Source organism: Burkholderia sp. FW306-1C-G01B, from assembly GCF_058781685.1.
On sequence record NZ_JBYSWZ010000019.1, the window covers coordinates 1 to 55,263 of the forward strand.

General features: G+C 68.1%; 51 protein-coding genes and 3 pseudogenes. 27 read left to right on the forward strand and 27 right to left on the reverse strand.

Annotated elements, in window-relative coordinates; translation table 11 throughout:
- The 6 genes from AC3WLY_RS30200 to AC3WLY_RS30225 form a co-directional block, all read left to right on the forward strand.
- On the forward strand, positions 1–1,337 hold a 1,337-nt coding region (locus AC3WLY_RS30200), incomplete at its 5' end, for a TadA family conjugal transfer-associated ATPase (RefSeq protein ID WP_492332741.1).
- Positions 1,334–2,311, forward strand: a complete 978-nt coding sequence (locus AC3WLY_RS30205) for a type II secretion system F family protein (protein WP_492309349.1) — start codon at positions 1,334–1,336, stop codon at positions 2,309–2,311. The genes AC3WLY_RS30200 and AC3WLY_RS30205, both read left to right, overlap by 4 nt.
- Positions 2,308–3,252 carry a type II secretion system F family protein gene (locus AC3WLY_RS30210; RefSeq protein ID WP_175958788.1) on the forward strand — a complete coding sequence of 315 codons (945 nt, stop codon included), beginning with the start codon at positions 2,308–2,310 and terminating at the stop codon, positions 3,250–3,252. Before AC3WLY_RS30205 ends, AC3WLY_RS30210 begins: the two co-directional genes overlap by 4 nt.
- On the forward strand, positions 3,249–4,109 hold the full coding sequence (locus tag AC3WLY_RS30215; protein ID WP_492309350.1) for a tetratricopeptide repeat protein: 861 nt from the start codon (positions 3,249–3,251) through the stop codon (positions 4,107–4,109). The genes AC3WLY_RS30210 and AC3WLY_RS30215 overlap by 4 nt, the downstream gene beginning before the upstream one ends.
- Positions 4,106–4,534: a TadE/TadG family type IV pilus assembly protein gene (locus AC3WLY_RS30220; RefSeq protein WP_310140261.1), complete on the forward strand. Its 429-nt coding sequence runs from the start codon at positions 4,106–4,108 to the stop codon at positions 4,532–4,534. The genes AC3WLY_RS30215 and AC3WLY_RS30220 overlap by 4 nt, the downstream gene beginning before the upstream one ends.
- Entirely contained in the window at positions 4,527–5,567 is a 1,041-nt protein-coding gene (locus tag AC3WLY_RS30225; protein WP_175958791.1) for a TadG family pilus assembly protein, read from the forward strand. Before AC3WLY_RS30220 ends, AC3WLY_RS30225 begins: the two co-directional genes overlap by 8 nt.
- Here the strand turns inward: AC3WLY_RS30225 and AC3WLY_RS30230 are convergent.
- Both AC3WLY_RS30230 and AC3WLY_RS30235 read right to left on the reverse strand, forming a co-directional pair.
- A complete protein-coding gene (locus AC3WLY_RS30230; RefSeq protein WP_492309351.1) occupies positions 5,531–6,793 on the reverse strand; it encodes a glycosyltransferase family 87 protein in 1,263 nt (420 codons plus the stop codon). The two genes, AC3WLY_RS30225 and AC3WLY_RS30230, sit on opposite strands and share 37 nt — an antisense overlap.
- A gap of 14 nt (positions 6,794–6,807) precedes the next feature.
- Positions 6,808–7,884, reverse strand: coding sequence for a glycosyltransferase family 2 protein (locus AC3WLY_RS30235; protein ID WP_492309352.1), 1,077 nt, complete (start codon positions 7,882–7,884; stop codon positions 6,808–6,810).
- A 181-nt stretch (positions 7,885–8,065) separates the two neighbouring features.
- Between AC3WLY_RS30235 and AC3WLY_RS30240 the strand changes: the two are divergent.
- A pseudogene (locus tag AC3WLY_RS30240) lies at positions 8,066–8,293 on the forward strand (phage protein NinX family protein); the annotation flags it as partial.
- Between the two features lie 51 nt (positions 8,294–8,344).
- Here AC3WLY_RS30240 and AC3WLY_RS30245 read toward each other — a convergent pair.
- Positions 8,345–9,334, reverse strand: coding sequence for an ABC transporter substrate-binding protein (locus AC3WLY_RS30245; RefSeq protein ID WP_492309353.1), 990 nt, complete (start codon positions 9,332–9,334; stop codon positions 8,345–8,347).
- A gap of 155 nt (positions 9,335–9,489) precedes the next feature.
- A complete protein-coding gene (locus tag AC3WLY_RS30250; RefSeq protein ID WP_492309354.1) occupies positions 9,490–10,368 on the reverse strand; it encodes a LysR family transcriptional regulator in 879 nt (292 codons plus the stop codon).
- A 100-nt stretch (positions 10,369–10,468) separates the two neighbouring features.
- Between AC3WLY_RS30250 and AC3WLY_RS30255 the strand changes: the two genes are divergently transcribed.
- Positions 10,469–12,031: an MFS transporter gene (locus AC3WLY_RS30255; RefSeq protein WP_175958796.1), complete on the forward strand. Its 1,563-nt coding sequence runs from the start codon at positions 10,469–10,471 to the stop codon at positions 12,029–12,031.
- On the opposite strand, the gene AC3WLY_RS30260 is transcribed toward AC3WLY_RS30255, so the two are convergent.
- The 3 genes from AC3WLY_RS30260 to AC3WLY_RS30270 form a co-directional block, all read right to left on the reverse strand.
- Entirely contained in the window at positions 11,984–12,292 is a 309-nt protein-coding gene (locus AC3WLY_RS30260) for a DUF1090 family protein (RefSeq protein ID WP_492309355.1), read from the reverse strand. The genes AC3WLY_RS30255 and AC3WLY_RS30260 overlap by 48 nt on opposite strands.
- Positions 12,232–13,380, reverse strand: a complete 1,149-nt coding sequence (locus tag AC3WLY_RS30265) for a LysR family transcriptional regulator (protein WP_492309356.1) — start codon at positions 13,378–13,380, stop codon at positions 12,232–12,234. Before AC3WLY_RS30265 ends, AC3WLY_RS30260 begins: the two co-directional genes overlap by 61 nt.
- Positions 13,381–13,447: 67 nt before the next feature.
- Positions 13,448–13,603, reverse strand: coding sequence for a hypothetical protein (locus tag AC3WLY_RS30270; protein ID WP_492309357.1), 156 nt, complete (start codon positions 13,601–13,603; stop codon positions 13,448–13,450).
- Between the two features lie 231 nt (positions 13,604–13,834).
- On the opposite strand from AC3WLY_RS30270, the gene AC3WLY_RS30275 reads away from it, so the two are divergent.
- A complete protein-coding gene (locus tag AC3WLY_RS30275; protein ID WP_175958798.1) occupies positions 13,835–14,086 on the forward strand; it encodes a hypothetical protein in 252 nt (83 codons plus the stop codon).
- A gap of 208 nt (positions 14,087–14,294) precedes the next feature.
- Complete coding sequence (locus AC3WLY_RS30280) at positions 14,295–14,849, forward strand: DUF3005 domain-containing protein (RefSeq protein WP_492309358.1); 555 nt, start codon at positions 14,295–14,297, stop codon at positions 14,847–14,849.
- A 66-nt stretch (positions 14,850–14,915) separates the two neighbouring features.
- Here the strand turns inward: AC3WLY_RS30280 and AC3WLY_RS30285 are convergent, their stop codons facing one another.
- Positions 14,916–15,680, reverse strand: coding sequence for a DUF4397 domain-containing protein (locus AC3WLY_RS30285; RefSeq protein ID WP_492309359.1), 765 nt, complete (start codon positions 15,678–15,680; stop codon positions 14,916–14,918).
- A gap of 273 nt (positions 15,681–15,953) precedes the next feature.
- Positions 15,954–17,261 (reverse strand): MFS transporter, encoded by a 1,308-nt coding sequence (locus tag AC3WLY_RS30290; RefSeq protein ID WP_175958801.1) that lies wholly within the window; start codon positions 17,259–17,261, stop codon positions 15,954–15,956.
- A 532-nt stretch (positions 17,262–17,793) separates the two neighbouring features.
- Between AC3WLY_RS30290 and AC3WLY_RS30295 the strand changes: the two genes are divergently transcribed.
- A complete protein-coding gene (locus AC3WLY_RS30295) occupies positions 17,794–18,240 on the forward strand; it encodes a MarR family winged helix-turn-helix transcriptional regulator (protein ID WP_096474695.1) in 447 nt (148 codons plus the stop codon).
- Between the two features lie 25 nt (positions 18,241–18,265).
- Here the strand turns inward: AC3WLY_RS30295 and AC3WLY_RS30300 are convergent, their stop codons facing one another.
- From AC3WLY_RS30300 to AC3WLY_RS30320, 5 genes are all read right to left on the reverse strand, one after another.
- Complete coding sequence (locus AC3WLY_RS30300; protein ID WP_492309360.1) at positions 18,266–20,551, reverse strand: xanthine dehydrogenase family protein molybdopterin-binding subunit; 2,286 nt, start codon at positions 20,549–20,551, stop codon at positions 18,266–18,268.
- A gap of 145 nt (positions 20,552–20,696) precedes the next feature.
- A complete protein-coding gene (locus tag AC3WLY_RS30305; RefSeq protein WP_425133051.1) occupies positions 20,697–21,350 on the reverse strand; it encodes an isochorismatase family protein in 654 nt (217 codons plus the stop codon).
- A gap of 19 nt (positions 21,351–21,369) precedes the next feature.
- Positions 21,370–22,410 (reverse strand): 2,5-dihydroxypyridine 5,6-dioxygenase NicX family protein, encoded by a 1,041-nt coding sequence (locus tag AC3WLY_RS30310; protein WP_492309361.1) that lies wholly within the window; start codon positions 22,408–22,410, stop codon positions 21,370–21,372.
- 35 nt (positions 22,411–22,445) lie between these two features.
- A complete protein-coding gene (locus AC3WLY_RS30315) occupies positions 22,446–23,276 on the reverse strand; it encodes an alpha/beta fold hydrolase (protein WP_492309362.1) in 831 nt (276 codons plus the stop codon).
- A gap of 27 nt (positions 23,277–23,303) precedes the next feature.
- Positions 23,304–24,056: a maleate cis-trans isomerase family protein gene (locus AC3WLY_RS30320; protein ID WP_174383892.1), complete on the reverse strand. Its 753-nt coding sequence runs from the start codon at positions 24,054–24,056 to the stop codon at positions 23,304–23,306.
- 298 nt (positions 24,057–24,354) lie between these two features.
- On the opposite strand from AC3WLY_RS30320, the gene AC3WLY_RS30325 reads away from it, so the two are divergent.
- The 4 genes from AC3WLY_RS30325 to AC3WLY_RS30340 all read left to right on the forward strand — a co-directional run bounded on the left by AC3WLY_RS30325 (position 24,355) and on the right by AC3WLY_RS30340 (position 29,163).
- Positions 24,355–25,512: an FAD-dependent monooxygenase gene (locus tag AC3WLY_RS30325; protein WP_175958806.1), complete on the forward strand. Its 1,158-nt coding sequence runs from the start codon at positions 24,355–24,357 to the stop codon at positions 25,510–25,512.
- A gap of 174 nt (positions 25,513–25,686) precedes the next feature.
- Positions 25,687–26,190 (forward strand): (2Fe-2S)-binding protein, encoded by a 504-nt coding sequence (locus tag AC3WLY_RS30330; RefSeq protein ID WP_310140215.1) that lies wholly within the window; start codon positions 25,687–25,689, stop codon positions 26,188–26,190.
- Between the two features lie 34 nt (positions 26,191–26,224).
- Positions 26,225–28,606: a c-type cytochrome gene (locus tag AC3WLY_RS30335; protein WP_492309395.1), complete on the forward strand. Its 2,382-nt coding sequence runs from the start codon at positions 26,225–26,227 to the stop codon at positions 28,604–28,606.
- 224 nt (positions 28,607–28,830) lie between these two features.
- Positions 28,831–29,163 (forward strand): hypothetical protein, encoded by a 333-nt coding sequence (locus AC3WLY_RS30340; protein WP_175958809.1) that lies wholly within the window; start codon positions 28,831–28,833, stop codon positions 29,161–29,163.
- A gap of 131 nt (positions 29,164–29,294) precedes the next feature.
- Here AC3WLY_RS30340 and mmsB read toward each other — a convergent pair whose 3' ends face one another.
- The 3 genes from mmsB to AC3WLY_RS30355 all read right to left on the reverse strand — a co-directional run bounded on the left by mmsB (position 29,295) and on the right by AC3WLY_RS30355 (position 33,164).
- On the reverse strand, positions 29,295–30,185 hold the full coding sequence (mmsB, locus tag AC3WLY_RS30345; RefSeq protein WP_492309363.1) for a 3-hydroxyisobutyrate dehydrogenase: 891 nt from the start codon (positions 30,183–30,185) through the stop codon (positions 29,295–29,297).
- 15 nt (positions 30,186–30,200) lie between these two features.
- Positions 30,201–31,727 carry a CoA-acylating methylmalonate-semialdehyde dehydrogenase gene (locus AC3WLY_RS30350; protein WP_492309364.1) on the reverse strand — a complete coding sequence of 509 codons (1,527 nt, stop codon included), beginning with the start codon at positions 31,725–31,727 and terminating at the stop codon, positions 30,201–30,203.
- 117 nt (positions 31,728–31,844) lie between these two features.
- Positions 31,845–33,164: an MFS transporter gene (locus AC3WLY_RS30355; protein ID WP_492309365.1), complete on the reverse strand. Its 1,320-nt coding sequence runs from the start codon at positions 33,162–33,164 to the stop codon at positions 31,845–31,847.
- Between the two features lie 157 nt (positions 33,165–33,321).
- Here AC3WLY_RS30355 and AC3WLY_RS30360 point away from each other — a divergent pair, with 157 nt between their 5' ends.
- Positions 33,322–34,281, forward strand: a complete 960-nt coding sequence (locus tag AC3WLY_RS30360; protein WP_492309366.1) for a LysR family transcriptional regulator — start codon at positions 33,322–33,324, stop codon at positions 34,279–34,281.
- Positions 34,282–34,348: 67 nt separating this feature from the next.
- Here the strand turns inward: AC3WLY_RS30360 and AC3WLY_RS30365 are convergent, their stop codons facing one another.
- A complete protein-coding gene (locus AC3WLY_RS30365) occupies positions 34,349–35,071 on the reverse strand; it encodes a haloacid dehalogenase type II (protein ID WP_492309367.1) in 723 nt (240 codons plus the stop codon).
- Positions 35,072–35,514: 443 nt separating this feature from the next.
- Here AC3WLY_RS30365 and AC3WLY_RS30370 point away from each other — a divergent pair, with 443 nt between their 5' ends.
- Entirely contained in the window at positions 35,515–37,764 is a 2,250-nt protein-coding gene (locus tag AC3WLY_RS30370) for a putative bifunctional diguanylate cyclase/phosphodiesterase (RefSeq protein WP_175958816.1), read from the forward strand.
- A 22-nt stretch (positions 37,765–37,786) separates the two neighbouring features.
- Here AC3WLY_RS30370 and AC3WLY_RS30375 read toward each other — a convergent pair whose 3' ends face one another.
- Positions 37,787–38,854: a diguanylate cyclase gene (locus AC3WLY_RS30375; RefSeq protein WP_425130788.1), complete on the reverse strand. Its 1,068-nt coding sequence runs from the start codon at positions 38,852–38,854 to the stop codon at positions 37,787–37,789.
- 58 nt (positions 38,855–38,912) lie between these two features.
- Positions 38,913–39,917 (reverse strand): chemotaxis response regulator protein-glutamate methylesterase, encoded by a 1,005-nt coding sequence (locus AC3WLY_RS30380; protein ID WP_492309368.1) that lies wholly within the window; start codon positions 39,915–39,917, stop codon positions 38,913–38,915.
- Positions 39,918–40,246: 329 nt separating this feature from the next.
- Between AC3WLY_RS30380 and AC3WLY_RS30385 the strand changes: the two genes are divergently transcribed.
- Positions 40,247–40,696 carry a hypothetical protein gene (locus AC3WLY_RS30385; RefSeq protein ID WP_244137175.1) on the forward strand — a complete coding sequence of 150 codons (450 nt, stop codon included), beginning with the start codon at positions 40,247–40,249 and terminating at the stop codon, positions 40,694–40,696.
- Positions 40,697–40,745: 49 nt separating this feature from the next.
- Here AC3WLY_RS30385 and AC3WLY_RS30390 read toward each other — a convergent pair whose 3' ends face one another.
- Entirely contained in the window at positions 40,746–40,970 is a 225-nt protein-coding gene (locus tag AC3WLY_RS30390) for a hypothetical protein (RefSeq protein WP_072436500.1), read from the reverse strand.
- Positions 40,971–41,314: 344 nt separating this feature from the next.
- Between AC3WLY_RS30390 and AC3WLY_RS30395 the strand changes: the two genes are divergently transcribed.
- The 5 genes from AC3WLY_RS30395 (at position 41,315) to AC3WLY_RS30415 (ending at position 45,794) form a co-directional block, all read left to right on the forward strand.
- Positions 41,315–42,004, forward strand: a complete 690-nt coding sequence (locus AC3WLY_RS30395) for a DUF969 domain-containing protein (protein ID WP_034179849.1) — start codon at positions 41,315–41,317, stop codon at positions 42,002–42,004.
- Positions 42,001–42,951 (forward strand): DUF979 domain-containing protein, encoded by a 951-nt coding sequence (locus AC3WLY_RS30400; RefSeq protein ID WP_072436502.1) that lies wholly within the window; start codon positions 42,001–42,003, stop codon positions 42,949–42,951. The genes AC3WLY_RS30395 and AC3WLY_RS30400 overlap by 4 nt, the downstream gene beginning before the upstream one ends.
- Positions 42,952–42,970: 19 nt before the next feature.
- Positions 42,971–43,993, forward strand: coding sequence for a DUF2891 domain-containing protein (locus AC3WLY_RS30405; protein WP_492309369.1), 1,023 nt, complete (start codon positions 42,971–42,973; stop codon positions 43,991–43,993).
- A gap of 121 nt (positions 43,994–44,114) precedes the next feature.
- Positions 44,115–44,438 carry a hypothetical protein gene (locus AC3WLY_RS30410; protein ID WP_204422694.1) on the forward strand — a complete coding sequence of 108 codons (324 nt, stop codon included), beginning with the start codon at positions 44,115–44,117 and terminating at the stop codon, positions 44,436–44,438.
- 291 nt (positions 44,439–44,729) lie between these two features.
- Positions 44,730–45,794 (forward strand): asparaginase, encoded by a 1,065-nt coding sequence (locus AC3WLY_RS30415; protein WP_492309370.1) that lies wholly within the window; start codon positions 44,730–44,732, stop codon positions 45,792–45,794.
- A gap of 108 nt (positions 45,795–45,902) precedes the next feature.
- Here AC3WLY_RS30415 and AC3WLY_RS30420 read toward each other — a convergent pair whose 3' ends face one another.
- On the reverse strand, positions 45,903–46,877 hold the full coding sequence (locus AC3WLY_RS30420; RefSeq protein ID WP_492309371.1) for a LysR family transcriptional regulator: 975 nt from the start codon (positions 46,875–46,877) through the stop codon (positions 45,903–45,905).
- Between the two features lie 142 nt (positions 46,878–47,019).
- Between AC3WLY_RS30420 and aspA the strand changes: the two genes are divergently transcribed.
- Together aspA and AC3WLY_RS30430 are read left to right on the forward strand one after the other, a co-directional pair.
- Positions 47,020–48,426: an aspartate ammonia-lyase gene (gene aspA, locus AC3WLY_RS30425; RefSeq protein WP_425130790.1), complete on the forward strand. Its 1,407-nt coding sequence runs from the start codon at positions 47,020–47,022 to the stop codon at positions 48,424–48,426.
- 103 nt (positions 48,427–48,529) lie between these two features.
- Positions 48,530–50,035, forward strand: coding sequence for an amino acid permease (locus tag AC3WLY_RS30430; RefSeq protein ID WP_492309372.1), 1,506 nt, complete (start codon positions 48,530–48,532; stop codon positions 50,033–50,035).
- A gap of 50 nt (positions 50,036–50,085) precedes the next feature.
- Here AC3WLY_RS30430 and AC3WLY_RS30435 read toward each other — a convergent pair whose 3' ends face one another.
- Positions 50,086–50,769, reverse strand: coding sequence for an alpha/beta hydrolase (locus AC3WLY_RS30435; protein ID WP_492309373.1), 684 nt, complete (start codon positions 50,767–50,769; stop codon positions 50,086–50,088).
- Positions 50,770–51,028: 259 nt separating this feature from the next.
- Here AC3WLY_RS30435 and AC3WLY_RS30440 point away from each other — a divergent pair, with 259 nt between their 5' ends.
- Positions 51,029–51,271 carry an antitoxin gene (locus tag AC3WLY_RS30440; protein WP_072436899.1) on the forward strand — a complete coding sequence of 81 codons (243 nt, stop codon included), beginning with the start codon at positions 51,029–51,031 and terminating at the stop codon, positions 51,269–51,271.
- A complete protein-coding gene (locus tag AC3WLY_RS30445) occupies positions 51,268–51,675 on the forward strand; it encodes a type II toxin-antitoxin system VapC family toxin (RefSeq protein ID WP_492309374.1) in 408 nt (135 codons plus the stop codon). The genes AC3WLY_RS30440 and AC3WLY_RS30445 overlap by 4 nt, the downstream gene beginning before the upstream one ends.
- Before the next feature lie 100 nt (positions 51,676–51,775).
- Here AC3WLY_RS30445 and AC3WLY_RS30450 read toward each other — a convergent pair.
- The 4 genes and pseudogenes from AC3WLY_RS30450 to AC3WLY_RS30465 all read right to left on the reverse strand — a co-directional run.
- Positions 51,776–52,014, reverse strand: a pseudogene (locus AC3WLY_RS30450) (aldehyde dehydrogenase family protein); the annotation flags it as partial.
- A gap of 39 nt (positions 52,015–52,053) precedes the next feature.
- A pseudogene (locus AC3WLY_RS30455) lies at positions 52,054–52,107 on the reverse strand (hypothetical protein); the annotation flags it as partial.
- A gap of 352 nt (positions 52,108–52,459) precedes the next feature.
- Positions 52,460–52,735 (reverse strand): DUF937 domain-containing protein, encoded by a 276-nt coding sequence (locus tag AC3WLY_RS30460; RefSeq protein ID WP_492309375.1) that lies wholly within the window; start codon positions 52,733–52,735, stop codon positions 52,460–52,462.
- A gap of 781 nt (positions 52,736–53,516) precedes the next feature.
- On the reverse strand, positions 53,517–54,068 hold the full coding sequence (locus AC3WLY_RS30465; protein ID WP_492309376.1) for a recombinase family protein: 552 nt from the start codon (positions 54,066–54,068) through the stop codon (positions 53,517–53,519).
- Between the last annotated feature and the right edge of the window lie 1,195 nt (positions 54,069–55,263).

The window sequence follows — 55,263 nt, forward strand, 5'->3', positions numbered from 1 at the left end:
CGCCGGCGCCGGCGGTCGCGTCCGCGCCCGCGCCGCCGCCAACCCGCACGCCCGCGGCCGCCGACACCCACGAGGCGCTGATCCGCTCCGGCAAGTTCGACGCGATCCGCACCGCGGTGTTTGCGTCGATGAACATGTCGGCGGCGCTGATGAAGACGCGCGACGAAGTGCGCGCGGGCATCGAGCAGGTGGCGGCGCACACGGTCGAGCGCGAGCGCCTGAAGATCACGGCCGGCGAGCAGGTGCTGATCGTCGACGCGATCCTGAACGACATGTTCGGCGTCGGCCCGATCGAGCCGCTGCTCGCCGACGAGACGGTCACCGACATCCTCGTCAACGGGCCCGACCAGGTCTACGTCGAGCGCGCGGGCCGGCTCGAGCTCACGTCGCTGAAATTTCGCGACGACGCGCACGTGACGAGCGTCGCGCAGCGGATCGCGGCGGCGGTGGGCCGGCGCGTCGACGAGAGCAGCCCGATGGTCGACGCGCGCCTCGCCGACGGCAGCCGCGTGAACGTCGTGCTGCCGCCGATCGCGATGCGCGGCCCGTCGATCTCGATCCGCAAGTTCGCGAAGCGCGACATCACGCTCGCGCGGATGGTGCATCAGGGCAACATCTCGCATCCGATGCTGCAGGTGCTGAAGGTGGCGTGTTTGTGCCGGCTGAACATCGTGATCTCGGGCGGCACCGGCTCGGGCAAGACGACGCTGCTCAACGCGTTGTCGCAGCACATCGAGCAGCACGAACGGATCGTGACGATCGAGGACGCCGCCGAGCTGCAACTGCAGCAGCCGCACGTCGTCAGCCTCGAAACGCGGCCGGAGAATACCGAGGGGCTCGGTGGAATCTCGCAGCGCGACCTCGTGCGCAACGCGCTGCGGATGCGGCCCGATCGCATCATCCTCGGCGAGATTCGCGGCCCGGAGGCGTTCGACGTGCTGCAGGCGATGAACACCGGCCACGACGGCTCGATGACGACGATCCACGCGAACTCGCCGCGCGACGCGATCAGCCGGCTCGAGAGCATGGTCATGATGGCGAACGCGAACCTGCAGCTGCTGTCGATCCGGCGCCAGATCGCCAGCGCCGTGCACCTGTTCGTGCAGGTCGAGCGGATGCGCGACGGCGTGCGGCGCGTTACGCGGATCACCGAGATCGTCGGGATGGAGGGCGAGGTGGTCATCACGCAGGACCTGTTCGCGTTCCGCCAGGAAGGCGACACGACGCGCGACGCGGTCAAGGGCGTGTTCGACGCGTCGTCGCTGCGGCCGGCATTCGCGCCGCGCGCCGCATATTACGGCGTCGAGGACGCGCTCGCCGAGGTGTTCCGCCAATGAGGGCCGCCGACCTGTTCGCGTTAGGCGCGTTCGTCGTGATCCTCGCGATCGGGCTCGCGCTGTCGTCGCTGCTCGATCGCGCGCGCCGCACGCCGGCGCAGCGCATTCGCGAGCGGATGCGGCACCTGTCGCCGTTGCTCGCGGGCCGCGATGCGGGCGCGTCCGCCGGCTCCGGCGTCGCGCTGTTCAACCTCGAACGCCGGCAGGGCCGCGCGCGCACGTGGCTGCGGCGCCACCTGACGCGCGTGCGCGCGGTCGGCGGCGAAGGCGGCGTGCGGATCGTCGTGGCCAGCACGATCGCCGGCGCAATCGCGGCGATCGTCGCGGTGAAGCTGATCGGGCCGCCGGACATCCTGCGTCCGCTGATCTGCATCGGGCTGCCGCTGCTCGCGATGCGCGCCAGCTACCGCTCGCTGGTCGAGCGCTTCCGGATCCGTTTTCTCGAAGCATTCCCGGACGCGATCGACCTGATCGTGCGGGCCGTGCGCGCGGGCATTCCGGTCACGCAGGCGATCAGCACGGTCGGCGACGGCGCGGCCGAGCCGGTGCGCTCGACGTTCCGCACGATGGGCGACAGCCTGCGGGTCGGCGCGGATCTCAAGGACGTGCTCACGCAGGCGGCGGACCGGCTGATGATCGCGGACTTCTCGTTCTTCACCGTCTACCTGCTGCTGCAGCGCGAAACCGGCGGCAGCCTCGGCGAGACGCTCGACGAATTGTCGAGCATCATCCGCACGCGCCGCGACATCCGCCTGAAGACCCGCGCGCTGACCGCCGAAGGGCGGATCACGACGAAGATCATTTCGGCGGTGCCGTTCGTGATGATCGGCGCGCTGTTCCTCGTGAACCGCCCATATGTAATGCTGCTGTTCACGACGCACGCCGGCAACACGATGCTGACGATCGCCGCCGGGCTGCTGACGGTCGGGCTGCTGGCGATCCGCAAGATCTCGAGACTGGATACCGCGCGATGACGATGTCGATGCTGGCCGCCCGCGGCCTCGAACTGCTGCTGTTGCTCGCCTGCGTCGGCGTGGCGCTCGTCACGCCCGGCGGCGGCACGCGCCGGCGCATCGCCATGCGCGTGCAGCAGGCGGCCGGGCAGCGCGCGCCGTCGCTCGCGGCGGGGCGGCTGCAGCCGGGCGAGGTCCGCCAGGGCCTGACGCGCCGGCTCGCGCAGCTCGGCGAGCGGCTGCCGGTGCTCGACCCGATGCAGCGCGTGAAGCTCGGCCTGCAATTGGCGCGCGCGGGCTTTCGCGACCGCCGCGCGGTGTCGTCGATGATCGGCATCAAGCTGAGCTGCGGCGTGCTGTTCGCGGGCGTCGCCATCGTGTTCAGCCCGTACATTCCACGGCTCGGCGAATACTTCGTGATCCGCGCGCTGGCGATGGTCGCTGCGTTCGTGATCGGCGTGATCGTGCCCGAGTACGTGCTCGGCGCGATGATCCGGCGGCGGCGGCGGATCATCGCCGCGTGCTTTCCGGACGCGCTCGACCTGCTCGTGATCTGCACGATGGCCGGCAACAGTCTCGCTTCGGGCATCCGGCGCGTCGCGCACGAACTGGCGCGCATCTGCCCGCCGCTCGCCGACGAGCTGACGGTGTGCGCGGACGAACTCACGCTGAGCGGCAACGTATCCGCGACGCTCACGCATTTCGCGACGCGCGTCGATTTCGCGTCGGCGCGCTCGCTCGCGACGACGCTCACGCAGTCGCAGCGGTTCGGCACGCCGATCACGCAGTCGCTGCGGACCCTGTCGCGCAGCGAGCGCACCGAGCAGATCGTCGCGCTCGAGGAAAAGGCCGCGAAGCTCGCGCCGAAGATCACGCTGCCGATGATGCTGTTCATCCTGCCGACGGTCGGCCTGATCGCGGCGGGCCCGGCGGCGATCCGCCTGCTCGAGGTATTCAAATGACACGATCCGTCGTACGCATGTTCGCGCTCGCGGCCGTGCTGCCGGTGCTGGCCGGCGGCTGCGGCGCGCCGGGCGTCCAGACGCGGCCGGTGCTGTCCCACAAGAGCGACGACCCGCAGGCCGAACTGCGCATCGCGGACAGCGCGCTCGCGGGCGGCAACGTCGATCTCGCGTCGACGCTGTACGAGAAGGTGCTCGCGAAGCATCCCGATTCGCTCGCGGCGCGGCTGGGGCTCGGCGACGTCAACTATCGCACCGGCAACCTGGAGCGCGCGCGGATCCTCTACGACGAAGCGCAGCGGCAGTCGCCCGCGGAGCTCGGCCCGCGGCTCGGGCTCGCGCGCGTCGCGTTGCGGCAGCGCCGGCTCGACGAAGCCGCGCTGCGCTATCGCGACCTGCTGGCCGCGCAGCCGAACCATCCGCTCGCGGCGGAAGGGCTCGGCACCGTGCTCGACCTGCAGGGGCGCCATGCGGATGCGCAGGCCGTGTATCGCGACGCGCTGCGCGCGCACCCGGACGCGCAGGGGCTGCGCATCGACCTCGGGCTGTCGCTCGTGCTGAGCAACCGGCCGCGCGAGGGCGTGAACGTGCTGCTCGACGTCGCGGGGCTGCCCGATGCGCCGTGGCAGGCGCGCCAGAACCTCGCGTTCGCGTATGGCGTGCTCGGCAACACCGATTCGGCGAAGAAGCTGCTGTCCGCGGACCTGCCCGCGTCGGCGGTGGCCGACAACCTGCGCTTCTACCAGGCGGTGCGCGCGCGGCTCGCGTCGCGCGGGGCTGCCGGCGGCGCGCCGCCGCTGTCGGGCGCGGCGCTGGAGTCGGGCGTCGCGCCGCCGGGAGCGGGGGCCGCAAAATGACACGCGGGGCGACGGGCGCCCGCCGCGCGCGCGGCGTCGTGTCCCTCGAGTTCGTGCTGATGCTGCCGTTCCTGCTGATGGTGCTGATCGGGATCATCGACACGAGCCTGATCCTGTGCGACAAGGCCGTCATCACGAACGCGAGCCGCGAGGCCGCGCGCGCCGGCGTCATGCTGCGCGTGCCGATGCTGACCACGACGCAGATCGCCAACGTCGCGCAGACCTACATGCAGAACAGCTTGATCACCGGCGGCACACCGACGACGCCGGCCGTGACCGTGACCCAGGCGAACGGCACGACGTCGGGCACCGCGCTGACGGTGACGGTGACCTACACGTATTCGGGGCTGGTGCTGGGTTCCGCGTTCAGCGCGCTGACCGGCCCGGTGACGGTCTCGGCCACCTCGGTGATGCTTTATGAATGACGCGGGCGACACGCGCGCTCCCGGCCCCGCGCGGCAGCGCGGCTCGATCGCGCTGTTCTTCCTGCTGTTCCTGATTCCGCTGCTGTCGTTCGGCGCGCTGGCGATCGACGTCGCGTGGGTGGCCACGGTGCGCAACCAGTTGCAGAACGCCGCCGACGCGGCCGCGCTCGCGGGGGCCGACGCGATGATGTCGCCGAGCGGCGGCGCGCTGAACTGGTCGCAGGCCGCGCCGGCGGCAAACGGCGTGATCGCGCAGAACTCGGCGGCCGGCGCCGCGCTGTCGACCGGCACGGTGACCACCGGCTACTGGAACGTGACGCGCAGCCCCGCATCCATGCAGGCGACGACCATCACGCCCGGCGCGTACGACGTGCCGGCCGTGCAGGTCACCGTGACGCGCGCGCCGGGCGTGAACGGCGGCTCGATTCCGCTGCTGCTCGGCGGGCTGCTGGGGATTCCCGGCGCGTCCGGCAGCGCGACCGCGGTGGCGGTGCTGGCCGCGCCGGGCGGGGTGGCGGCCGGCGGACTGTTTCCGGTCGCGATCGACCAGTGCGTGTACAACCAGTACTGGAACGCGGCGACCAACCAGCCGCTGATCAATCCGCTGACGGGCCAGCCATACGAGTTCTCGATCACGAACGGCCAGACGTACGGCACGCTGTGCATGGGCGGGCAGTGGACGTCGTTCCAGTCGACGGCGACCGACACGACGACGATGGGCGGGCTGATGGTGACCGGCAACCCGACGACGCTCAATATCGGCGACAGCATCTACCTCGCGACCGGCGTGAAGGCGACGCTCTACACGTCGGTGCCGATCGGCACGACCGTGGTGCTGCCGGTCGTCACGCAGACGTCGACCAGCACCTACGTGCCGATCGTCGCGTTCGCGGCGTTCCACATCGACGTGTCGCTCGGGGGCACGTACAAGTACATCCAGGGCCACTTCGTCGCCGGCGTGAAGATGACCGGCGTCGCGACCGGCGTCGGGCCGTACTACGGCGTGTACGTGCCGCCGCGGCTCGCGCTGTGAGCGCCGGACCGCGCGCGGCGCAGCAGCGCGAGGAGGGCGGCGAGCGTCACGGCCGGGCCGATCTGCGGCAGCTGCAGCCACGGGTTCAGGTATTCGTAGAGCGGCAGCGCCCACATCAGCGCGATCGTGGCCTGCTCGCCGCGCAGCCAGCCGTCGCGCCAGCCGGTCGCCAGCATGCAGGCGATCGCGACGCCGAGCCACGCGAGCTCGTAATGCCACACGTACGGGTTCGCCGCGAGCGTCGCGGCCGCCAGCACCGCCGCGCGCACGCGGGTGTCGCGCGAGCGCGCCCACACGATGCATGCGGCCGCGATCGCGGTCGCCGCGACGCAGGCGTGCGCGGCATACGCGGCGCCGAGCGGCAGGCCGGCGAGGCGAAACGCCGCGAACGGCGTCGGCGACGCGAACCAGAACATCACGCCATGCTCGAGAATGAGCGCCCGCGCGAGCCCCGTGTTGGCGACGAACAGGCGCAGCGACTCGACGCCGCATACCAGCACGCTCAACGCGCCTAACGCGGCGGTGGCGAGCGCGGCCCATGCGATCGTGCGCCACGCGCGCGCGGCGACCAGCACGAACGGGAACAGCAGCGCCATCTGCGGCTTGACCGACAGCAGGCCGATGCAGAGGCCGGCCCACATCGGCCGCCGGTCGGCCCAGTAGACGGCCAGCGCCGCGCACGAAGCGGTCAGGAACGCGTTCTGCCCGAGCATCGCGGTGACGAACACGCACGGGGCGCCGACCAGCGCGAACGCGCCGACGCGCCGCACGCCGGGCGTCGCGCCGAGGCCCGACACACGCCACGCAGCGAATCCGAACACGACGATGCCGAACGCGACGAACAGCGGATAGCCGATCGCAAAGGGCAGCAGTGCGAACGGCGTCACGAGCAGCAGGTAGGTGGGCGGGTACAGCCAGGCGACGAGGCCTTCGCTGCGGAAATACGGGAACAGCGCGGCCGCCAGCCGCGAGAAGGTCGGGAAATCGTACGCCTGCCATGGCGCGCCGTGCAGCATCACGTACGACGCCGACCAGAACACCGAGTAGTCCGCACCCGGGCTCGCGATGGCGGTGCCGGGCGTGTAGCGGATCACGTACGCCCAGATCGCCAGGAACAGCGCGTGGAACACGAGCACGAACGCGCTGTACGCGACGACGCGTCGGGGCGTCAGCCACGCGCGGACGGGGCGCTGCGCCGAGCGCATCGATTGCCGGGGAATGTCCATGCGCCGCGTGCCGGTTACTTGACGGAGATTTTCCTGGCGGCGTGGCCGGCGCCCGCGGGTGTCGCCGGCCGGCGGTGGGCCGCATGCGCGCGCTTGAGCGGGAACTGCAGCAGTTTCGACGCCGGATGCGCGGCGGCGTCCCGTTCGGCGCGGTAGCGCCACCGCACCAGATAGACCGGGCGCTGCTTCGACTCGTGATAGATGCGGCCGAGGTATTCGCCGATCACGCCGATGCCGACCAGCTGGATGCCGCCGATGAACAGCACGACGGAAATCAGCGACGCGTAGCCATGCACCGGGTTGCCGAGCAGCAGCGTGCGCACGACGATGAACGCGCCGTAGACGAGCGCGAGCATCGCGAACGTGAGGCCGACGTAGGTCCACACGCGCAGCGGCACCGTGCTGAAGCTCGTGATGCCTTCGAGCGCGAAGTTCCAGCGCTTCCATCCGGAGAACTTCGACCGGCCGCCGCTGCGCGGCGCGCGCGTGTATTCGACGATCGCGGTGCGAAAGCCGACCCACGCGAACAGGCCTTTCATGAAGCGTCGCCGCTCGGGCAGCGCGCGCAGCGCGTCGACGACCTGACGGTCCATCAGCCGGAAATCGCCGACGTTCTCCGGCATCTCGACTTCGGAGAGCCGGTTGTGCACGCGGTAGTAGAGCGCGGCCGCCGCGCGCTGCAGGTATGGGTCGCACATCCGGTCGGTGCGCTTCGCGGCAACGACCTCGGCGCCCGCGAGCCAGCGCTCGATCATCGCGGGGATCAACGCGGGCGGGTCCTGCAGGTCGGCGTCGATCAGGATTACCGCGGCGCCGGCCGCTTCGTCGAGGCCGGCGGTGAGCGCGGCCTCCTTGCCGAAGCGGCGCGTGAGATCGACGACGCGCACGCGCGGATCGCCGGCCATGACCTCGAGCAGCCGGTCGAGCGTGCGATCGCGGCTGCCGTCGTTGATGCAGACGATCTCGAAGCGGACCGTGTCGAGCGACTCGAGGACGGGCAGCGTTTCGGCAAAGAATGCGTCGATCGTTTCGTCTTCGTCGTGAAACGGCACGACGAGCGAGACCAGCGGCTTTCTGGCGTGCGTGGGCATGCGTCCCCCGAGAGATCCGGCCTGCGCTGCACCGTATGGATCCGGTTATCGTCCACCGCAGGCCGGACGACAGGCGTTACGATCATTGTAGGCAGAAATCGGCGATTCGTAATACCGATGCGCGGGTTGCGCGGCGGGCTGTTGCGCCGTCGGCGGCGCATGCCGGGCGATCCGCGAGACGGACGGCGGCCAGCTCGTCGAGCGGCTGCCGTTCGCCGCGTTCGAGCGCGACGGCGGGCGCGGCGCGTGGCGGGCCGTGCTGCATCGCGCGGTGCCGGCCGCGGGCGGGCGCTGCACGTTCAACCAGTCGGGGCCGACGCTGCTGATCGCCGCGATGCGCACGCTCGTCGCGTCGACCTTCGGCGACGACGTGCCGGATCTCGACATGTCGAAACCGTGCCGAGCGTAGCCCGTCGCGTTGCAGCGCCCGGCGCTCGTTGCTTTCGGCGCCTCCTGCCTTCTATCCGGCGGACAGATTCCGGATCGCGATCGACGCGACATCGACGCGTCGCGGCAGGATCGCATCCGCCGCCGCGCGATCGGCCACGCGCTGCAGCACGTCGATGTCGGCGCCGCTGAGGCTGCGCTGCGCGAGCGCCGCCCGGCGCGCGATGTCGGCGGCCGCGTCGGGCGGCAGGCGCGTCAGCGACGCATAGACGGTCGCGTAGTCGGCCGGGTGCGCGAGCGCCCATTGGCCCGCACGGGTCAGCCGTGCGAGCACGTCCGCGAGCGCCGCGCGCTTCGCGCGGTCGTCGAGGGTGTCGACCGGCGACGTGAGGAACGCGAGCCCCGAATTGATGCCGCTGCCGTCGCGGACGATGCGCGCGCCGCGTCGTACCGCATGGCCGTAGTACGGGTCGAAGGTCGCCCAGATGCCGATCCGCCTGGCTTCGAACGCGGCGAACGCATCGACGGGCAGCACGAAACGCACGTCGACGTCGCGCGGCGCGAGGCCGTGTTCGCGCAGCGCGCCATACAGCTGATATTGCGAGATGCTGCCGCGCGCGGACGACACGACGACGGTTTGCCCTTTCAGGTCGGCGACGGTGCGGACCGGCGAGTCGGGCTGCACGACGATGCCGAGCGACGCCGGCGAGCCGACGCGCGACGCGACGATCCGCAGCGACGGATCGCCGAGCGCGGCCGTCAGCACGGGCAGGTCGCCGGCCGGCGCGAGATCGATCGCGCCCGCGCGCTGTGCCTCGAACAGCGGCGCGGCGCCCTGGAAATTGGCCCAGCGGAACCGGTACGGCGTGTCGTCGAGCACGTGTGCGGCTTCGGCCAGCGCGCGCAGGCCGCCGGCCTGGTCGCCGAGCACGAGCGTGACGCCCGACAGGTCGGCGCCGGCCGCGCGGGCGGGCAGTGCGATGCTGCCGGCGAGCGGCGCGGCGGCGAAGGCGGCAAGACACTGCAGCACGCGGCGGCGTGCCGTGGCGGAAGAGGGGTTCATCGGCGGCATATCCTCGGTGATCCGCGCGCGTGCGGCGCGGCTGCCGGGCAGGTTACGGAATCGGTTTCCGGCCGACAAACATCGAATAGTGAAATGCATATTCGCGCGGCGACGGCCGGGGCGGCCGATCGCGACGCCCGGCGCGCGCGGGCCGCTTATGCGGCCGACGAAACCGTGCGCAGGAACGCCCGCACCGCCGGCGCCTTTTCGAACCGCCGGTGCGCGAGCGCGAGTTCCGACATGATCGGCTTGCCGGCGATCGGCCGGTACACGACGCCCGGCAGCGACACGCAACCGGCCAGCGCATCGGGAATCACGGCGACCCAGCCGTTCACGGACACGCACGCGAGCACTGCGAGCAAGCCGCCCGGCCGCGCGGCGATCACCGGCGCGAAGCGGCCGCGGCGTGCGACTTCGAGCGTGCCGCGCTCCTGTTCCGGTACCGCGAAGCGCGCGTCGGCGAGGTCGGCCGCGCGCACGGCCGCCATCGACGCATAGCGCGAATCGGCCGGCACGGCCGCGACGAACACGTCGCGCTGCAGCGTGACGATCCGCAGGCCGCCGGGCAGCGGCAGCGGCGGGCGCACGTACGCGAGGTCGAGCCGGCCCGCGTCGAGCTGGTTCGCGACATCGTCCATCGGCACTTCGCGCAGGTTCAGCTCGATGCGCGGGTGTGCGGCGCGGAACGCGCCGACCGTGCGCTGCAGCGTGCCCGAATAGACGGCGGACGATACGTAGCCGATCTCGATCCGGCCGAGTTCGCCGCGCTCGGCCAGCGCGGCGAGTTCGCGGCCGCGCTGCAGGTGCTCGAACGCGGCGCTCGCCTCGGCGAGATAGGCCTCGCCGGCCGCGCTCAGCGTGACCGCGCGGCGCGACCGGTGAAAGAGCCGCACGCCGAGCACGCGTTCGGCTTCCTGGACCTGCCGCGTGAGCGCGGGCGGCGCCATGTCGAGCGCGTCGGCCGCGCGGGCGAAATGCAGGTGCTGCGCGACGCTCAGGAATGCGCGCACGTGACGGAATTCGAGCCGGTCCATGATTGCAATTTTCGTCAATAAAATAGCATCGGAGTATCAATGACAGGCAATACCGGGCAAGCCTAGCATACGGCTCGTTCATCCTGCTCAGGAGTTGCCGATGTCCCAGTCCTCACCGGCGTCGCGCGCGACCGCCGCCGCGCACGCGGGCGCCCGCATGCCGGCCGCCGCGACGCTTGCCGTTGCGTCGGCGACCTGTTCGCTGATCGTGCTCGATACGAACGTCGTCGCCGTGTCGCTGCCGAGCATCGCGCGCAGTTTTCATGCGAGCTTCGCCGATATCGAATGGGTCGTCAGCGCGTACATGACCGCGTTCGCCGCTTGCCTGTTGCCGGCCGGCGGGCTCGCCGACCGTTTCGGGCGCAAGCGGATGCTGGGCGCGGGGCTCGCGCTCTTTTTTCTCGCGTCGCTCGGCTGCGGCATCGCGCCGTCGGCCGGCTGGCTGATCGCCGCGCGCGCGCTGAAGGGCGGCGGCGCCGCGCTGCTGCTGACGGCCGCGCTCGCGGTGATTGCGAATCGTTTTCCGGATGGCCGCGAACGGGCGCGCGCGTGGGCGATCTGGGGGATGTGCATGGGGATCGCGACGGCGATCGCGCCGCTCGTCGGCGGCGCGATCACGCAATGGATCGGCTGGCGCTGGGTGTTCCTGCTGAACCTGCCCGTCTGCGCGCTGCTGGCAGTGGGCGCGCGCGTCGCGATCGACGAATCGCGCGATCCGCACGCGAAACGCGTGGACGCCGCCGGCAGCCTGCTGTTCGGCGCAGCGCTCGCGTGCGCGATCGCGGCGCTGATCGGCGCACCGGCGCACGGCTGGCTGTCGGCCGCGACGCTCGGCCAACTCGCGCTCGCCGTCGCGCTGTTTGCCGCGTTCATCGGCGCCGAGCGCTGGCAGGCGCGGCCGATGATCGATCTCGCGCTGTTCCGCCAGCCGCGCTTCGTCGGCGCCGTGCTCGCGATGTTCGGCTATGCGGCGTGCGCACAGGTGATGATGACGTTCCTGCCGCTGTACCTGCAGAACGCGTTCGGGATGTCGGCGATCGACGCGGGCCTCGGGATGCTGCCGTTCGCGTTCGCGATGATCGCCGGGCCGTCGCTCGGCGCGGCGCTTGCCGCGCGCGCATCGTCCGGCGGCGTGCTGGCGGGCGGACTCGCGCTGATCGGCGCGGGCAACCTCGCGACCGCGGCGCTGACCGCCAGCGGCGACTACCGGCTCGTCGCGATCGGCATGTTCGTGACGGGTTGCGGCGCAGGGATCATGAACGGCGATACGCAGAAGGCGATCATGGCGTGCGTGCCGCCGGACCGCACGGGCATGGCGTCGGGCATCAGCACGACGACGCGCTTCTCGGCGATCGTGACGGCCGTCGGCGTGCTCGGCGCGGTGCTGGCGGCGAGCACGCATGCGCGGCTCGACCGGCTGCTGTCTGCCGCACCCGGCCTGCGCGCGTTCGCCGACGCGCCGTTCATGTCGAGCCTGCTGGCCGGCGATCTGGCGCAGGCGCTCGACCGCGTGCCGCCGTCGGCGGCCGGCGCGCTCGCACAGGCGGCGCCCGTCGCGTTCGCGAGCGGGTTTGCCGATGCGCTGACGGTGAGCGGCGTGCTCGCGCTCGTTACGTCAGTCGTTGCATACAAGTTGCTTGCGCAACCGATGCGCGATGCGTAGCGGGAAGGTAGGCATGTTTGATGATCTCGCGCCACGGTTGATGCCACATACGGCGCGCGCGAGCCGGCCCGCGTCCGTGCAATTCGCGCTGATTTTCTCCAGCGCCGCCTGCTGGTGCATTGCCTGCCGCGTATTGCCGTGCTGCTTCACGTAGTCGATCTGCGTCTGCAGCGCGGATGCGCGTCGCGCAATCCCGCGGTTCAGTGCGATTTCGTTGTGTGGCGCTGATGACGCGCGGCGCGTGCGACGAGCGGCCGGCACGAGGCGCGGCAGTGCGTTGCCTTGCGTGCTCGCGGCGGACGGAGCGGCTCCGGCGCGGGCGTCGCCGGTACGGTTGCGGCCGCAACCGCTGCAACCGCCGGCAGCGCGGCCTCGGCGTCGAGCCAGCCGCGCGTCGCTTCGGCGACCAGCCCGCGCAGCCAGCGCACGCCTTCGGCGCACGATCCCGATTCGTTCCACGTCATCCGGTATGCGATATCGGGCGGTTCGACCGGCAGCGCGACGGCGGCGAGCGGCAGCAGCTTCGCGTAGTGCCGTGCGAGCCGGTACGTGGTGGTCAGGATCATGTCGGAGCGCACGAGCGCATGCGCGGCGAGTTCGAAGTGCGGCAGCGTGACGACGATTCGCCGCTGCAGACCCACGCGTTCGAGCTGCCGATCGATCGCGCCGGACGCTTCGAGCCACGACGGCGTCGGGCACAGCTGCGGCGCTGCCGCGAAATCGGCGGTTGTCATCGCGCCGCGCCGCGCGAGCGGGTGCGTCGCGCGCATCAGGCATACGACGCGGTCGTCGAACAGGTCGTCCTGCCGGAACCGCGACGAGCGGGCCGGGCGATTGTCGATCACGACGTCGAGTTCGCCGTCGGCGAGTGCGCGCTCGTCGTCGAAGCCGTCGCCGAGCGGATGGAACACGAACTGCGCGTTCGGCGCGCGCTCGCGGAACAGCGCGACGAGCTTCGGCACGAACAGCACGTTCAGATAGTCGGGGCAGCCGATCCGGTAGGTGCGCACCGACGTGCGCGCGTCGAACGTCGGCTGCTGGATGCGGATGAAGTCGATCACGCGCAGCGCGTTGCGCAGCGGTTCGATCAGCCGCGCGCCGAACTCGGTCGGCACCATCCCGTAGCGGCTGCGCACGAGCAGCGGATCGCCGAGCAGCGTGCGCAGGCGCTTGAGCGCGGCGCTCGTCGCCGGCTGCGACATGTTCAGGCGCACGGCCGCACGCGACACGGTGCGCTCGGTCAGCAGCACGAGCAGGATGCGCATCAGCCGTGCATCCAGTACGTCGAGCACGTCCGTGGCGGCGGACGCGTCGCGGGGCAGGGCGTTCGGGTCTATTGGGTCCCGCATGCCGATACGCCTCCCGGCGGCACAGAGCCCGAGCGCGAGCGCGACGCGGCAGCCGGCCGGCAGCCCGTCATTTTGCGAAGGTTCCCGGCCAGCCGACGATCCGCTTCGGGCTCGGCGCGTGGTCGCGCGTGGCCGTGTCGATTCGATGCGAGGCGTCGTCCGCGCCGGGCACGAGGCCCGGGCGGTGAGTGGCTTCCAGTTGCACGCCGTTGTCTCCTTCCATGTGCGGGGCGCGAAACCGGCAGCGTGTACACGCTGCGCCGGCCGGCCGCCGTGGACCTTATGTCCCGGATTTGTTCGCGAGTATGGGTGGCCGGCGCGATGATGGGAAATTAAATATTCGGCTGGGCGTCATTTGAAAAATGAATGGAATGTTGTCGGCGGAAGCGGCCGGGCGCGGCATGCGAATTGCTCGTCAGCGGGTTCCATCCACATCGACATCAGCGGAGGTGTCATGCAGCGATATTCATTTCGTCATGTATCGCGAGCCGTCTTCGCCGGCATCCTGATCGCGGGCCTTGCGGCAGGCGCGGGTTGCCAGAAGAAGAGCGACAGCGGCGGGGCGAGTTCCGAGTCGAGCGCAACGAGCGGCATGTCGGCCGCGCCGTCCACCGCACCGTCGGGCATGCCGGGCAGCGGAGCGGCCGGAGGCGCCGCGAGCATGCCGGGCGCGGCTTCCGCGCCGGGCGGCGCGAGCGGCGGCTGACGGGCGGCTGAACGACTGGGCGGACGGCGCGCAAGCCGCGCGCAAGTGCGCCGTTCGCGGATCGAGTGCCGTGCGGGCTTCGCACGTGCGCCGGGTGGCGCGCGTGTGTGCGGCCGTGCGCATGAAAGATTTGCAAGGACCGTTGTAGCGATTCCAGGACCGGCGGCGCCGGCTCGAGCCGGCGCACGCCGGCCGGACAGGAGGTGCGATGCAGAATGCGGAATCGAACCCTGACCCGCAAAAGCAGCGGGAACAGATCGAGAAGAGCCCGGTAAAGACGCCGGCGGCCGGCGACATGCCCGACGCGGCGACCCAGGCCGCCGAGGTGGCGCGGCGCCCGCTGACGCCGGAGGCGGTCGCGGGGAAAATGCCGACCGGCCTGCCGCCGATCGACGTCGGCGCGCACGCGGTCGACAGCGTCGACCCCGTGCGGCGCGCGGCCGGCCGGATCGTCACGCTCGACAACGCGAACATGGCGATGACCGACAACACGGTCGACGTCGACGGCAAGGGCATGGAAGCGGCCGCGGGCGCATCGGAGTGGCACGACAACGTGATCCATTCGAATGCGTCGCTCGACGACGCGGTCGATACGCCCGACGAAGGGCTCGGCGGGATCGAGAGCCGCCCGTCCGGCAACCTGCCGCAGATCGCGACGCGGCCGGGCTGGCGCGTGCGCCATGTCGGCGATGTCGATATCGCTGTCGAGCACGGCACCGTTACGCGCGCCGAGCATGTGATCCGTCTCGAGCGGGTCGACTGACGCCGAGGCTGGAGATCATCCGGCGGCCGGCGCAACCGCACCGGCCACCGCGACCGTTTGGAGCCCTTACTGCGGGCCCAGTTCCTGTGCCGACGTATCGGCGTCGTTGCCCTGTGCAACGAGCACGTGAATGTCGTTCGGCGTCACGTCGCCGATCCCGCCCGACGGAATCGTCAAGAGCAGCCAGTCGGCGTTGTTGTTGATGGTGACCGGCGCGGTCTTGAGGATAGGTGCTTTGCTGCCGGCCGTCGTGACGATCACCTGATAACTGCCGCCATTGAGGTAGATCGAATCCTGCGTCGATGCCGGTACCGCGTTCTGGTAGGCCGCGCCCGCCAGCGTCGGGCTTTGCGTCGAGATGTCGGTGCCGGGCGGAACGACATATACGTCGACGTTCTGCGCGTTCGGCGACGCATTGAAGCTGCGCACGCGCGCCTTGTCCGACAGCAGGCCTTTGTTGTACGGATCGTCGATGACGGAAATCGCCGACGATTTGCTCGGCAGCGCGATCGTCGTGTAGTGATGGCCATTCGCCGCGCTGAACGATTGCGCGGCGATGGTCGTCGTCGTGCCCGAGATGTCGTAGCTCGCGGTCTGCGTGCCCGAGTCGATGTCGTGATAGCGCGTCACGCCCTTGTACGCGACGCCCGACTGGTCGATCTTCGCGTTCAGGTAGTAGTCGAGATTCGGCCCGGCCGGTACCGCGTTGATGAAGCGCGCCTGCGGCTTCGAGATGCCGAGTTCGGTGCCGACGTCGTTGCCGTCGCCGCCGCACGCTGCGAGCACGGAAATGACGGAGCACAGGGCCGCCAGTGTTCGTATTGATTTCATGTTGTCCTCTCGTTCAGGAAACCTGCTGGCGATGCGGGAACGCCGCGCTGGATCGCGCGGTGCGCAGCGCAGGTTGGGTGAAGGATGCTGTCCGCCGGGGAGGCGGGCGCGTGGATGGTGCAAGCGATGTGCCTGCGCGGTCGACGGAGGCGGGAAACCCGCGCCCGTGCGCGTGGGGTGGCGGCGCGGGCGCGAAACGAGGGGACGTGCGGCGAACGAGTCTGACGCGGGCGGGTGTAAAAAAGGCAGCGTTGCGGCAGGCGACGCGATGCGTCAGCGGTTCACGAGCTTTGCCGGATACGCGAGCGCGAGTGCGCAGCCGACCAGCATGCACGCGGCGAAGCCATATAGCCCCGCGCTTTGCGAATGAAACGTGTCGCGCAGCCAGCCGATGAAGTAGGTGCTGCCGAACCCGCCGAGGTTCGCGATCGAGCACGCGAACGCGATCCCGCCGGCCGCGGCGGAGCCCTTCAGGAACGTGGACGGCAACGCCCAGACGACTGGCATCGCGGCGGCCGCGCCCGCGTTGATCAGCGAAAACAGCAATACCGTTCCGAGCGTGCCGTGCGACGACGAGGCCGCGATCGCCAGCGCGACGGCCGACACCATGAACGGTACGACGATATGCCAGCGGCGTTCGCGCACACGATCCGAGCTCGCGCCGCAATACAGCGTGGCGAGCACGGCCGCGGCATTCGGGATCACCATCAGCCAGCCGATGTGATACGCGTCCTTCACGCCGGTGTCGCGCAGGATCGTCGGCAGCCAGAAGCTCACCGCATACAGGCCGAGCAGCACGCACAGGTCGATCAGGCCGAGCGCCCATACCTTCGGATCGGAGAAGGCCTTGCCGAGCGCGTGGCTCTTGTTGCCGGACGGATCGGCGTCGAGATTCGTGCGCAGCACCCGCTTTTCGTCCGCGTTCAGCCATTGCGCGGATTCGATGCCGTTGGGCAGCCAGCGCAGCACCGCGAAGCCGAGCAGCACAGACGGCAGCGCTTCGAGCAGGAACAGCCACTGCCAGCCGCCGAGCCCGTGCGTGCCGTCGAACGCGCGCATGATCCAGCCGGAGATCGGGCTGCCGATCATGCTCGACAGCGGCAGGCCGACCATGAACAGCGCGACGATCCGCGCGCGGCGCGCATCGGGATACCACTGCGTCAGGTACAGCAGCACGCCCGGCAGGAAGCCGGCTTCGGCGGCGCCGAGCAGGAAGCGCACGACGTAGAACTGCATCGGCGTGTGCACGAACATCGTCGCACCCGACAGCAGGCCCCACGTGATCATGATCCGCGCGATCCACAGCTTCGCGCCGACGCGCTGCAGCACCAGGTTGCTTGGGACTTCGAACAGGATGTAACCGGCGAAGAACAGGCCGGCGCCGAGCCCGTACACGGTATCGCTGAACTTCAGTGCATCGAGCATCTGGAGTTTCGCGAGCCCGATGTTGATGCGGTCGAGATAGGCCGCGAAGTAGCACAGGCAGAAGAGGGTGATCAGGCGCAGCGTGACCTTGCGATAGAGATTGCCGTGGAGCGCGTCGTCGGGGGAAGCGGCGGCGCTCGGGTGTGCGGTAGACATGGGATTGCCCCTGTTCGAATGTGACGGATGAATGGGTGGCCGATCGACGCGGGAGGACATTTCGCCGCGCACTGGAGCCTGTATATCACGGCAATTAAATAGCGTACACACTAGAAAATACCGAATCGCACAGGCATGAATCCGGCCGCTTGGAGGTAAGCGTTTGCGTGAGAAAAACCGTGCTTTTGATAGGGCTTTGGACGATCGAAAATGCGTGTGGAAATGGCCTGGGAGCGCGCGAAAGCGTGCACAAAATTCGTGCGTATGCGCTCAAAAGTGAAGTGTGTGCGCGAAAGCTTGTCGTAGCGCGCAAATGCACTTGAGGCAGCAGGCTCGGACGCACGGGGCGACCGTTCGGCGACGGCATCGGCCGGTGATCCGCCGCTGTCAGGCGATCGTCAGGCGCGATGCGTGCCGGGCGCCGCGAATCCTGATGTACCGCAATGAAGCGGCCGCGCGGACGCCGGCTGTGCCGAATTGAGGGTGTACACTGCTTGTCTTTCACTTGCATGCGGCACTGGCCTTCACTTTCATGGCGTCTTCCAAGGATTCCTACGACTTTCACGACCAGGTTGGACATCTGCTGCGCCGCGCGTATCAGCGGCACGTGTCGATCTTCCAGGAAGCGATCCCCGATTCGGATCTCACGGCCGCGCAGTTCGTGACACTGTGCGCGGTCAAGGAACGCCAGGCGTGCTCGCTGAACGACATCGTCAAGGCGACCGCGATCGACCAGGCGACGATCCGCGGCGTCGTCGAGCGCCTGAAGACACGCGCGCTGATCGAGGTGCTGCCCGACCCGAACGACGGCCGCAAGCTGATCGTGCGCGCGACCGCGACCGGGCTCGCGCTGATCGACCGCACGGTGCCGTTCGCGAGGCAGGTGACCGAGCGCACGTATGGCGCGCTCAATCCGGGCGAACGGGTCGCGCTGCAGTTCCTGCTGCGCAAGATGATGGAAGAAGACGGCGAAGCGTGATGCGCACGCGAGGCGCCGACCGGGTCTACGCCGCGCCGGCGGTTGCGGGCGCAGCGGCGTCGTCGGCGCTCATCAGCCGGCCGGCCTCGCGCAGCGCGGCGCGCACCGCTTCGGGCGTAAACGGCGGCGCGTAGAACCGCACGCCGGTCGCATCGAACAACGCGTTCGCGACCGCGGCAGGGCCCGGCACCGACGCCGATTCGCCCGCGCCGAGCGGCGGCTCGCCTTGTCTCGGCATCAGCACGACATCGACGTCCGGCACTTCCGCGAACGTCAGGATCGGATAGCTCGCCCATTCGCGCGACGCGACCTTGCCGTCCGCGAACCGCACGCGCTCCTTCAGCGTGCGGCTCAATACCTGGATCACGTTGCCGTGGATTTGATGGCGCACGCCATCCGGGTTGATCATCGTGCCGGTGTCCTGGCCGACCGTCACGCGTTCGATGCGTATCTCGCCCGACACGCGATCGACGCTCAGGTCGACGATCCATGCCGACCACGCCGCGCCGAAACCGGGAAAGCGGCTGTGCACGTAGCGCGCATACGCGACGCCGCGGCCGCGCGCGAGCCGCGCGCCATTGCGTTCGCGGTGCGTGTCCGTCGTGCGCGGCGTCCAGCCCGCGCGGTCGGCCAGGGCCTGCAGCAGTTCGGTCGCGCGCGTGTCCTGCAGATGGCGCAGCCGGAACGCGAGCGGATCGACGCCCGTCAACGCCGCGCATTCGTCGACGAACGCATCGTGCGCGAACGAGTTCGGCAACGCCGACACGCCGCGCAGCCACGACGCGCGCACGAGCGGCGCGAGATCCTCGCAGACGAAGCGGCGATGCGGGCTCGCGTACGGCGACACGGCCGTGCGGTCGCCCATCTCGAACACGCGCGGCTCGGGCGCGATCGCACCGGTCAGCAAGGCCGCGAGCAGCGGCGCGTCGTTCGACGGATAGCGCGTCGTGAAGTCGTAGCCGAGCAGGCGGCCGTCGCGCGTGACGGTGCCGGTCACCTGCATCAGCTGGCCCGCGCCTTTCGGTTCCCACAGATGTTCGTCCGCGCGCGACAGTTGCACGCGCACCGGGCGGCCGACCGCGCGCGACAGCAGCAGCGCGTCGCCGCACACGTCGTCCGCGCCGTTGCGGCCGTAGCAGCCGGCCGCTTCCATCCGCACGACGTCGAAATCGGCTTCGTCGCGCGCGACGAGCGTCGCGAGGTCGTAGCGCAGCGATACGGGATTTTGCGTGCCGGACCATACGGTGATCCGACCGTCGCCCGGTTCCCGGTAGTCGGCAAGCGCGCATGACGGGCCGATCGAGCCGTGCATCTGGAACGGCCACGCATAGGTGCGCGACAGCGTGATCGTGCCGGGCTGCGTGCGCGCCGCGTCGACATCGCCTTCGTCGAGCAGCACGCGGCGCCTGGCCGGCGCGGCGGCGATCGCGGCGGCCGGCTCGTCGAGCGGCGGCAGCGCGGCATGCGGCCGCCACGTCACGCGCAACTGGCGCGCCGCGCGGATCGCATGTTCCTCGCGTTCGGCAACCACGCCGACGAAATCGCCGATCGCGACGACGGCCACCAGCCCCGGCACGTCGGCGACCGACGCGCGATCGACGTCGACGAGCGAGGTGCCGACGAACGGGCCGCTGTCGTGGCCCGCATACGGCGGCCGCACGACACGGCCGTGCAGCATGCCCGGCACGCGCATGTCGTGCACGAACGTGAGCTCGCCGGTCGCCTTCGCGGGCAGGTCGACGCGCGGCGACGATTTGCCGACGATCCGGTACAGCGCGGGATCCTTCGTGAGGGTGTTCAGGTCCAGCGTCAGCGCGATGCGATGCGCGGCGACGAGCGCCGCGAACGTTGCCGTTTGTCCGTCCGCCGAAATGGTCCCGTCGTCGATAACCAGCCGCTCCACGTCGACACCGAACCGCTCGGCGGCGAGCGTCAGCAGCGCGTGGCGCGCCTGCGCGGCCGCGCAGCGCAGCGGCGTCGCGGAAATCTGGATCGTTGCGCTCGCGATGGTCGGGCCCTGATTCGGTGTCGCGGCCGTGTCGCCGAGCACCATCGTCACGCGCGCGGCCGGCACGTCGAGTTCCTCGGCGACGATCTGCGCGAGCGACGTGCGGATGCCGGTGCCGAGATCGACGTGTCCGTTGAACGCGAGGATGCGGCCATCGTCGAGAATCGCGACGAAGACTTCAGGCAGCGCCGGCACGTAGGACGACAGGCTGCCCGGCTGGCCGGGCGCCGGCTTGACGGGCGGCGCGGGCGGGCGGATCACGGTCAGGTAGCCGTCGCGCACGAGCAATTCGGAACGGTTCACGGGGAAGGGGTCCTGTCGGCAGCGGCGCGGCCGGCGACGGTTGTGTCGGAGAGGGTTCGGGCGGCGCGCGTCAGGCCAATCTAGGCCGCCAAAAGCGCAGCGTCAATCGCGGGCGACGCATGCGGCGCCCGCGATCCGTCGCGATTCAGCGCGCGTGTGCGTGCACGGCGTCGATCGCCGCGATCGCGTCGTCGAGCGGCATCACGGCCGCGTATTTCTGCTGCATGTCGAACAGGTTCGCGTCGTGCGGCGCGATCGCGCGATCGCCGACGCAATCGGCGAGCACGAGCGGACGGAACCCGTGCGACATCGCATCGACGACGCTGGCGCGCACGCAGCCGCTCGTCACGGCGCCGGCGACGAGCAGCGTCTGCACCGCGCGCTGCGCGAGCCAGGGGCTGAGTTGCGTGCCGAAGAACGCCGACGGCACGGTCTTGCGCACGACGAGTTCGCCGGCCGCGGGTGTGAGTTCGGGCACGATCGCGCTGTTCGGATGGTGCTCGGTCAGCGTCGCCATGCCGGGCACCTTCAGCGAGAACACGTTGTCGTCGCTGCCGTCGTCCGCGTACACGATGCGGCTGTGCGCGACGGGCCAGCCGCGTTCGCGCGCCAGCGCGAGCGCGCGCGTCGTGCGTGCGATCGCCGGCGCGATGTTGCCGCCGCCGAATGTCGCGGGATCGGCGAAGCCGACCACGAAGTCGACGATCAGCAGGCCGATGTTGCCGTGCGGCGGCAGCGGCGTGCCGAAACCCTGCTGGCGATAGACGTTCGCTTCGGCGTGGTGGGAAAGATCGTTCATGGTGTCGGGCGCTCGTCGGTCACGCGGGTTGATCGGTCACGCGGCCGTCGCGCACGACGGTTTCGCCGTCGAGTTCGACCGTGCAGCGGCGCAGCGGGATGTCGATGTGGCAGGTGGTCGTGCGGTTGCCGCCGCCTTCGTTGTTCGGCCCGAGCGAGAACAGGAAGTTGCCCTCGAACGCGCGCGCGTCCATCCCGATCGTCGCCTCGCGGTCGTACAGCCCGAGCGTCGACCAGCGCGCGCGCGGCTGCAGCCCCCAGCCGATATGCGAGATCGCATAACCTTCGGGGTCGGCGAAGGTCTCCATGTAGTCGCGCAGCAGGTCGGCGTCGATGCCGCCTTCGATGCGCGTTGCGTAACCGCCTTCGACGGTCAGCGCGATCGGCTCGCTTACATAGTGCTTCTGCGGCAGCAGGATGTCGCCGCGATCGATCACGATCGTGCCGCGTGCGGTGCGGTCGTTCGGGTAGGTCAGCGCGAAGCCGCTCGGCCAGTGATCCCAGCGGCCGGGCGCGTCGACGAAGCCGTATTCGGCGGTCGGCGGGAAGTCGCCGAGCGGGCAGGTGAGCGCGGTGCCGGCCGCCGACGTCACGCGCATCTCGCGGGCGGCGGCGATTTGCTTCGCGGCGGCGAGCACGCGCGTGCGGTCGGCCGGCGTCGGCACCATCCGCACGAGCACTTCGGGCGGCTCGACCGCGAGCAGGATCTTCGTGCCGGATTTAAGAATCTCGTGCTGTTCGGGCGAGAACAGCAGCGTCATCAGGTCGAGCACGAGGTCGCTCTCGCGCAGCGCGGCGATCGCGGCCTTGTTGCCGGTCAGCGGCGTCGTGCCGAGATACGCGAGCGGGTCGCGGCTGAACGCTTTCTCGCCGTTGACCGGCGGCAGGTCGAGCCGGTTGACGATCGCGCCCATCGATTGCGTCGCGATCAGCGCGCACGACAGCGTCTGCGGGAGGGTGGCCGCGCTCGTCAGGATCGTGACGGTCTGGCCCGGTTCGAGGCGCGACAGCGTGAGCACCTGCTTCCACGCGTCGATCAGTTGGGTGTCGCTAACTGGCATCGTCGGCTCCGGTAAAGGCGTGAGGGAAAAGGGGATCAGGCCGCGAGCGGCGCGCCGAGAAAGCTGCCGAACGCCGCGTAGAAGCCCGGCGCGTTGTCCCACGGGATCATGTGGCCGGCGTCGGGCACGCGCACATGCCGCATCGACGGCGTCGCGCGCTGCAGTTCGGCGACATCGTCGTCGCGCACCACGTCGCCGCGTTCGGCCGTGATCAGCAGCGATGGCACGGCCAGTTGTGCGGCGTCCGCATGGAAATCGTCGGTATGGAATCCTTCATAGCTCGCGCGTACCGCGCGCTCGTCGCAGGTATGCAGCCACTCGGCGCGCAACTGGAGTTCGGCATCGGTCCAGGTCGGGCAGAACGCGCGCATGCCTTCGGCGTCGGTGCCGGCGCGCGCGAGCGCCATCGAGTCGATGTACCACGGCAGCTTGCCCGGATAGTCGCGGCGGTTCGGGCCCGACACGGGCGGATCGACGAGCACGACCGATGCGAGCCCGCGGATGCCGCGCCGCGCCGCGCGCGCGGCGATCCGCGCGCCCATCGAATGGCCGACGAGGCTCGTGCGCGGCAGGCCGAGCGCGGCGACGAGCGCCGCGATGTCGTCGGCCTGCGCATCGAGGTTGTAGTCGAGCGACGGCGACGCGTCGGACAGCCCGCGGCCGCGCACGTCGAGCACATAGGTGTCGAACGCCGCGCCGAAGGTTTCGCCGACGAAGCCCCAGGTGATCGCGGGGCTCGTGATGCCGGGGATCAGCACGATCGCAGGGCGCGATGCGCGCGCGCCGGTCGCGCCGCCGTAGCGCAGGTAGTGCTGGCGGATGCCGTTCGCGCGGATGTTCGCGCCGTACAGGAAAGTCGAGGGCATGAATGGACTCCGTCGGAAGGGCCGCGTTCAGTACGCGCCGGACAGCAGCGCGCCGGCGCCGGGCACGACCGGCTCGAGGTCGAGCTCGCGCAGCATCGCGTAGGTGGTCGCGATCGCGGCCGTGATCACCGGCTTGCCCGTCATCGCCTCGACCTTCGCGACGGCCGGCAGCGACGGCATCTGCACGCACGCGGACAGCACGATCGCGTCGGCGTCCTGGTACGGCAGCGTTTTCACGATGTCGGGCAGGCGTGCCGGATCGTGACGGCCGACGTCGAGGTTGTCGGGAATTTCCAGCGCGCGGTAGCCGAGCACTTCGAAGCCTTCGTTGCGGATGTAGTCGACCACGAGTTCCGTCAACGGCAACATGTACGGCGCGACGACGACGATGCGCTTCGCGCCGATCACCTTCAGCGCGTCGACGAGCGCACCCGCGCTCGTCAGCACCGGTGCCTGCGCGCCGTTGTCGGCCGTGTGCTTCGTCAGGCGCGCCTGCGACACGCGGTGATAACCATGCCCCATCGCCATGATCGCGACGAGGCACGCGTAGCCGAGCACGTCGACGCGCGCGTCGCTCAATTCGACCGCGCAGCGGTCGGATTCGGCATCCATCGCCGCCAGTTCTTCCTTGACGACCTTCTTCATCCGCATCCGGCTCGAGTGATACGTGAAGCGCTCGGGGCGGATCGTTTCGCGCAACCGCAGCATCGCGGGGATCTCGGTTTCCATCGTCGTGTTGGAACTCGGCACGATCTGGCCGATGCGGTAGGTCTTGCTCATGACGGGAGGCTCCGTGTCGGTAAGGGTGAGGCGGCACGCTGGCGCGAGATCGCCGGATTTCGAGCAAAGTCTAGTGTGTACATTTTAAAATGGCAATGGATCAAAATGATGCTCGACGCGTGTTGAGCGTTTTAGTACGTGGATATTCGAGGAATTATCGGTGTTTTCCCGAATGCGATTGCAGCGATCAACAATCCGCTTGTCCTGAATAAATTGAGTGTGTACGCTAAATAAACGCCATTCAATCCGCCCGTTCTCGCGCCGCGTCAGGCGACGGGCCCACGATCAGGAGATCCGCATGAGCACACCCCGTATCGCAATCATCGGCGCCGGTCTCGGCGGCACGGCCGCCGCGGCGCTGCTTCAGCGCGGCGGCTACGACGTCGCGCTGTACGAGCAGGCGCCGGCGTTCTCGCGCCTCGGCGCGGGCATCCACCTCGGCCCGAACGTGATGAAGATCATGCGGCGCATCGGCTGCGAGGACGCGCTGAACACGATGGGTTCGCATCCGGATTTCTGGTACAGCCGCGACTGGCAGACGGCCGACGTGCTCGCGCAGATCCCGCTCGGCGACTACGCGCGCAAGACCTACGGCGCGAGCTACCTGACCGTGCATCGCGGCGATTTCCACGCATTGATGACGCAGGCGGTGACGCCCGGCACGATCCGCTTCGGTAAGCGGCTCGCATCGGTGGAGGACACCGGCGACGCGGTGCGCCTGACGTTCTCCGACGGCAGCGTCGAGACGGCCGACATCGTGATCGGCGCGGACGGCGTGAATTCGCGGATCCGCGAGCACCTGCTCGGCGCGGAGCCGCCGCGCTATACGGGTTATGTCGCGCACCGCGCGGTGTTCCCGGCATCGCTGCTCGGCAACAAGCCGTACGACATGTGCGTGAAGTGGTGGTCGGAGGATCGCCACATGATGGTCTACTACGTGACCGAGAAGCGCGACGAGTATTACTACGTGACCGGCGTGCCGCAGGCCGAATGGCCCGAAGGCGTGTCGATGGTCGACAGCAGCCGCGACGAGATGCGCGACGCGTTCGCGGGTTTCCACTCTGACATCCAGCACCTGATCGACGTGTCGCCGTCGATCACCAAGTGGCCGCTGCTCGAACGCGATCCGCTGCCGCTGTGGAGCCGCGGCCGGCTCGTGCTGCTCGGCGACGCATGCCATCCGATGAAGCCGCACATGGCGCAGGGCGCGGCGATGGCGATCGAGGATGCGGCGATGCTCGCGCGCTGTCTCGACGAGGTTGGCGCGAGCGACTACGCGGGCGCGTTCGCGCTGTACGAGGCGAATCGTGCGGCGCGCGCGTCGAAGGTGCAGCTCGTGTCGCACAACAACACGTGGCTGCGCACGAACGAGGATCCGTCGTGGGTGTTCGGCTACGACGTGTTCGACGTGCCGCTCGTCTCGCCGTCGCGCAACAACGTGGCGGCTGCGGCCTGACGCTCACGCGATTTCCGCGCCGGCCGGCGCTTCGCCGTCGCGGGGATCGATGCGCCGGAACCCGTGTTTTTCGGCGTGTTATATGTCGTCAGGCGTGCGTCGGCGGGTGCCGGCCGGAGGCAGTGCCCGCCGACGGCCGGCCCTCGGCCCACACGCCGCATTCCGGATCCATTCATGTCCCATCCCGCTTCTCCGTCGCGGCCGCTGGTGTTTCGCGTGAACGGCACGCCGCACACCTTCGACGAGGCCGCGCCCGACGCGCCGCTGCTGCTGCTTCTGCGCAACGACTGCGCGCTCAACGGCCCGAAATACGGCTGCGGGCTCGGGCAGTGCGGCGCGTGCACGGTGCTCGTCGACGGACAGGCGACGCGTTCGTGCGTGGTGCCGGCCGCCGCCGCGAGCGGGCGCGACGTCACGACGCTGGAAGGGCTCGGGTCGCGCGACGCGCCGCATCCGATCCAGCGCGCGTTCATCGACGAGCAGGCCGCGCAATGCGGTTATTGCCTGAACGGGATGATCATGAGCACGAAGGCGCTGCTCGACCGCAATCCCGCGCCGGACGATGCGGCGATCCGCGATGCGCTGCGTTTCAACCTGTGCCGCTGCGGCACGCACCTCGAGATCATCCGGGCCGTGCATCGTGCCGCACGCTATCTGCGGGACGGCGATGAAGCTTGACCTGAGCCCGCCGGTCGAGCAGGAGCGCGTGACGATGCACGAGCCGCGCGACGAAGGCGCCGCCGACGTATCGAATATGCATCACGCACGCTACGAATGGCCGGTCGGCGATACGCGCACGCACGCATCGCTCGATATCGAAACGCGGACTGCGCCCGACGGGCGGATGACGAGCTGGCGTTATCGCGCGCAGGCAGCTAGCGCGGTATCCGCGGTAACGGACGATCTTCACGGTTCAACGGCCGAGGGCACGGATGCCGGCCCCGCATCGCCGTTCGTCTACCGGCACGCGCAGACGTCGATCGAATTGGCCGACGCCGATCGCGCAATCCCCGGCCATGCGCACGTGTTCGCCCGCGAATCCTTCGTCGACGAACTCGCGGGCGCGTTGCGGCGCGACCCGGTCGCGTTGCGCCTGCAGCATCTCGATGCAGCGCGGGATGCGGGGCCGCGCGAGATTATCCGGATGGTCAGCGAACGCGCCGCATGGGGCGCGCCGGTCGCGGCCGACGCGAACGCGCGTTCGCGCGTCAGCGGTCGCGGCTTCGCATTCGATGGCGCCGGCGCGCTTGCGGCACCGTCCGGCGGCGAACCGCCGGCAGCAGATGCCGCACGTGACGGCGACATGCGCTGGTCCGCATGGGTCGTCGATCTCGATGTCGATCGCGCGACGGGCGATGTCGCGGTGCGGCGCGTCGTGGCTGGACAAGGTGCGGGCAAACCGGGCGACGCATCGATGGCCGGTTTGCCCGCATGGCAGATCGAGGCGGCGATTTCGCGCGTGATGGGCGCGCGGTTGTCCGCGCGGCCTGCGCATGACGAGATCGATGCCGGTGCGCAGCCGGACGCGATCGCGCATGAACTGGCTGCGTTCGACGGCGCGGCGCATCGCGCGCACGGCGAGTTGTCCGCGCACGATGCGCGCCGGATCGAACAGGCGGCGGCACCGGCAGCGGCGGCGATTGCCAACGCGCTGTACGACGCGACGGGCGTGCGTTTTCGTGCACCGCCGTTCGATGCCGAGCGCATTCGCGCGGCCCTCGCGCAGCCGGCGCCGGTCGATTCCGGCGACGGGCTGCATGTCGCGCCGCGTCGCGCCTCGCGCTGGCGCCGCTGGCTGGCCGGCGGCGGCGCTGGCGGCGTGGTCGGCGGGCTGATCGGGCTCGCGTGCGCGATCCTGCCGGGGCCCGCGCCGATCGCGCCTGTCGCACCCGGCGGCGCGGACGGCGCGATGTGGAGCGCGGCGACGCTCGAACGCGGCCGCCAGGTCGCACTCGCCGGCGATTGCGCGGTATGCCACACCGCGCCCGGCGGCGCGACCAACGCGGGCGGGCTCGCGCTCGATACGCCGTTCGGCACCATCTACACGACGAACCTCACGCCCGATCCGGAAACCGGCATCGGCACGTGGTCGTATCCGGCCTTCGCTCGCGCGATGCGCGAAGGCGTCTCGCGCGACGGCACGCACCTGTACCCGGCGTTTCCGTACACGGCGTTCGCGAAGCTGAGCGAGCCGGACCTGCTCGCGCTCTATGCGTACCTGATGTCGCAGCCGCCGGTGAAGCACGTGCCGCCGAAGACGAAGCTGCCGTTCCCGCTCGACCGGCGGCGGCTCGTCGCCGGCTGGAACTGGCTGTTTCACGACGCGCGGCCGTTCGCGCCGGACCCGGCACGCTCCGCGATGTGGAATCGCGGCAAGTATCTGGTCGACGGCGCCGGGCACTGCGGCGCGTGCCACACGCCGCGCAATGCGCTGGGCGCGGAGAAGGGCGGCTTCGCGTACCTGTCGGGCGGCGAAGCGGAAGGATGGGTCGCGCCGCCGCTCGTCGCGTCGCCGGCCGCACCGGTGCCGTGGACCGAAGGCGCACTGTTCGACTATTTGCGCACGGGTTTCTCCGCGCAGCACGGCGTCGCGGCCGGGCCGATGGCGCCCGTCGTCGCGGGGCTTGCGTCGCTGCCCGAGCCGGACGTACGCGCGATCGCGCACTACCTTGCGTCGCTGTCGCCACCGGTCGACGCCGCGGTGGCCGCAGACGCGGCCATCCGTCAGGCACGCGGTGCGGAAACCGTCGCGACGCTCGGCCTCGAGAACGGCCGCCGCGCGTTCGACGCGGCGTGCGCGGTCTGTCACGCGGAGTCTGGCGGCGTCGGGCATTTCGGCGTGCGCCCGCTGATGGGGCTCAACACGAGCGTCAGCCAGGCGACGCCGGACAACCTGCTGCGCGTGCTGCACCACGGGATCGACCAGCCGGCCACCGACCAGCTCGGTTATATGCCGGGCTTCGGCGACGCGTTCGACGACCGGCAAATGGCCGAGCTCGCCGCGTACATTCGCGCGCGCTATGCGCCGGGGCAGCCGGCGTGGCGGAACCTGGCGGACGCATCGGCGAGGATCAGGCAGGAGGGCGTGCATTGACCGGCGCACGGGCGTGAGCGCCCGAAACGGCGCACCGGTCGGGCAAAACTACTCACGGGATGAAAACGGGCGCGGTGCCGAGCTGTAAATCTTGCCTGCACTTGCGATCGTTTAACCATTAGAAACAATGTGTTCACCGAAAGGGGCATGATCTCCGGCGATCGGGCAGGCATACTGTCGCTTATGTTGCTCAATACACGTCGAACGGCGTGCGCTTGCCCCCCATGTTCATTCCAGTTTCTTTTCGAGCCCTGCGATGGTTGACCGTTGCGGCTGCTGCATGCTTGCTCGCCGCGTGTTCGACCGCTTCCGACGTGACCGCGACGTCGAACCCGAACGTATTCACCGTGACGACGCGCACGGTCGGCGTGTCGACGACGTGGGCCGACGCCCATGAGAAGGCCGTCAACGAAGCCACCAACTACTGCACGCAGCGCGGGATGCGCGCGAGCATGAAGCAGGAATCGCTGACCGGCGGCCGCCGCGTCGACGCACGCTCCGAACTCGCGTTCGAGTGCCATCCGACCTTCGAGACGGCGTCGAACCCGCGCGGTTGAACGACACGCGGCATGGCCGCGCGACCGCCGCCTGAAGCGGCACCTGCGTTTTCCTTCCCCGCATGCAATCCGACCCGCGATACGCGCAAGCGCATCGCGGGTCGGCGCACGTCCGGCGTAACCTGCGCAGGCTACGCCGGCTGCGCCTCGTACAGCTTCACGCACGCGGAGAAGTCGAGCGTGCCGAGCCCCTGCTGGCTCATCGACTGATAGAGCTGCTGCGCGAGCGCGCCCATCCACACCGGCTGGTGCGCGCTTCGTGCGGCTTCGGTCGCGAGCCCGAGATCCTTCAGCATCAGGTTCGCCGCGAAACCGCCCGCATAACCGCGCGCGGCCGGTGCCGCGTCGTTCACGCCCGGATACGGGTTGTAGGTGTCCGAGCTCCAGCAGCGGCCGGTCGACGTGTTGATGATGCCGGCCAGCACGGCCGGATCGATGCCGAGCGCGGCGCCGAGCGCCATTGATTCCGATACGCCCATCATCGAGATCCCGAGCAGCAGGTTGTTGCAGATCTTTGCGATCTGCCCGGTGCCCGTGCCGCCGCAATGCACGACGTTCCTGCCCATGTCGAGCAGCACGGGGCGGATGCGCTCGAACAGCGCGGCGTCCGCGCCGACCATGAAGGTCAGCGTGCCGGCTTGCGCGCCGCCGGTGCCGCCCGACACGGGCGCGTCGGCGAGCGGGAAGTCGCGCTGCGCTGCGGCTTCCGCCATCGCGCGCACGGTGCCGGGGTCGATCGTGCTGCAGTCGATCAGCGTCGCGCCCGCGCGTGCGCCGGCCAGCACGCCGTCGTCGCCGAGATAGACGGCGCGCACGTGCTGCGCGGCCGGCAGCATCGTGATCACGACCGCCCCGCGCGCGGCCGCGTCGCGCGGCGAGCCGGCCGCCGCCGCGCCCGCGCGCACCGCGGCGTCGACCGCGTTCGCGTCGAGGTCGAACACCGTCAGCGCGTGGCCGGCCTTGAGCAGGTTGGCGGCCATGGGGCCGCCCATGTTGCCGAGCCCGATGAATGCGATTTCCATGTGCGAGTCCCTCAATCAGCGCAGCGCGATCGTCGTGTTCACGCCGCCGGCCGTCGCATCGTCGTCGAACCAGCGCGCGGTGACCGTCTTCGTCTGCGTGTAGAACTGCACGACCTGCTTGCCGTACGGGCCGAGATCGCCGAGCTTCGAGCCGCGCGAGCCCGTGAAGCTGAAGTAGGGCACCGGCACCGGAATCGGGATGTTGATGCCGACCTGGCCGACGTCGATCTCGCTCTGGAACTTGCGCGCGGCCGCGCCGCTCTGCGTGAACAGCCCGACGCCGTTGCCCATCGGGTTGCGGTTGACGAGCGCGATCGCTTCGTCGAGCGTGTCCGCTTCGAGCACGACCACCACCGGCCCGAAGATTTCTTCCGTATAGATCGACATGTCGGTCGTCACGCCCGAGAAGATCGTCGGGCCGACGAAGTTGCCGCGCTCGTAGCCGGGCACCTTCACGTTGCGGCCGTCGAGTTCGAGCTTCGCGCCGGCCTTCACGCCTTCGTCGATCAGCGCGGTGACGCGCGCATGCGCGGCCTTCGACACGACGGGCCCGACATCCGTGCCCGGCTCGTGACCGGCGTTGATCTTCAGCGCCTTGGCCTTTTCGACGAGCTCGGGCAGCCAGTCGCGCGCCTGGCCGACGAGCACGACGACCGACGTCGCCATGCAGCGCTGGCCGGCCGCGCCGAAGCCCGCGCCGACGAGCGCGTTGATCGTCTGCTCGCGGTGCGCGTCGGGCAGCACGACCGCGTGGTTCTTCGCGCCCATCATCGACTGCACGCGCTTGCCGTGCTGGCTGCCGAGGTTGTACACGTGCGTGCCGACGCGCGTCGAGCCGACGAACGAGATCGCCTTGATGTCCGGGTGCGTGCACAGGCGGTCGACCACCGTCTTGCCGCCGTGCACGACGTTCAGTACACCTTTGGGCACGCCGGCCTCGATCGCGAGTTCGACGAGCTGCATCGTCGACAGCGGGTCCTGCTCCGACGGCTTCAGCACGAACGTGTTGCCGCACACGATCGCCATCGGGAACATCCACAGCGGAATCATCCCGGGGAAGTTGAACGGCGTGATGCCCGCACACACGCCGATCGGCTGGCGCAGCGTGTAGGTATCGACGCCGCCTGCGACGTTCTCCGCGAATTCGCCTTGCTGCAGCGTGCCGATCGAGCACGCGTGTTCGACGACTTCGAGGCCGCGGAAGATGTCGCCCTGCGCGTCGGGCAGCGTCTTGCCTTGCTCGGCCGTCAGCGTGTGCGCGATCCGTTCGAGATTGCGGCGCACGAGATCCTGGAACTTCAGCATGATGCGCAGCCGCGCGCCGATCGGCGTCGTCTTCCACGTCTGGAATGCGCGCTGCGCGGACGCGATCGCGGCGTCGACCTCGTCGAGCGTCGCATACGGCACGCGGCCGATCGTTTCCTGCGTCGCGGGGTTGACGATGTCGCCCCATTCGGCGCTTTGCGATTCGACGAACGCGCCGTCGATCAGCAGCTTGGCGGTGGGCAGGGCGAGGGTGGTCTGGGGAACTGCGGCGTTCATGGAACTCTCCGGGAAGGAAGCGGTATTGCGATGAGAAAGCGAGCCTGTATCCGCCGCACGTGCAGGCGCGGCGGACAGCAGGACGAACCGGGTTCGGACGGATGCCGGCCGGCGTGCTCAGGGGCGCGGCGGCCGCATCAGTGCGGTACACACGAGCGCGAACATGCCGAAGCCGACGAGGTACGCGATCACGTAATGCGGCTGGCCGCCGCCGGCCTTCAGCAGCGACGTCGCGATCATCGGCGCGAAGCCGCCGCCGATCACGCCGGCGAGCTGCACCGACAGCGAGATGCCGCTGTAGCGGATTTCCGCCGGGAACTGCTGCGCGAACAGCAGCGATTCCGGCGCATAGAGGATCGGGAACACGACGCCGAGGCCGAGCACGATCGCCCACCATGCGTACGAGGTCTGCTGCGTGCCGAGCATCATGAAGAACGGTGCGGCGAACGCGCACATCAGCACGAGGCCGATCGCGAACATCCGGCGCTGGCCGATGCGGTCGCTCAGGTGGCCGCACAGCGGCATCGTGACGAGCGACAGCACGGCGCCGGCCGTGATCGCGTGCAGCATCTCGGCCTTCGGCAGATGAAGCTGCTGGGTCGCGTACGCGAGCGCGAACGTGACGACCATGTAGAACCACGTGTTCTCGGCGGCGCGCGCGCCGACGATCGTCAGCACCTCGCGCGGATGGCGGCGCAGCGCGGCCGTCACCGGCGACTTCTCGGCCTTGCCCTGGCGCTGCATCTTCTCGAAGTCGGGCGACTCGGGCACCTTCGCGCGGATGAACCAGCCGAGGCCGACGAGCGCGATGCTCGCGAGGAACGGCACGCGCCAGCCCCACGACAGCATGTCGGCTTCCGGCAGCGCGGCCACCGCGGCCATCGCGAGCGACGACAGGATCAGGCCGAGCCCGACGCCCGTCTGCGGCAGGCTGCCGAACAGCCCCTTGCGGCCCTTCGGCGCGTGTTCGACGGCCATCAGCACCGCGCCGCCCCATTCGCCGCCGACGGCCATCCCCTGCAGGAAGCGCATCGCGATCAGCAGCGCGGCCGCCCAGTAGCCGATGCGGTCGTACGACGGGATCAGCCCGATGATCATGCTCGGCACGCCCATCAGCAGCAGCGTGATCATCAGCATCGACTTGCGGCCGATCCGGTCGCCGAAGTGGCCGAACACGATGCCGCCCATCGGCCGGCCGATGAAGCCGACCGCGAACGTGCCGAACGCGGCGAGCGTGCCGACGACGGGGTCCAGCGACGGGAAGAAGATGCGGTTGAACACGAGCGCGGCGGCCGTGCCGTAGAGGAAGAAGTCGTACCACTCGATCGTCGTGCCGGCCATGCTGGCCCAGCCGGCCAGCAAATAGTGCTTCGCGGTGCGGGCGGGGGCCGGCGTCGCGACTGTCGCATGCTCATCGAGGGTGGATCGGGTCTGCATGGTGTCTCCGTGGTGGTTGCCGCGGCTCATGGTCCGCAGGTCACGGTCGAGTATAGTTATGCGCAGATTCATGATGTACCGATAAAGAAACCGGTTGGATGTGCATTTCTGCATATCGACGGCCGGCCCGGAGACTCCAGCCCTTTTTTCCACGCCGATGCGACATGCCACCGAGCCGGTTTCCGGCAACCTGAACTGGGACGACCTGCGCTTCTTCCTCGAAGTCGCGCGCACGCAGCGCGCGAGCGGCGCCGCGAAGCGGCTCGGGGTCGACTACACGACCGTCGCGCGGCGCGTTCGCGCGCTCGAGGCCGCGATGGGCACGCTGCTGTTCGACAAGTCGCGCTCCGGCGGCTTCACGCTGACGGCCGAAGGGCAGCGGCTCGTCGCGTATGCGGACGCGATGGAGACGACCGTGCAGTCCGCATGCGACCAGGTCGCGAACACCGGCGAGGCGCTGTCGGGCCACGTGCGGATCGGGTCGACCGAAGGGTTCGGCTGCTTTTTCCTGGCGCCGCAGCTCGCGCAGTTTCGCGCCGCGCATCCGCATGTGACGGTCGACCTGCTGCCGGTTCCGCATTTCGTCAACCTGCCGAAGCGCGAGGCCGACCTGGCGATCACGCTCGAGCGGCCCGAGCGCGGGCCTTACGTGTTCACGAAGCTGTGCGACTACCAGTTGCGGCTCTACGCGACGCGCGACTATCTCGCGAACCATGCGCCGATCGCGTGCACCGACGATCTCGCGCGGCACGCGTTCATCAGCTATGTCGACGATCTCGCGTTCAGCAGCGAGCTGCTGTACCTGGACCGCGCCGTGCCGGGCGCGACGGCCGGGCTGCGCACGACGAGCGTGATCGCGCAATATTTCGCGGCGCAGCAGGGCGGCGGGCTCGCGATCCTGCCGTGCTTCATGGCGGCCACGCAGCCGGCGCTGGTGCCGGTGCTGCCGGACGACGTGGTCGTCACGCGGTGCTTCTGGCTGACCTGCCGCGAGGATCTGCGCAAGCTGCGCCGCGTGACCGCGCTGTGGGATTACCTGCGCGCGGCGGCGGATGCGAACCGGGAATTGCTGATGGGGGCGTCGGGGCGGCTCAGGTTCGTCGGCGAGCCGGATTAGCCGGTGACGGAAGCGGCGGCGATTCGCGCGGCGCTCGCGGCGAACGGGCGAACCGCGCAGCCGGCATTCAACCCGGGCAGCCGAGCCGATCCGCTAGTTCGTTCAGATTCCTGACGTCGAAGTCCCATGCTTCGTCGGCTTCCAGGTCAGTCGTCTGGCCGGGCCCGTGTTCGGTCGGGCGCAGCACGAACGCGGTCGATAGCCCCTGCCGGCGCGCGGCCGCGAGGTCGCCGTTGTGCGCCGCGACCAGGCACAGCTCGCTCGGCGCGACGCCGAGAATGTCGACCGTGTCGCTGTACACCTGCGGCGACGGCTTGTATGCACGGACGACCTCCGCGCCGAGGATCGCGTCCCACGGCAGCCCCGCGCGTTTCGCGACGTCGACCATCAGCCGGATGTTGCCGTTCGACAGCGGCGCGATGATGAAGCGCCGCTTCAGCCGGTGCAGCGCGGCGACGGCGTCGGGCCACGGGTCGAGGCTGTGCCATGCGAGGTTGAGCGCATCGATGTCGGCGTCGGGCACGTCGACGATTCCGTAGCGGTCGAGCGTGCGCACGAGGTTCTCGCGATGCAGCACGTCGAGCCGCACGTAGCGGCGGCGCCCGCTGCGGATTTCTTCCATCGACGGCGAATATTCGGCGCGCCACGCATCGGCGAACTCGAACGGATCGAGCGCCGGCGCGTGGCGTTCCAGAAAGGCGGCGGCGCCGCGTGCGACGCCGCTTCTCCAGTCGACGATCGTTCCGAAGACATCGAAAACGAGCGCCTTGATTTCGGCAGGGTTCGTCATGGTGATCCAGTGAAGGTCGTTCGATGAGGACACACATCGCCGTGCCGCCGGAATGCGCGACGCCGGTTCGATCGACATTGAATCACGGATACGAAAACGCGGCTTGGCGGGGCCGCGATGGCTTCCGGGGGCTGCTGGAACGGGGGCAAGGGCGCGGCCGCCGGCCGGAAAACACCGGCGGCCGCGCGTACGCCTGCTGATCGACTTCCTGGCCGAACACATCCGGAAGGATTGACGGGCGGCGCATCAACCGCGCGTAAGCCCTGATGCGCGCGGACGCGCGGGGTGTCACGGATTGGTGTTAAATACATTTCGGCGCGCGCTGGCTCGACGCGCAAACGGGGCTCACCGGGCATCGGCGTAAACCCGGAGCGAAAACGGCACGAAGGATCGAAAACGAATCGGGCGCATCAGACCCGATCGGACAGACGGCAGGATTCAACTTGAATACCGAACCGCAAAGTTCTCGTTACAGCCTCGGGCTCGCCGCGGAAGTGCTCGCGTCGGAGCAGAGCGTGCTGAGGCTGATCACGCGCAACACACCGCTGCCGGAACTGTTGATCGAAGTCTGCCGGCGCGCCGAGACTTTGCTCGGCGACGGCGCGTCGTGCACGATCCTGCTGCTCGATACGGACGGCGTGCACGTGCGTGTCGGCGCGGCGCCGTCGTTGCCCGCGCAGTACAGCGCCGCGATCGACGGCGCGTCGATCGGGCCCGCCGCGGGCTCATGCGGCACGGCGATGTACGAACGCCGGATGATCGCCGTCGAGGACATCGAAACCGATCCGCTGTGGGCCGACTACCGCTCCGTCGCGTTGCCGCTGGGCCTGCGCGCGTGCTGGTCGGTGCCGTTCCTCGACGAGGCAGGTGCGGTGCTCGGCGCGTTCGCCGTCTATCACCGCACGCCGCGCCGGCCGAGCGACGAGGAAGCCGCACTGTTGCGCGATATCGGCAACAGCGTCGGCCTCGCGGTTCACCAGGACCGGATGGTGCGGCAGCTCGCGCGCAGCGAGGAACATCACCGGCTCGTCGTCAACAGCCTGAATGAAGGAATCCTCGTCGTGTCGCGCGACGGCGTCGTGATTGCGAGCAACCCGAGCGCGAACCGGATGATGCGCGTGAAGGGCGACCTCGTCGGCCGCCGGCTGTCGACGGTGATCCTGCGCAAGCTGCGCGAGGACGGCACGCCGATCGCGCCGGACGACTGGCCGAGCCGGCTCGCGCTCGTGACGGCCACGCCGCTGCTCGGCTACACCGTCGGCTTCGGCCTCGCGGACGGCGACGTCATCTGGGTGCGCGGCAACGCGGTGCCGATCGTGAAGCCGGGCGAGACGCAGGCCGACTCGGTGCTGGTGTCGTTCAACGACATCGGCCCGGTGCGCGAAGCGCAGCAGCAGTTGCGCTACATGGCGACGCGCGATGCGCTGACGGGCCTCTACAATCGCCGCTGGCTCGGCGATCGCATGCGCGAACTGTTCGGCGAGCGCGATGCGGCGGCCGGGCCCGCGCGCGTCGCGATCCTGTTCATCGATCTCGTCGGCTTCAAGAAGGTCAACGACACGGCCGGTCACGACGCGGGCGACGCGCTGCTGCGCAGCGTCGCGGCGCGGCTCGAGGCCTGCGCGGGCGGCCGGCACGCGCTCACGCGCGTCGGCGGCGACGAGTTCGTGATCCTCGTCGAGGACTGCGACGATCCCGACCGTCTCGCGGTGCTCGCGCGCGAGGTGATCGACGCGATCGCGAAGCCGTTCGCGATCGCGAACAACGAGTACTGGCTCGGCGTGTCGATCGGGATCAGCGTCGCGCCGCGCGATGGCGGCGACGCGGTCACGCTGATGCGCAATGCCGATTCGGCGATGTACGACGCGAAGCAGCACGGCCGCAACCACTTCACGTTCTTCACCGCGCAGCTCAACCTGCGGCTGCAGCGCCGCTTCGCGATCGAGCAGTCGCTGCGGCGCGCGCTCGCGTCGGACATGCTGCGGCTCGCGTATCAGCCCGTCGTCGATGCACGCAGCGGCCGCACGGTCGGCGCCGAGGCGCTGCTGCGCTGGACGAGCCCCGAACTCGGGCCGATGTCGCCGGCGGAATTCATCCCGGTCGCCGAAGATACGGGGCTGATCGTCGCGATCGGCCAGTGGGTGCTCGAAACCGCGTGCCGGCAGATGGCCGAATGGCGCCGTACGATCGCGCCGGACCTGATGCTGGCCGTGAACCTGTCGCCGCGGCAGTTCCACGAAGGGCTCGTCGAATCGGTCGGGCGCTGTCTCGCGCAAACGCGGCTCGATCCGTCCGCGCTCGAGCTCGAGATCACGGAAGGACTGCTGATGAACGACACGGACACCGTGCTGCCGATGCTCGAGGCGCTCACGGACATGAACGTGAGGATCTCGGTCGACGATTTCGGCACTGGTTATTCGTCGCTCGCGTACCTGAAGCGCTTTCCGCTGCACAACCTGAAGGTCGACCGTTCGTTCGTGTCGGGCGTGCCCGATCATCACGATTCGGTCGCGATCACGCAGGCGGTGGTCGCGATGGCGCATTCGCTCGGGATGAAGGTCACGGCCGAAGGCGTCGAGACGCAGGCGCAATCGAGGTTCCTGCAGCAGATCGGCTGCGACATGCAGCAGGGCTACCTGTTCAGCCGCCCGCTCGACGCGAACGACTACGCGCGCCGGCTCGGCGCCGCGTGAGCGCGGAGTGCGGGGTGCGGGCTCAGTCGTTGCGCGGCGCGCCGAAACCGCCGGCGCCTGGCGGCGGTGCCGACGCATCGATCTCGACGCGGTTCTTGCCTTCGTGCTTCGCACGGTACAGCGCGCGGTCGGCGGCCTCGATCAGCACGGTCGTCGGCAGGCCGGGCGCCGGCACGATGCTCGCGCCGCCGATGCTGATCGTCACGGTGTTGCCCGTCGACGAATGCGCGTGCCGCAGCCGCAGCGCCTCGACCGCGAGACGGATCTTCTCGCCGAGCAGCCGCGCGGCGCCCGGCGACGTGGCCGGCATCACGACCGCGAATTCCTCGCCGCCGAAGCGCGCGGCGAGATCGCCCGACTGCCCGAGGCAGCGCTCGATGGTCGACGCGATCTGCTTGAGCACGCTGTCGCCCGACACGTGCCCGTACGTGTCGTTGTACAGCTTGAAATTGTCGACGTCGATCATCAGCAGCGACAGCTCGCTGCGCTCGCGCGTGCCGCGCCGCCATTCGGCGGCCAGGTATTCGTCGAGATAGCGGCGATTGGACAGCCCGGTCAGCCCGTCCGAGTGCGTGAGGCGCCGCAGTTCGAGATTGGCCTCGAGCAGCTGCTGCTGCGATTGCCGCAGCGCGCGATAGGCCTCGTCGCGCTGCAGCAGGTTCATGTACGAGCGCGAGTGGTAGCGGATGCGCGCGACGAGCTCGATGCGATCGGGCAGCTTCACGAGGTAGTCGTTCGCGCCGGCCGCGAACGCGGCGCTCTTGATCACGGGCTCTTCCTGCGTCGACAGCACGATGATCGGCACGTCGCGCGTCGCCGGATTCGCGCGGTACGTCTTCACGAGGATCAGCCCGTCGGTGCCGGGCATCACGAGGTCCTGCAGGATCACGGTCGGCCGCGTCTCGATCGCGGTGGCCATCGCGTCGTCCGAGCGCGGGCAGTAGTGGAAGTCGATGCCTTCCTCGTCGACGAGCGCGCGTCGCACGGCTTCCGCGACGATCGTCTGGTCGTCGACCAGCAGCACCATCGCCGGCACGTCGACGGGCGGCGTATGCGGGCCGCCCGGCGGGCGAGTCAGGTCGCTAGTCATGATCGATGCGGGTTGTTGCAAGGGCAGGCATGGGTGTTGCGCGTGTTCATCGTCGGGATCAGATTCGCGCGAGCGCCGCCAGCTCGCCCGCGATGCGGCCGAGCGGCAGGATCGCGCGCGCCGCGCCGAGCGTCGCGGCCGCCTTCGGCATGCCGTACACGGCGCTCGTCGCCTCGTCCTGCGCGATCGTATGGTAGCCCTTCATCCGCAGCGCCTTCAGGCCGATCGCGCCGTCGCGCCCCATCCCGGTGAGCAGCACGCCGATCACGCGGCCGGGCCAGTGCTCGGTCAGGCTGTTGAAGAACACGTCGACCGACGGCCGATACGGCGTGGCGGCCGGCTCGCGCGTGTATTCGAGCGTGCCGGCGCGCGTGATCCGCAGGTGATCGTCGGTCGCGGCGAGCAGCGCGACGCCAGGCTGCGGGCGGTCGCCTTCGCGCGCGACGCGCACGGCGAGCGGCGTCTGGCCGTCGAGCCATTGCGCCATGCCTTCGGCGAATGCGCGGTCGACGTGCTGCACGATCACGATCGGCGCGCTGAAATCGGCCGGCAGGGCGCCGAGGATCGACGCGAGCGCGCCGGGGCCGCCGGCCGATGCGCCGATCGCGACCAGCGGGCCGCCGCCGGCGCGGGTGGCCGTACCGGCAATGCGCGTACCGCCGGGCGCATCGAGCAGGCGGCCGATCTGGTCGATCTTCGCAAGCAGTAACCTGGTCGTATCGCCGGCCGCGCCATCGCCGAGCCGCGGCGTGTCGACCGCGTCGAGCGCACCGGCGCCCATCGCTTCGTACACGCGCCACGCGTTCGCGCCGATGCAGCTCGTCACGATCAGGATTGCGCACGGTCGTTCGGATCGCATGATCCGCCGCGTCGCTTCGATCCCGTCGAATTTCGGCATGATCAGGTCCATCAGCACGACGTCGGGCGGCTGCGCGGCGCACAGTTCGACGGCCTGCGCGCCGTCGGTCGCGACCCACAGCACGCGGTGCTCGGGCCGACGCGCGATCGCGCGGCGCATCGCCTCGACGGCAAGCGGGAGGTCGTTGACGATGCCGATGTTCACAAGCGGAATTCTCCGGTCGGTTCGTAATGTTGGATATGGGCCGGGTTCATGGAAGGGGCTGCCTGTTCGGCGCCGCCGGGCGGCATCGGTGGCCGGCGGCGCGGTATTCTTTTTCGGTTGGCGACGCCCCGAATGCTGTCATGCGGCGCGGGCGGCGGCAATCGAAAAATTTGCGCATGGTGCTGTTCCAGTACGTTTCCTCTATGACGATGACGGTGCGGCGTTTCCGGCGGTAACGGAACCGGGGCGGCGCAGTCGTGCATGCCGGGGCCATGCGATCTCGGCACGGCAGGCCGCCGAAGGACGCATGTTACCGTGCCGGCTTCGACATGAAGAACGAGGAGAACCGGATGGCTGCGCCCGACACCACGCTCGTCAGCCGCGACCCATACGCGCCGGTCGTGATCGAACGCGATGGCCGGTTGCTGTACCGGATCGACATCGAGAGCGGGCACGCGTCGTTCTACCGCGAGTTTCCGGTCGAGCCCGACGCGGTGCGCGTGCTGCGCGACGACGCCGAGCGCTACTACTTCCTGTTCGCGGCGCTTCATCATCCGTACCAGTTGCGCGCGACGAACCTGTCCGACGCCGAGCGCGAACGCTACTTCAGCACGATCCTGTTTGCCGGCCGCGACGAGGTCGAAGCGTTCCTGGCGCAGCTCGATCGCGACAGCAACGGCGCCGTATCGAACCTGCTGAGGATCTTCACGCGGGCCGACCACGGGCAACTGCGCGCGGGCCGGTGGTTCGGCGCGGGCGCCGGCACGCCGGCCGCATAGCCGGTCGCAACCGGGCACCCGGCCGCGCACCGGATGCGCGGCCGCGCCGTCAATGGCTGCGCGCGTACCCCTGGATCAGCGCGCGCATCATCCCTTCGACCGTCGCGTCGAGCAGGTCGGATTCCTGCTCGGCCTCCTCGACGAGCGCGGCATAGGCGGTCGCGAGCGTCACGCGGTCGACTTCATTGCGCTGTTCCATCAGCGTGACCATCCCGTCCTTCGCCAGATGAGCGGAGAACGCGCGGCTGCCGATGGTCTGGAATACGTCAATCATGGCGGCTCTCCCGTACGTTGCAGATGCTTTCCAGTTTAGTCGGCGCACCGGGGCTCCGCCACGCGCGGCGGCCCGTGCCGGCTGCCGCCGGCCGCGCGAATGCGGGGAAGCGCATGCCGCAACGCGTGCGGCCGCGCCGCCCGACCGACGATCGATTCATCTGATGAAACGCCGCCGACACATGGCCCGTGCACGGTGTCCGCATGCTTCAACGTTTACCCGAACCGGCAAATCGTCGACTTTTTATCGATAAAGTCTCGTGTTAGATTTCGCGGTCAGAGCCCGGTCCAAACCGGGCAGGCGGCCGCTGCAAAGGCGCCGCGCGTCCAACACAAGGAGGAGCAATGCTGGTGCTGATTGGGGTGCCGATCGTCGTGATCGGTTTCGCGCTGCGCTTCAATGCGCTGCTGGTGGTCACGATCGCGGGGCTCGCGACGGGGCTGGCGGGCGGGCTGAATCTCGTCGACATCGTCAGCGCGTTCGGCAAGGCGTTCACCGAAAACCGCTACATGGGCCTCATCTGGCTGACGCTGCCGGTGATCGCGCTGCTCGAGCGCAACGGGCTCAAGGAGCAGGCGAAGCGGATGATCTCGCGCGTGCAGGCGGCGACCACGGGCCGCGTGCTGATGCTGTACTTCGTGCTGCGCCAGGCGACGGCCGCGCTCGGCCTCACGTCGCTCGGCGGCCATGCGCAGATGGTGCGGCCGCTGATCGCGCCGATGGCCGAGGCCGCCGCCGTCGACCGGCACGGCGAACTGCCCGAGTCGGTGCGCCAGCAGATCCGCGCGCACGCGTCGGGCGTCGACAACATCGCCGTGTTCTTCGGCGAGGACATCTTCATCGCGATCCAGTCGATCCTGCTGATCAAGGGCTTTCTCGAACAGAACGGGATCGTCGTCGAGCCGCTGCACCTGTCGGTATGGGCGATCCCGACCGCGATCGCCGCGCTGCTGATCCACTGCACGCGCCTCGCGCTGCTCGACCGCCGGCTCGCGCGCGGCTGCGGCTTGCTGGCGCAGGAGGGCGCGCGATGATCGGCCTCGAATCGCTGTACACGCTCGCGGGGCTGATGTTCGCCGCGTTCGCGTGCTTCAACCTGACGGACCGCACGAACCCGCGGCGCGTCGTCAATTTCGCGTTCTGGGCGATCTACGCGGTCACGTTCCTGTTCGGCGCGCTGCTGCCGCATTTCGTGACGGGCTGCCTCGCGATCGGGCTCGCGGTGATCGCCGGCTCGGGCAAGCTCGGGCGCGGCAAGTCGGACGAAGCCGGCGAAGCGGCGGCCGTGCGGCGCGAGTCGCTCGCGCAGCGTTTCGGCAACCGGCTGTTCCTGCCTGCGCTGCTGATTCCGGTGGTCACGCTGATCGGCACGTTCGCGCTGAAGCGCGTGCCGTTCGTCGACCCGAAGAGCGTGACGCTGATCTCGCTCGTGCTCGGCACGATCGTCGCGTTCGTCGTCGCGCTCGCGATGCTGCGCGATTCGCCCGTCCATGCGCTGAAGGAAGCGCGCCACACGATGGACGCTGTCGGCTGGGCCGCGATCCTGCCGCAGATGCTCGCGGCGCTCGGTGCGCTGTTCGCGCTCGCCGGTGTCGGCGGCGTGGTGTCGGGGCTCGTGAAGGACTGGGTGCCGATCGATTCGCCGTTCGCGGTCGTCGCGGCCTACACGGTCGGCATGGCGCTGTTCACGATGATCATGGGCAACGGCTTCGCCGCGTTCCCGGTGATGACGGCCGGCATCGGCCTGCCGCTGATCGTCCACCAGTTCCACGGCAACCCGGCGATCGTCGGCGCGATCGGGATGCTGAGCGGCTTCTGCGGTACGCTGATGACCCCGATGGCCGCGAACTTCAACGTCGTGCCGGCGGCGCTGCTCGAACTGAAGGACAAGAACGGCGTGATCAAGGCGCAATGGCCGACGGCCGTGCTGCTGCTGGCCGTGAACACGCTGCTGATGTACGCATTCGTATTCCGCTTCTGACTCGATGGACGAGATCCTCATGACCGATCGACTCACGCCCGAACTCGCGTCGAAATTCGCGTCGCTCGCGCTCGCGCACCTGACCCGCGAATATCCGAACAAGCTCACGCATTCGCTCGAAGGTCCGCACGACGTGCAGGGGCCGCGCGCGCTGCATCCGATCTTCTACGGCAGCTACGACTGGCACTCGTGCGTGCACGGCTACTGGCTCGTGCTGCGCGTGCTCGAACGCTATCCGGCGCTGCCGGAGGCCGAGCGCATCGTCGCGATCGTCGACGCGCACTTCACCGATGCGAATGTCGCCGGCGAGCGCGCGTATCTCGCGCTGCCGCACAACAGCGGCTTCGAGCGGCCGTACGGCTGGGCGTGGCTGCTCGCGCTGTCCGCGCAACTCGAGCGGCTCGCGCTGAAGGGCGTGCTGCCGCAGGCCGCGCGCTGGGCGAAGACGATGGCGCCGCTCACCGACCTGTTCGTGTCGCGCTTCGAGTCCTTCCTGCCGAAAGCGACCTATCCGCTGCGCGTCGGCACGCACTTCAACACCGCATTCGCGCTGGCGCTCACGCTCGACTTCGCACGCGACACGCAGCGCGACGGGCTCGCGGCGCTGATCGTCGACACCGCGAAGCGCTGGCACCTGGACGACGTCGCGTGCCAGGCGTGGGAGCCGTCGGGCGACGAATTCCTGTCGCCGGCGCTGATGGAGGCCGAGCTGATGCGGCGCGTGCTGCCGGCAGCCGAATTCGACGGCTGGTTCGCGCGTTTTTTGCCGGATCTCGCGCGCGGCGAGCCGGCGACGCTGTTCGAGCCGGCGACGGTCAGCGACCGCAGCGACGGCAAGATCGCACACCTCGACGGGCTGAACCTGAGCCGCGCGTGGTGCCAGCGTGCGCTTGCCGGCGCGCTGCGGGAAGGCGATGCGCGGCGCGCGAAGCTGCTCGACGCGGCCGGCCGGCATCTCGCGAGCGCGCTCGCGCACGTGGCCGGCGATTACATGGGCGAGCACTGGCTCGCGACGTTCGCGTTGCTTGCGCTGGAAGCGTAGCGCGCGAGCGCGAAACCCCGCCGGCGGCAAGGTCATCGGCGCGCGGCTATACTCGCCGCTCGGTCCGCTTCGCGCCGCATTCATCGCGCGAAGCGGCCATCCGCCAGTTCGCCTCTTCGCCATGCACAAGCTCATTTCCTACATCGCCGCGATTCACGGGCTCGCAGGGCCCGTGTCGATCGTGTCGCATGCGACGTCGCACGACCGCTGGACCGACGACGATGTCGAGGTCGTGCGCGACGAAACCGAATACCGTTTCGACAACGGCGCGATCGTGCGCCGCTCGGTCGAGCAGGACCGCGCGCCGTCCGACCTGCTGTGCGCCGAATGCTGGATCGACTACGACGTGCTCCGCCATCCCGATGCACAGCCGATCAGCCCGTCGCGGCTGACGTTCGACAACGCATGTCGCGAGACCTTCTGGCTGCGCTACCACCTCGCGTGAACGTGCGAACGTGTGCGGCCGCATCATCCTGGCGGCGCGCGGGCAGGTTCGCGCGTATGTCTGCGCCGTCGGGATCGGCGTGCGTCCCGGAATGGTGTGCGCAACAGAAGTGAATTTGAATGATTTTGTGCTGAATCGGTCAGGTCTTGTCACAACGAGGTTGCCTTTGCGTGGCATGCAACACCGCTTTCCATTGCCCAGCCGGCGCGCGGCGGCGACGACTCGATACACTTCCGTACCGGTTGGACGGGCCCCGGCAGCCAGGCCCGAGCAAGGAGGAGGCAGGACACGATGGAGATCCAACGCGCAGCGGTCGTCACGTACCGCGGCAATGCGATCGAGAACACGCACGTCGCCCATGTGGCGGTGGTGGATGCAAGCGGCAGGTTGCTGGCCCGGTTCGGCGATCCGTTCCGGATGACGCTGGCGCGCTCGGCGGCCAAGCCGGCCCAGGCGCTGTCGGTGATCGAGACGGGCGCGCCCGAGCGCTTCGGCTTCGACGACGCGGACATCGCGCTGATGTGCGCGTCGCACAGCAGCGAGGACCGGCACATCGAACGCACGCGGGCGATGCTCGCCAAGGTCGCCGCGCACGAATCGGATTTGCGGTGCGGCGGCCATCCGCCGTTGTCCGACGCGGTGTACCGGTCGTGGATCAAGCGCGACTACACGCCGACCGGCGTGTGCAGCAACTGTTCCGGCAAGCACGTCGGGATGCTGGCCGGCGCGCAGGCGATCGGCGCCGCGATGGCCGATTACCATCTGCCCGATCATCCGATGCAGGTGCGCGTGAAGCATGTCGTGGCCGATGCGTGCGGCTTGCGCGACGACGAAGTCGACTGGGCGATCGACGGGTGCAACCTGCCGACGCCCGCGTTTTCGCTGGATCGGCTGGCGCGTCTCTACGCATCGCTGGCCGACAGCGCGGACACGGTGGAAGCGGGCGGCGGTGAGATCGGCGATCGCGTTCGCGCGCTGGCGCGCATTCATCGTGCGATGACGGCGCATCCGGAACTGGTCGCCGGTGACGGGCGCTATTGCACGGTGCTGATGAACGCGTTCGACGGGCAGGTGGTCGGCAAGCTCGGCGCCGATGCGTGCTACGGGCTCGGCGTGCGTGCATCGGAGAACACGCGGCGGCTCGGCGCCGACGGCGCGCTCGGCATCTCGGTGAAGATCGAGGACGGCAATCTCGACGTGCTCTACATGGTCGTCAGCGAGATTCTCGAGCGGCTGCAGATCGGTACGTCCGCGCAGCGCGCGCAACTGGCCGGCTTCCACCGGCCGCGGATGCTCAATACGCAGGGCGTCGAGATCGGGCACGCCACGTTTCCGTTCGAATTGCAGCCTGCCTGAGCGTCGTCCCTACACCGATCACCGATGCCGTCGGCCCGCGAACCGGGCCGTGCGCATCGGCGCCCGCCCGCTAGTTGATCGACGCGAACGCCAACGCCAACGCGGGCGCTACGCGCGCGCGCCGCGAATCTTCGCCAGCTCGACGTCCGACAGTTCGCCGATCTGCGCGAGATGTTCCGCGAGAAAATCCTTCAGCACGCGCAGCTTCGCCGAGCTGCGCCGGTTCGCCAGATACGCGATGTAGATGAATTCGCCCGTCAGCCGGTTCTGCAGCCGGTAGCGCGGCAGCACGGCTTCGAGTTGCCCGCTCGCGAGCAGGTCGCGCACCAGCCAGATCTCGAACTCCGCGATGCCGAGCCCCGCGCAGGTCGCTTCGAGCAGCAGCTCCGAATGGTCGGTGACGAGATTGCCGGCCGGCAGCACGCTGTGCCGCGCGTCGCCGTGCACGAAATCCCAGCGCGGATCGCCTTCCGGGTGCACGTAGCGCAGGCAGTTGTGGTGCTTCAGGTCGTCCGGCGCCGACGGGCGCCCGTAGCGATCGAGATAGCCGGGCGCTGCGCACAGGATGCTGTCGTTGCGCGACAGCCGGTGGACGACCAGGTTGTCCAGGTAGTTCTCGCCCTCGTGAATGTCGAGATCGAAGCCGCCGGCCACCAGGTCGTTGTGGTTGTCGGTGAGCCGCACGTCGAGCTGGATCGTCGGGTAGCGCGCGAGAAACGGCGCGATCAGCGGCGCGAGGTGGCGGCGCCCGAACGCGACCGGCGCGGTGAGCTTCAGCGGGCCGCTCGGCTGCGCATTCAGCTCGGCGACCACACGCAGCGTGTCGTCGAGATCGGCGATCAGCGTGATGGAGCGCTCCAGGTAGATGTGGCCGGCCTCGGTCAGCGTCACGCTGTGCGTCGAACGGTGCAGCAGCGCGACGCCGAGCGTTTCCTCGATCGCCGTCACCTTGCGCGCGACGGTCGACGTCGACACGTGCATCTCCTTCGCGACCGCCGAAAAACTCCCCGTTTCGACCACTCTCACGAACGCGCGCATCGCGCCGAGGTGATCGATGCCTGTCTCTCTCACGCCTTTTTTCATCCGATTCTCGCTGTTGCGTCCCACGCAAAACCGCTTTCGATAATACAGAGGCGAGCTTGTTTTTGCAAAGGCATAGAATGCGAACCCGTCGCGTCGGGAAGCGGCGCACGACGAGCGGCACGAGACACCCAGGAGGGGCACGATGGCAGAAAACGGCTTCCGCGTCGAAGCGGATCTTTTAGGCAAACGAAGCATTCCGGATGCGGCTTACTATGGCGTTCATACGCTGCGCGCCAAAGAGAATTTCGACATTTCCGGCCGCAGTATCGCGACGCTGCCGTACCTCGTGATGGCGCTCGCGGCCGTGAAGGAAGCCGCGGCCGACGCCAACTGCGAGCTCGGGCTGCTGCCGAAGCCGTATCGCGATGCGATTGCCGCCGCGTGCGTCGAGATCCGCGAAGGGCGCCTGCACGACCAGTTCGTCGTCGACGTCATCCAGGGCGGGGCCGGCACGTCGACCAACATGAACGCGAACGAGGTGATCTGCAACCGCGCGCTCGAAATCATGGGGCACGCGCGCGGGCAGTACGAATATCTGCATCCGAACGAGCACGTCAATCTCGCGCAGAGTACGAACGACGTGTACCCGACCGCGATCCGGGTCGCGACGTGCTTCGCGGTCGAGCACCTGCTCGACGCGATGGCGCGCCTGCGCGATGCGTTCGCGGAGCGGGCCGACGCGTTCGCGGGCCTGCTGAAGCTCGGCCGCACGCAGTTGCAGGACGCGGTGCCGATGACGCTCGGCCAGGAATTCTCGACGTACGCGGTGATGCTGACGGAAGACATTGCGCGCTTGCAGGAAGCCGGCTGGCTGATCCGCGAGATCAATCTGGGCGCGACCGCGATCGGCACGGGGATCACCGCGCATCCGCAGTATGCGGAGAAGGCGCTGGCGGCGCTGCGGCGCATCACCGGGCTCGACCTGAGCACCGCGCCGAACCTGATCGAGGCGACGCAGGATTGCGGCGCGTTCGTGCAGGTCTCGGGCGTGCTCAAGCGGATCGCCGTCAAGCTGTCGAAGATCTGCAACGACCTGCGGCTGCTGTCGAGCGGCCCGCGCGCGGGGTTCGGCGAGATCAACCTGCCGCCCGTGCAGGCCGGCTCGTCGATCATGCCCGGCAAGGTGAATCCGGTGATCCCGGAAGTCGTCAACCAGGTCGCGTTCGAGGTGTTCGGCAACGACCTGACCGTGACCTTCGCCGCCGAGGCCGGACAGCTTCAGCTCAACGCATTCGAGCCGGTGATCGCCAGCGCGCTGTTCCGCAGCTTCAGCCACCTGACGGCCGCATGCACGACGCTCGCGCAGCGGTGCGTGAGCGGGATCACCGCGAATCCCGAGCGGCTGCGCGAAACGATGGAGCGCTCGGTCGCGCTTGCAACCGCGCTGAACCCGTATATCGGCTACAAGCGCGCGACCGCCGTGGCCGCCGAGGCGCACGAGAGCGGCAAGTCGATCCGCGAGGTCGTGCTGGATCACCAGTTGATGACCGAAGCGCAACTGGACGACGCGCTGCAACCCGAAGCGCTGATCCGGCCGCGCGCGCTTTGACACCGGCCGCGCGGCGCCGGCGCGTGCCGCCGGCGGCCTGCGCGCGGCCGTTCAAAAAGCGCCCCGGAGCGGGGCGCGACACATCAATAAACGGAGACACAACATGAAATACACCAGCGAGCGGCCGGCCGATACGGCCGGCGGCGCGGATTCCCGTCATGCCGATCCCGACGCGATGTTCGCGTCGCACGAAGCCGGTTATGCGAAGCATTTGAAGCCGCGGCACGTGCAGATGATCGCGATGGGCGGTGCGATCGGCACCGGCCTCTTTCTCGGCGCGGGCGGGCGCCTGCAAAGCGCTGGGCCCGCACTGGCGCTCGTGTATCTCGTCTGCGGCGTGTTCGCGTTCCTGATCATGCGCGCGCTCGGCGAGCTCGTGATGCACCGGCCGACCAGCGGCAGCTTCGTGTCGTATGCGCGGGAGTTCATGGGCGAGCGCGCGTCGTTCGTCGCGGGCTGGATGTACTACCTGAACTGGGCGACGACCGGCATCGTCGACATCACCGCGGTCGCGATCTACATGAAGTACTGGGCCGTGTTCACGGACGTGCCGCAGTGGGTGTTCGCGCTTGGTGCGCTCGGGATCGTGTCGGTGATGAACATGATCGGTGTGAAGGTATTCGGCGAGATGGAGTTCTGGTTCTCGCTCGTCAAGGTGGGCACGCTCGCGGTGTTCCTCGCGGTCGGCGCCGTGTTCCTCGCGAGCGGCCATCCGGTCGCCGGCCAGATGCCGGGGCTTCACCTCGTCGCGGATCACGGCGGGATCTTTCCGCACGGCATCCTGCCGGCCGTGCTGATCGTGCAGGGCGTCGTGTTCGCGTATGCGAGCATCGAGCTCGTCGGCGTCGCGGCGGGCGAGACCGCCGATGCGCGCAAGGTGCTGCCGAAGGCCATCAACGGCGTGATGTGGCGCATCGCGCTGTTCTACGTCGGTTCGGTCGTGCTGTTGACGCTGCTGCTGCCGTGGACCGCGTATAGCGCGCATGAAAGCCCGTTCGTGACGTTCTTCGGCAAGCTCGGCGTGCCGTACGTTGGCACGGTAATGAACGTCGTGGTGCTGACCGCCGCGCTGTCGAGCCTGAATTCGGGTCTCTATTCGACCGGGCGCGTGCTGCGCTCGCTCGCGATGGGCGGGTCGGCGCCGCGCTTCGTGTCGCGGATGAACGCGCGCGGCGTGCCGTACGGCGGGATCCTGATCACGGTCGCGATCAATGCGATCGGCGTGCCGCTGAACTACATCGTGCCGGCCCAGGCGTTCGAGATCGTGCTGAACATGGCGTCGCTCGGGATCATCACGACGTGGGGTTTCATCGTGATGAGCCAGATCCTGTTCCGCCGCGCGGTCGAGCGCGGCGAGCTGAAGGCCGTGTCGTTCCGGATGCCCGGCGCGCCGTTCACTTCGTGGCTCACGCTCGCATTCCTCGTCGGCGTGCTGGTGCTGATGGCGTTCGACTACCCGGGCGGTACGTGGACCGTCGCGACGATTCCGGTTGTCGTGCTCGCATTGGTCATCGGCTGGAAGCTCGCGAAGCGCGGTGCCGAGCGTGAGCGGGCGGTTGCCGCACCCGCGGCCGTGCACGTCGTCGCAGATCCTGCGCAGAACGCGTGACGGTGCGCGCCGGGGGCCGGTCCGTTCGCGGGCCGGCTTTACCGGTGCGGTCAGTTCAATCCGGTGCGTTCGCCGACCCATCGGCCGAAATCGGCGGCCATTTCCTGAGTCAGTTCGTGCCCGGCCGCATACAGCCGCGTGTCGTGTGCGACATCGAGCGCCGTGAGTTTTGCATCGGCGGTGTCGGCCCATGCGACGGGCAGCTTGTCGTCGAAGCGGCCGTGCACGATCAGCGCGTGCAACGGGCGAAGCGCATCGCGCGGCGCGATCAGCGGATCGATTTCCGGCAGGATGCGGCCGCACAGCACGGCGAACCCGGCGACGTCGGCCGGCGACGTGAGGCCGACGCTCGCGCTCATGATGCCGCCCTGGCTGAAGCCGGCGATCACAGCCGGCAGCGCGGAGCCCGCGCCGTCCTGCGCACGGAAGGCGCGCAGCAGCGTGATCAACTGGAGGCGGCTGGCGTCCGCGCGGGCCGCGTCGATTTCGGGGCCGTTCGGGCCGAAGCGCACCGGAAACCACGCGTGCTGGTCGGGCCCGAAGGTCAGCGGGCCGCGCACGAACGCGATCTCGATGCGCGGATCGATCACATCGGAAATGTTCAGCAGGTTGGTTTCGTTGCCGCCGACGCCATGCAGCAGCAACAGGCGGGCGGCGGGGCGGCCGGCAGCCGGGCGCAGCCGGTACTGGAGGCCCGAATCGGGATTGGTGGTCAGCGGCAGGGCGTCGGTCATCGCGTGGGTCCGGAAAGGGAACGATGCGACAGTCTAGAGCGTGCGGACTGGGAGGTGAATCGTCGGGTGGCGATTGATTGTTTCCTGGCGGGAACGAATCCGGCCGCGGTTCATGTCGGGGACGGATTGCCGATATCGCGACGCACGGCGCGGGGCGATGGCCGAAATACCCACCGACAACAGGCCGATCGGACGACTCGTCATCCTCACGCTTAGTTGATAAAATAGATACATTTTGTAGATACGTGGGGGCGTGAAGATGGATATTGCCAAGATCTTCAAGCATGGCGGATCGCAGGCCGTCCGGCTGCCGAAGGATTTCCGCTTCGAGACGACCGAGGTTCGGATTCGCCGCCACGGGGCGTCCGTCATTCTCGAGCCGGTGCCGCAAGACTGGGCATGGCTGACACCGCTGATCGGCCCGGTCGACGCCGACTTCGAGGCCGCTGCAACAACCCAGCCGGACGTTCAAGAGCGCCCGGGACTGGACGTGTTTGAATGAAGTTTCTGCTGGATACCAACGCGGTAATCGCCATTCTCAAAGGCGAGCCGGCCATGCTGGCCAGGCTGCGTGCGCATCGACCGGCGGACTTCGGAATTCCGGCGATCGTCGCGCATGAGCTCTATTACGGAGCTTACAAAAGTCAGCGAGTGGCAGCCAATCTGGCGCGCGTGGAAGGGCTTCAGTTCGAGGTCGTGTCGTTCGACGCGGAAGATGCTCAGCATGCCGGCGAAATTCGTGCGCATTTGACCGCGGCAGGAACACCGATCGGCCCATATGATGCATTGATCGCAGGGCAGGCGCGTGCGCGGCGGCTGGTGCTTGTCACGCATGACATGCGCGAATTCGAACGAGTCCCGGAGCTGCGGATCGAGGATTGGCTCGCAGGCGTGCACGAAAACTGACCGCATTGCAGTCATGCAGCGACCGGAACGGATTCCTCCGCGCTGAATCCGGCTCGCATACCCGCATGCGATCCTGCGCTGCGAGCGCGGCGCGTTCGTCTTACCGAAGCCGGATGATCGGCGATTTCAGTTCCGTGTATTTCTCGAGCGTGTGCAGCGAATTGTCGCGCCCGTTGCCCGACTCCCTGAAGCCGCCGAACGGGAAGTTCATGTCGTCAGTTTCCTCGTAGCCGTTCACCACACCGTGCCGGTCTGCAGCCGGCGCGCGGTTTCGTGCGCGGTCGTCAGGTTTGCCGTCCACACCGATGTCGCGAGCCCGTAGCGCGTGTCGTTCGCGAGCGCGGCGAGCCGCAGCGCACTCAGCGGCGATTTCTCCGACGGTTTCAGCACGACGCTGTTGCCGGCCGCGAGCGGGGGCGCGAAATAAGGCATAGCAGCGGTTTCAAACGCTTTTCCAGGCGTTGCGTTCCGGCAACGTCCGAACGCTCGGATGTCCGTTTATTTTGATAATGTGTTCGTGCTGTCCTTTGATTCCGCTAGCGCGTCAGCCGAAGCTCGAGAAGGAGCGGCAACGACGGGTTAGAAAAATAAAATAGCAGTGTTAATTAAATGGCGAGCGTCCTGATCTACCAATCGAATCCATTCGCATGCATCGCACCCTCCTAGAAGCAGCCCCAGATTCAATTTTTCGTCGGTCAAGTCATTGCGACGCTGCGCTGCGCGCGATGAGTCACTATCGAGAGACGAGCATGTTCAAGAATTGCCGTCGGTTGTGTTAGCGGAATCAACGGACACGATGTTCTCCTCCGGAGAAGACACGACTGAGGTCAGACGACAGAAGGTCGGGATTGACGGCCGACGAATGAAGTACCGACAACAACGACGCTGCCCCTTCAGGTGTTTTCGCACAGTGTGAAATTGCTGGGTACAAATTCGGAAGCATTGCATCGACACCGGCTTGCACCGCGGTCTGCGATTCACCCAGAAATGATGGACTTTGTTGAGTCAAAGGCTGTGCAATCAGCGATCGAACAGACTCGGCAATATTTGTCGTTGACATATAATTTGCAATATTTAATGTATTATTGATAATTAGATTTATGCTATTCAATAGCTTGCAAGGCGCGGCTTAGATGGCAACCATCGTGATCGGATAAATTTATGTAGGATGATTTTGCAATCGGAGGTATCGCGCTTCCAATATAGCGGCTTTGCTTTGTCTGCGATAGTGAAGATGACATTGATTTTCAATGTCGAAAACCATTCATCTGCACAATTCGAATAAGCAACCATGAGGCAACGGCGATTGTTCGTTGAATGAGCAACGCGACGACCTCGGAGGCCCTGATAAAAGTGAGCCTTGGCAAACTCGATTTCGACGTAAATCCATTGGCCTCCGAGATTGAAGCTGCTGGCTCTACGGAATTGCGTGCGAGAGCGGTTCATGGAGCCGTGGCTTCTGGATATTCAGCGGGATCTGTTTGGTCGTCTGATCGTTGCAAAGGCACATTCAGAGCTGCTGCGACTGTTGGCGAGTGGCGGGCATTTGTTGAATTGATCGGCGCTAGATCGCGTCCGGAAAACCCAGGCAGGTCACCGTCGGGCGATCAGGTGCGAGCGATTCGGGACACGAAGTCTGCACTCGAAACTGAACTCGACTCGGCTGCTCGTTGGCTGATCTCCGACGGTGTCAATCCGGCATCTCGTGACTATTTTCGCTGGCTCCGAGCTGCGCCGTCCGGGGGCCCGCCGAACACAGCGCGCGGACTACCTCCGGGCCAACGGCGAGCGCTCGTCCTGCGCCCAGCGGAGTCACTGTCTGGACTTGATGCGGGAATGTGTCAATTCCCGTTGGCCAGAATGCGCTTCAAGGTGCGTGGATGGACCTTGAAGCGAGCGGCGACATCCGTAATCGAGTTCTGCTTCAGTAAGCTCAGAGCCTGCGCGCGCTGCTCATCATCAAGTGCTCGTTTGCGACCGATCGGTTTGCCCCGAGCCCGCGCGGCTGCTATTCCTGCGCGGGTGCGCTCGCTGATAAGGCTACGTTCGAACTGCGCGAGCGCCGCCATCAGGTGAAAAATCAGCACCCCACCGGGGGAGTTGGTGTTGATTGATTCCATGATTGAGCAGAACTGAATTTCTCTGCCCTCGAGATGGGTGACCAAGTCGATCAGTTTGCTTAATGATCGGCCGAGGCGATCCAAGCGCCAGACCATCAACGTATCGCCGGCAGATAACGTAGTGAGGGCAGCGTCGAGACCTGGTCGCGAAAAATCTGCACCCGAAACCCCCTGGTCAGTATGGATTGACTCGCAGCCTGCACGGGTCAGCGCATCTATTTGAAGCTCGAGATTCTGTTCATCCGTGGAAACACGTGCATAGCCGACTATCATGTCCGCCGCCCCAAGCCAGCCAAATCCGATGTAAGACCCTGCTGCCTCTGATGTGCGGACACGGTCGCATCATGTTGGAGTGCCGTTTGTCGGAGGACTTGCTGTTCTGTGATCAACGTACTCAACTTCATCTCTCATTAGAGTAGGTTTCCTGCCGGACTGATTAGGTGGCAGATATTTGGTTGTCTTTGACCGAGGTCTTCAGTTCGTTTCGCCTGCTTATACCGGCCTCATCCCCTGGTGCGTCGAAGCCAGATCGGACCTGAAAACGTAATTTGGCCTTTTGCGCGATTAAATATTCATCTGATAAAAATGCATAGTTGTTGGTGAAAACCCTAAAAGGTGGCGCTCAAGACTAATAAAAACGTTTCAATAGTGAAACGCAATTCCTGACAAAACAGCTCAATCGTTAAGAAGAGTTAACTGACGAGGTGGCGTCGCGGATTCTACTGGACAAAAAGGTTCCTTTATTTCCACGGTCAATCGGAAAGTGACGATCCTTGTCAGTGGAGGCTGACAGCGATCTGAGGGCCGTTTCTACGAATTTGATACAAAGGAACGTTTATGTTCAGACCCCTGATTAGACGAAACGGAAGAAGAATCAGGCCCGATAAGGTGTTTGAGAGGAAGGTGTTACCTCGTTATGGAGCGAAAATCAGTCAAGTCGGTAATTTGTACCGACAGATTTGTAGGGGAATCGTAGGGATTTGGATTGTGATCGTTGGTCGAGCGTGCTTGTTGCTAATACACAACAATCGTCAGATGCGATCCGGTTGCCGGCTGTGGGCTGGATAGATCAGGGATCGAGATGCGAGAGATACGCGGTGCAATGAAAGGGAATTAGTGATTGCACTTTTTCAATGGGAGTCAGCGCATATAGAAAATCGAACGAGTCAAGTTATCGTTGGCTTTTTGTTGGATTTTGATTCGATTGAGCGGCCAGAGAAGCGCGATATTTGCAAATGGCGGAATGAGATGAACAGGCGAAACTTGGATTCGATGTTTGCAACCGAAGCGTACAGACTGGACCAGTCGAGTCAGATGCTGACTCATTTGCTGCACGCTACGTCCCCCAACGGTCTTGAAGACGCGGACGCATGTGTCAATGCGATTGAGTCAATTGTTTTCGAACTGTTGGCACGACACCTTGACGGCGCAAGCAGGGGGCGCGCGCGGCGGGCTTACCAGGCGGGTA

Excerpts from the sequence above, each read along its gene's own strand:
- AC3WLY_RS30205 (WP_492309349.1), top strand. The coding sequence starts at position 1,334 with ATGAGGGCCGCCGACCTGTTCGCGTTAGGCGCGTTCGTCGTGATCCTC.
- AC3WLY_RS30210 (WP_175958788.1), top strand. The coding sequence starts at position 2,308 with ATGACGATGTCGATGCTGGCCGCCCGCGGCCTCGAACTGCTGCTGTTG.
- AC3WLY_RS30215 (WP_492309350.1), top strand. The coding sequence starts at position 3,249 with ATGACACGATCCGTCGTACGCATGTTCGCGCTCGCGGCCGTGCTGCCG.
- AC3WLY_RS30220 (WP_310140261.1), top strand. The coding sequence starts at position 4,106 with ATGACACGCGGGGCGACGGGCGCCCGCCGCGCGCGCGGCGTCGTGTCC.
- AC3WLY_RS30225 (WP_175958791.1), top strand. The coding sequence starts at position 4,527 with ATGAATGACGCGGGCGACACGCGCGCTCCCGGCCCCGCGCGGCAGCGC.
- AC3WLY_RS30230 (WP_492309351.1), bottom strand. The coding sequence starts at position 6,793 with ATGGACATTCCCCGGCAATCGATGCGCTCGGCGCAGCGCCCCGTCCGC.
- AC3WLY_RS30235 (WP_492309352.1), bottom strand. The coding sequence starts at position 7,884 with ATGCCCACGCACGCCAGAAAGCCGCTGGTCTCGCTCGTCGTGCCGTTT.
- AC3WLY_RS30245 (WP_492309353.1), bottom strand. The coding sequence starts at position 9,334 with ATGAACCCCTCTTCCGCCACGGCACGCCGCCGCGTGCTGCAGTGTCTT.
- AC3WLY_RS30250 (WP_492309354.1), bottom strand. The coding sequence starts at position 10,368 with ATGGACCGGCTCGAATTCCGTCACGTGCGCGCATTCCTGAGCGTCGCG.
- AC3WLY_RS30255 (WP_175958796.1), top strand. The coding sequence starts at position 10,469 with ATGTCCCAGTCCTCACCGGCGTCGCGCGCGACCGCCGCCGCGCACGCG.
- AC3WLY_RS30265 (WP_492309356.1), bottom strand. The coding sequence starts at position 13,380 with ATGCGGGACCCAATAGACCCGAACGCCCTGCCCCGCGACGCGTCCGCC.
- AC3WLY_RS30270 (WP_492309357.1), bottom strand. The coding sequence starts at position 13,603 with ATGGAAGGAGACAACGGCGTGCAACTGGAAGCCACTCACCGCCCGGGC.
- AC3WLY_RS30275 (WP_175958798.1), top strand. The coding sequence starts at position 13,835 with ATGCAGCGATATTCATTTCGTCATGTATCGCGAGCCGTCTTCGCCGGC.
- AC3WLY_RS30280 (WP_492309358.1), top strand. The coding sequence starts at position 14,295 with ATGCAGAATGCGGAATCGAACCCTGACCCGCAAAAGCAGCGGGAACAG.
- AC3WLY_RS30285 (WP_492309359.1), bottom strand. The coding sequence starts at position 15,680 with ATGAAATCAATACGAACACTGGCGGCCCTGTGCTCCGTCATTTCCGTG.
- AC3WLY_RS30290 (WP_175958801.1), bottom strand. The coding sequence starts at position 17,261 with ATGTCTACCGCACACCCGAGCGCCGCCGCTTCCCCCGACGACGCGCTC.
- AC3WLY_RS30295 (WP_096474695.1), top strand. The coding sequence starts at position 17,794 with ATGGCGTCTTCCAAGGATTCCTACGACTTTCACGACCAGGTTGGACAT.
- AC3WLY_RS30305 (WP_425133051.1), bottom strand. The coding sequence starts at position 21,350 with ATGAACGATCTTTCCCACCACGCCGAAGCGAACGTCTATCGCCAGCAG.
- AC3WLY_RS30310 (WP_492309361.1), bottom strand. The coding sequence starts at position 22,410 with ATGCCAGTTAGCGACACCCAACTGATCGACGCGTGGAAGCAGGTGCTC.
- AC3WLY_RS30315 (WP_492309362.1), bottom strand. The coding sequence starts at position 23,276 with ATGCCCTCGACTTTCCTGTACGGCGCGAACATCCGCGCGAACGGCATC.
- AC3WLY_RS30320 (WP_174383892.1), bottom strand. The coding sequence starts at position 24,056 with ATGAGCAAGACCTACCGCATCGGCCAGATCGTGCCGAGTTCCAACACG.
- AC3WLY_RS30325 (WP_175958806.1), top strand. The coding sequence starts at position 24,355 with ATGAGCACACCCCGTATCGCAATCATCGGCGCCGGTCTCGGCGGCACG.
- AC3WLY_RS30330 (WP_310140215.1), top strand. The coding sequence starts at position 25,687 with ATGTCCCATCCCGCTTCTCCGTCGCGGCCGCTGGTGTTTCGCGTGAAC.
- AC3WLY_RS30335 (WP_492309395.1), top strand. The coding sequence starts at position 26,225 with ATGCACGAGCCGCGCGACGAAGGCGCCGCCGACGTATCGAATATGCAT.
- AC3WLY_RS30340 (WP_175958809.1), top strand. The coding sequence starts at position 28,831 with ATGTTCATTCCAGTTTCTTTTCGAGCCCTGCGATGGTTGACCGTTGCG.
- mmsB (WP_492309363.1), bottom strand. The coding sequence starts at position 30,185 with ATGGAAATCGCATTCATCGGGCTCGGCAACATGGGCGGCCCCATGGCC.
- AC3WLY_RS30350 (WP_492309364.1), bottom strand. The coding sequence starts at position 31,727 with ATGAACGCCGCAGTTCCCCAGACCACCCTCGCCCTGCCCACCGCCAAG.
- AC3WLY_RS30355 (WP_492309365.1), bottom strand. The coding sequence starts at position 33,164 with ATGCAGACCCGATCCACCCTCGATGAGCATGCGACAGTCGCGACGCCG.
- AC3WLY_RS30360 (WP_492309366.1), top strand. The coding sequence starts at position 33,322 with ATGCGACATGCCACCGAGCCGGTTTCCGGCAACCTGAACTGGGACGAC.
- AC3WLY_RS30365 (WP_492309367.1), bottom strand. The coding sequence starts at position 35,071 with ATGACGAACCCTGCCGAAATCAAGGCGCTCGTTTTCGATGTCTTCGGA.
- AC3WLY_RS30375 (WP_425130788.1), bottom strand. The coding sequence starts at position 38,854 with ATGACTAGCGACCTGACTCGCCCGCCGGGCGGCCCGCATACGCCGCCC.
- AC3WLY_RS30385 (WP_244137175.1), top strand. The coding sequence starts at position 40,247 with ATGAAGAACGAGGAGAACCGGATGGCTGCGCCCGACACCACGCTCGTC.
- AC3WLY_RS30390 (WP_072436500.1), bottom strand. The coding sequence starts at position 40,970 with ATGATTGACGTATTCCAGACCATCGGCAGCCGCGCGTTCTCCGCTCAT.
- AC3WLY_RS30395 (WP_034179849.1), top strand. The coding sequence starts at position 41,315 with ATGCTGGTGCTGATTGGGGTGCCGATCGTCGTGATCGGTTTCGCGCTG.
- AC3WLY_RS30400 (WP_072436502.1), top strand. The coding sequence starts at position 42,001 with ATGATCGGCCTCGAATCGCTGTACACGCTCGCGGGGCTGATGTTCGCC.
- AC3WLY_RS30405 (WP_492309369.1), top strand. The coding sequence starts at position 42,971 with ATGACCGATCGACTCACGCCCGAACTCGCGTCGAAATTCGCGTCGCTC.
- AC3WLY_RS30410 (WP_204422694.1), top strand. The coding sequence starts at position 44,115 with ATGCACAAGCTCATTTCCTACATCGCCGCGATTCACGGGCTCGCAGGG.
- AC3WLY_RS30415 (WP_492309370.1), top strand. The coding sequence starts at position 44,730 with ATGGAGATCCAACGCGCAGCGGTCGTCACGTACCGCGGCAATGCGATC.
- AC3WLY_RS30420 (WP_492309371.1), bottom strand. The coding sequence starts at position 46,877 with ATGAAAAAAGGCGTGAGAGAGACAGGCATCGATCACCTCGGCGCGATG.
- aspA (WP_425130790.1), top strand. The coding sequence starts at position 47,020 with ATGGCAGAAAACGGCTTCCGCGTCGAAGCGGATCTTTTAGGCAAACGA.
- AC3WLY_RS30430 (WP_492309372.1), top strand. The coding sequence starts at position 48,530 with ATGAAATACACCAGCGAGCGGCCGGCCGATACGGCCGGCGGCGCGGAT.
- AC3WLY_RS30435 (WP_492309373.1), bottom strand. The coding sequence starts at position 50,769 with ATGACCGACGCCCTGCCGCTGACCACCAATCCCGATTCGGGCCTCCAG.
- AC3WLY_RS30440 (WP_072436899.1), top strand. The coding sequence starts at position 51,029 with ATGGATATTGCCAAGATCTTCAAGCATGGCGGATCGCAGGCCGTCCGG.
- AC3WLY_RS30445 (WP_492309374.1), top strand. The coding sequence starts at position 51,268 with ATGAAGTTTCTGCTGGATACCAACGCGGTAATCGCCATTCTCAAAGGC.
- AC3WLY_RS30460 (WP_492309375.1), bottom strand. The coding sequence starts at position 52,735 with ATGTCAACGACAAATATTGCCGAGTCTGTTCGATCGCTGATTGCACAG.
- AC3WLY_RS30465 (WP_492309376.1), bottom strand. The coding sequence starts at position 54,068 with ATGATAGTCGGCTATGCACGTGTTTCCACGGATGAACAGAATCTCGAG.